Origin of the sequence: Aureibacillus halotolerans, assembly GCF_004363045.1 — a bacterium.
Classification (GTDB): domain Bacteria; phylum Bacillota; class Bacilli; order Bacillales; family DSM-28697; genus Aureibacillus; species Aureibacillus halotolerans.
Genome location: NZ_SNYJ01000017.1, coordinates 27,045 through 80,935 on the forward strand (window position 1 = coordinate 27,045; position 53,891 = coordinate 80,935).

Here is a 53,891-nt window from a genome sequence, read left to right on the forward strand (position 1 = left end):
CGGCGCAGAAATCCTTAGGCTAGTGAAATGAAAAAACCATTTCACTGCCCAATGATATTCTGACCTGCGCTTCTGGACAACGGCGCTCCGCTTTTACTATCTAGCTACGGCTCGCTGAAACTGCGGGGCAGAAATCCCCAAACGAGTGAAATGAAACAACCATTTCTCTGTTTGGTGATGTTCTGCCCTCCGTTTCAAAGCGTACTCGCCTCCGCTTTTACTATCTAGCTGCGCGCCGTAGAAGCTGCGGCGCAGAAATCCTTAGGCTAGTGAAATGAAAAAACCATTTCACTGCCCAATGATATTCTGACCTGCGCTTCTGGACAACGGCGCTCCGCTTTTAAGTATTGACAGCTCTTTTTTCTGGGTTTATTCTTGTTTTATACTCACGAGTCTAATTTTAAACTAACAGGTCTATTTTTTAAAGAGGGGAATGTGAATTTGTGCAAAATTTTTCTTTTTTTCGTTCGTCTTTGTTGGTAGGAGTTGCTGTGGTGCTTGTTTCTGGATGTTCCAGTCAAGCGGCAGATGGAGCACTTACGAGAGATGCGAAGGTGGTTGAGGTGGCTCCTGTGGAAGCTGGCACACTGACGTCGTCCTATTCGTTATCTGGCACACTTGAGGCCGAGGAGGTCGCTCCTGTTTCATTTGAATTAAACGGCAAGGTGGAAAGCATTGCTGTGAACGTTGGGGATGCTGTGCAGCAAGGCGCTGCTATGGCGACGCTAGATAATGATGCATATGCCCTGCAGGTGCAGAAGGCCTCTACTGGTATTGGGCAGGCGCAAGCGGCCGTTGCTCAATCGAAGGCATCAGTTGAAGCGGCGCAGGGAGGCTTGTCTTCGGCTCGAGGGCAACAGGATGCGGCGCAAGCTCAATTGCAGGAGGTCGAGGATGGCGCCCGTGAGCAAGAGCTTACGCAAGCAGAAAATGCGGTGAAGCTTGCTGAACAAGCGGTGCAAAAAGCGGAGGCCGATGCGGAGCGTCTCTCCAATTTATTTGAGCAAGGTCTTGCGACAGAGGACAATAAAGAAAAAGCGCAGCTAGCTCTTGAGCAAGCCAGAAACGATTATGCTGCAGCACAATCACAGCTCTCCATACTCCAGGACGGAGCGACACAAGCACAAGTCGATGCGGCCAAGGCGCAGGTGACGCAAACCGATGGTAGTGTAGCATCTGCCCAGGCTCAAATATCTCAGGCTCAAGCTGGGTTGCAGCAAGCCCAAGCTGCCTTAAATGAAACCCAGGTGAGCAAGGCTGAGGCTGAGTTGCAGTTATCGAAAACAACATTAACCTCCCCTCTTTCTGGTGTGGTTTTAACCAAAACGGTTTCTGTCGGTGAACCTGCCGCTCCCGGTCAGCCTTCATTTACGGTTGGCGTGATCGATCAATTAAAAGTCATGCTCCCTGTTTCTTCTGATCAAGTGTCTCAATGGGAAAAAGGTCAGACGGTCAGCATTGCGTTAGGTGATCAAACAAGAGAAGGCACGGTCCAAACCATTTCCCCGACGGCTTCAGGAACTGCCGGTAAAGTGGAAGTTGAAGTGGTTGTACCGAATGCATCACATGATTGGATGCCTGGTCAAGTGGTGACAGCTGAAAACACAGAGAACAGTCAAGAAGGTCTGCTCGTTCCAGTAGAAGCTGTGATTAATACTGGTGGTGACCCTTATGTGTTCCTCATCCAGGATGGCAAGGCAGTCCGCACGACGGTCGTAATCGAAGGGCTTTACCAGAATCGCTATCATATTACTCAAGGCTTAGAGAAAGGCGATCAGATTGTCATTCAGGGAGCCTCACAGCTTCTGAATGGAGACCTCATCGAACCTGCTGATGTTGCTGGAGATGACACGAATGATTGAATATTTTATTCGCAAAAAAAAGATCACGCTTCTCTTTTTTACAATGGCAATGGTTCTAGGCATCTTTACTTTCACACAAATTCCACATCAAGAAATGCCTGATGCAGAGGTCAATCAAGCGATTGTGACAACGCCTTATCCTGGGGCAGACCCTAAGGAGATCGAGCAAACGGTTACGAAAGTGATTGAATCTCGCATAAAAGAAATTCAAGATCTCGACTTTATCACGTCCACATCAAGCAACGGCATTTCCCAAATTATTGTGAAAACAGAGGATGATGCAGATGTTGCTAAAAAATGGGATGAACTACGAAAAAAAGTAGATGATGCGAAGCCTGACCTCCCCGAGGATGCTATGGCTCCTATTATCAATGATGACTTGGCTAAGTCCTTTGTCGAATCACTAGCCATTACAGCAGACACCAAAGAAGGGCTTCTGCAGCTGAATAATTTAATGCTTCAGTGGCGTGATGAAATCCGCACGGTTGATGGTGTATCAGGGGTTGATATTACCGGCCTGCCTGAGAAGGAAGTCCGCATTGCCATTGACACCGAACTATTAAAGCAATATGGCATCCCTTGGGAACAAGTGCTGCAAAGCATTCAAAAAACCAATGATCGTTTGCCAACAGGCTCGATTACGTATGATTCGCGAGATTATCAATTGATTGTTCCTTCCATTGAAGATATGGATGCGTATACCAACACTTACATCGCTTCCACACAGGAAGGAACACCAATCTACTTGCGTGACATCGGCACAGCTTCCGTTTCTACGGAAGAGCCGGAGTATGCCGCCTATGTGAACGGAAAACCGGCAATTTCCATCAATATCAGCTCTGAAACTGGTAGCGATGTGCCTACTATCGCCAGCAGAGTTGACGCCAAAATGGCTGAGCTTGAAAAAACATTGCCAACCTATGCGACATTGAATTCTTTATTTGCTCAAGAAGACAATGTCAACCATATATTCGCTGACCTTACAAAAGAAATGATTATTGCGATCGCAGCTGTTATCCTCATCTGTACACTTGGTCTAAATCTATTGACGTCTGCATTTGTAGCCCTCTCGATTCCAATTTCAATTGGGCTCGCAGCCATTTTCTTACCTATGCTTGGTGTGACATTAAATCAGATTTCCGTTGTCGGTCTAATTATCGTCCTCGGTATTTTGGTGGATGATGCAGTGGTTGTCAATGACAACATAGAAAGGCGGCTCTCCACCTTAGGCGAAAGCCCGAAAGATGCTGCACGTAAAGGGACAAAAGAGGTTGCTGTATCCATTCTAACGGCAACGGTAGCGACAATTGCAGCCTTTGCACCTTTGCTTTTTCTAACAGGGAACATTGGCGCCTTTATCAAACCGATTCCGATTGTGATTTCCTTGACGATGATTGCTTCCATGGTCATGTCATTGACGATTATTCCGATTTTCAGAGAGTGGTATGAAGGAAAACGCGCGCACAAAAAGCGCAAGCAAGGGCCACCTGGATTACTTGGCAAGCAAATCGAAGCACTTTCCACATACTATTCTCGAAGAATCGTGCCTAAGTTACTGAAAAAGCCACTCCTTACTGCTCTTAGCGGTTTAATTATTGGGACGCTTGCGTATGGGTTGATCTTCTTTACACCGATCGAATTATTTCCACAGGCAGAAGATCCTCAAGCAACGATTGATGTCGCACTCCCGGTTGGCACATCCTTTACCAAAACAACAGACCAGGTGGAAGAAATGACAACTTGGCTGTCGGAACAACCAGAGACGGCATCCTATTCCTATGCCATTGGTGGAGCTGCACCGCAATTGTTTAGTGACATCTCAGGTGGTGAAGCAGGCAGTACCGCCAATACAGCGCAAATTGCCGTCTCGGGAAAAGAAGGATCTTTTGATGTGACTACTACCGTGCTAAAATGGCAGGATGCACTTGATCAAAAATATCCAGGGGCCAAAATAAGCATACGTGTTCCACGATTAGGTATCCCTGTCGGAAGCCCAGTGTCTATTCGACTTCTTGGTGAGGATATTTCCCAGCTTCAACAGGTGGCCGATCAAGTGAAAACGATCGTTTCAGAGACACCAGGCACAATTGATATAGAGGATACGATGGGCATTGAAAACTATGCACTACAAGTGGACGTCGATGAGCATGCGATGGCTGCGTATAACGTCACCTACAATGACCTGACACGGTCACTCTTGCTATTAGACCAGGGTCTTCCAATTGGGGACTACAATACAGGTCAAGAATTAATTGATATTCAGCTCTATGCACAGAAAAGCGAAAATGAAAGTCCGCTTCAGCTGTTTGAAAATTTATCTGTGACTAGTGCGACTGGAGAACAAATTCCGATTAGCCAGTTCGCCTCGCTGGTTCCATCCTTTAGTCTTGATCAGATTCATCATTACAATTTGGAGCGTTCTTTAACCGTGGAAGCCGATGTACAAGGACGCACAGCGACCGAAGTGATGGCTGACGTTGAGCAGAAGCTAGAGACGCTGGAGCTCCCAAATGGGGTGACATGGGAAATTGGTGGCGAAACAAACGAACAGGAAAAGATTTTTTCTGATCTCGCATCGTTGGGCATTGTTGTTGGCTTTTTAATCATCATTGTGATTACGATGCAGTTTTATTCCCTAACGACTCCACTTGTCATTATGACGACTGTGTATCTAGCAGGAGCAGGGGGTATTATCGGGATCTTTCTTACAGGCAGTCCTGTTGGTTTCATGAGTATTATGGGGGTCATTGCCTTATCTGGAATCGTTGTTCGTAACGGCATCGTAATGATTGAATTTATTAAAGATGCGCGTGAAGAGGGCGTGCCGCTCTTGGATGCTATCATTGAATCAGCCGACGCACGTTTCCGTCCGATCCTCCTCACATCGCTAACGGCAATCGTTGGGTTACTCCCGATCGCAACGATCGGAAGCATCTTGTTCCGACCGATGGCCTTGACCATTATCTTTGGGCTCTTGTTTTCAACCGTCCTTACACTGATTGTCGTGCCTTGCTTGTATATGGTCGTTGAGCGTTGGAAGATGAAACGTAAAAATAAAAAACGTAAAACGACAGCACATACAGACGACTCCTTTACGATGTAAAAGGGGTCGTCTGTACAAAAGGGGGATTCCATTGGAAATCAAGCAAAGACTTATTATTCGGGAAGCTTCGGCACTCTTCGCTGAACAAGGCTATAACGATACATCTGTTGATCAAATTGCGAAAAGAGCCGGTATGGCGAAAGCTTCGTTTTACAAATACTTCAGCAAGAAAGAAGACATTCTGATTGCTTCTAGCGTACTATTTATTGAAGATCTAGATGCATCCTTCCAGCACCTCTCGAACATGGAGGATCTCTCCCAAAAGGAACGCATGATCAATTGCACAAAGGTTACGCTTGAATGTATGATGAGAAACCAAGTGCATATGCTGCTGTTTACCTCGCAGGAGCTTTCTGTGGTCGAACGTGAAAACATTACCAAATCTGAAATCGATATTGAGTGTGGCGTGGATAGCTTTATTCACAACGGTCTCCTGGATATTTATGGGAAGGACATTGAACCATTTGTGTCGGATTTATCTTTTATTCTCCGAGGCATTGTCATTGAATACCTACGTGACTTCGCCCGATACACGGGGAGTTTTGACTCCACTCAACTGGCTACCTTCGTAGAGCAAACCACCTCTATGCTTGTCACTGGTTTCAGAGCATTAGGCGAGACGTACAGCCCAATGCTACAAAGCGGTCAAAAAGATGTAGGTGGTCCTTCCAACCCTTTCATCATGCGCATTCTTCTTCGCGAGAAAATGAATTCGTTGGAAAATCTACTTGGTCACATGCCAGAAAAAGAGACGTTTACGTCGGAGGCCAAGCAAGTCATGCAGGATTTAAAAAAAGAGCTTGCTCAGCCCAAGCCACGGCTCGGCGTCATTCATGCGTATAGCCAGTTTTTAGGTGCAAGCGAACATTTGAAGACTGACGCTGATTCGTTATATGCACTGTTGAGAGAGAATGGCGCTTAGAAACCATTTGATTCTCTGCATTCTAAAAAGGTCTGTCCCGAAAATTTGGGTCTGGCCTTTTTCTCTTTCTCGCTGTCAATCGATTCATATTACGCTTGTATCCTAGTTTGATGTTTTTCTACTCCTAAATTCGGATCATCAGGGAGGTGCTTCAAGTACATCTGCTGGACATCTCTGTAGTTTTCTAATGCTTGAATGGTGTCCTCTCTTGGTCTCGAATAAACGGTTCTATCATCGGCTTCGCCAATAGCTTTGTTGATGGTAAAAGCCAGTCTCTCCTCTTTTACAGAGAATTCTGCTTGAACACCTGGCTTGTTTCCGCGTGCATCCAATCGAATCCATTTATCAACCGAATGCAGATAAACTCCGTTTACGCATGCAAGCAAAAGGCGGAGTCGGGAGTATCAAAAAGGCGCAAGCGCTGATAGCAAAACCCAGTAGGAATGCCCTCTCCTCTAAGCAAAGCAGCCAACAAATTCGCTTTGGCATAACAAATCCCTTCCTTCGCCGCGAGCACCTCTGATGCCGTCACCGTCACGACCTGTCCTTGAATGTCCCATGAATGTGAAATGTTGTCGCGGACAAAAAGAAAAGCTGCTTCTGCCTTTTCTACGTCGGTTTGCGATGAATGGAAGAGTGTCTCTGCTCGATGTAATATCGTTGGATGATCGACATTCACAACTCTCGTTTTCTCTAGAAAAGCCTCCATATTCATTTTCCTGTCCTCCAGTAATGAATTTATATTCATAATAACGTATTTATATTTACTACAATACGTGATATAATACCACCTATCAACTTTCGTATGAATATTTACAAATGAGGTGAGTAAAATGACGACAATTCGTTACGTTGAAGAACTTGCGATGAATGCCTGCCCTTCTCTTGCAACCTATCACCAGGATGGCTGGACGTTGAAATGGGCAAATGGGTATACACGAAGAGCCAATTCCGTTTATCCGCTTCAAATGACCAGCGAATCTATTGAAGAAAGCGTTCGCCAGTGTGAGTCATTTTATTTTTCTCATCAACTCCCGACGCATTTTAAGCTAACCTCTGATTCTTCCCTTGAGAGTTTAGATGACTATTTAGAGCAGCAAGGGTATGTATATGAGGGACAAAGCTTTCTGCAAATCATTGATATTCCTTCGGTCACTTGCTCCTCCGTTATGATGCAAGTAACAGAAGAAGCAACTGTCTCCGAGGCTTGGCTTAAATCATTCAATGCAATGAATCAATCTTCACAAAATGTGCATGAACAAAAGGCACTGTACGACACGCTTTCGCACACAACTTGCTACTTTACAGCTTTTGATAACGGAGAAATCGTTGGTCATGGCCTAGTTGTCTATGAAAATGGGGAGAAATGGGTGGGGCTATTCCAAATCGCCATCTCTCCTGCCCATCGACAAAAAGGATTGGGAAAAGCGCTTGTCGCTCATATGCTTGATTGGGGAACCCGGCATGGTGCCAAAAAAGCTTATTTGCAAGTGCTCGCAAACAATTTACCAGCCCTTCGGCTCTATGAAAGCTTAGGTTTTAGAAAGCTCTACTCGTACTGGTATCGAACGAAGCACTCGACGAACCAGAACAAAGTGATATCATCAGAAAAGAACTACGTCACAACTCTTAAACGACCACCTGCTAAAGCAGGTGGATTTGGACATGAAATGTCGACGACTAAAGTCGTTACTAAGACTGAAGTCATCTTGAAGCACCTCATGCTTAAGCAAGCTGAATCTGACTAAACTCATTCTTCAATTTTAAAAATATCTTCTTTCTCATCGTTAAGCTGGTTCGCAATATAGTTCCGAATGGTTTCTTCGTCTACCGTGCCTACTGTCGCACAAAAATAACCTCTTGCCCATAAGTGCTGTCCCCAATATTTCTTTTTGAGTTCAGGAAATTGATCCTGAAGCAGCCTTGACGACCTACCTTTTAGATATTGCATAATTTTACTTGGAGCAATACTCGGCGGACACGAAAGCAACAAATGAATGTGATCTTTCCCTACACTCCCTTGCAGAATGAATATCCCTCTCGCTTCGCAACCTTGCCGAATTAACTCACGTACCCTTACGGCAATGGGGCCTTTCAATACTTTATATCTGTATTTTGTTACCCAAATGACATGATATTTAATGTCATACACTGCGTGACTACTCTTTTTATAACCGTCCATACTTTTCACCTCGTACCTTCAGTATGGACAGCAGAGGATAAGGCTAAAAGCGTATACCGTCTAAAGACGGTGGAGTTAGACCACGTGTTTGGAAATTAAAACATAAGAATGGTCGCAGCCTCTTTTTTATTTTGCAGACAATAGACGAGATAGCGCCGTTCTTCCCAACGTCGGGTCTCCATCATTCACGACAACCTCATACAGCGCCGCTCGGAGTGACTCTGCCAGAAGAATACCTAATTCTCTGGCGGCCTCTTCCTCGCAAGATATAGCAATTTCCTCAAGACATTTGGCGATCTTATTTTCCTCATTTCTCGGATCAGGCTCGGCAAGCAAAAATCCGACCTGGAGACGTAGCATGCCATCATACGCTGAAAGAACAGCCGATAGCAATGCTGTATCTGCAGGAACGACCTCTACTACAGCTTCCATCCGATCAAGAATTCGTAACGTCATATCGTCTCTAATCAATCCATAAAACCGTAGCTTCGATTTGAAGTGGTGATAGAGCGCCCCAACGGTAACACCAGCCTTTGAGGCAACCTCCTCTACTTCAGTGTTCACATAGCCGTGTGCGCTGAACAATTGAATCCCCACATTGATGAGCTTATGTTTTGTCGATCCTGGAATCGGGATATCACGGTTCATTTGCACATTCCTACCTTTCTGGATTTATTATCAGAATAATCCCTCTTGACAGTAAAACATAATTGAATTATGTTTATGATAGTAAAGTTATTATATCACAAAAGGAGTGGTACAATTGGATGGTCAAGTTATATTTTTCTTTATGCCTGTAAAGGATTTGAAACAGGCCAAACAGCTTTATCGTGATACGCTCGGCTTAACTGAATCATGGCGCGAAGGGGATAAAATCGTCGGCTTTAAACTCCCCAACACAGACATTGAATTAATGGTGGAAGAAGTCTCTGAAGGAACGCCAAGCGCACCTGGACCTATATTTTTAGTCCCATCTGTCCAGGATATTTATGAGAAAGGCTCCGATACGCTACAATTTATTGATGAGCCTGGTGAAACTCCTGACGGTCTATGGCTAAGTGCAAAAGATGATTCTGGCAATGGTATTTACTTCACGGATGAAAGCAAAGCAACAGCAAACGCTTGATCACTCATTCAAAAAGAGCCTAGGCTACCCCTAATTCAGAGGGTTCCTAAGCTCTTTTTTCTTCCTTCCATAGTCGTTCTATCTGGACGGTTTGATTTGGCAACCACAGTTTATAGACATCAGGATTACTAAGGGTCGACCATTCCTTATATCCGTATGAGGAATCAAATGCCTGTAACATTAAAGTAAACAAATTCCCATGGGTAACGATGGCAACTGATGAAGGAACACTTTGCAATGCAGCTGTAAGTGCATGAATGCCTCGCGCTGTCGCCTCTCTCGACGACTCTCCACCTGCATATACTAAATCGTGGTCAACAAACGTTTCCTTTAATACGTTACGCCAATCCGTTATTGGCAATGCAGACAACACTCGCTCTGACAGGCGATCATCAATACGAAAGTCAATCGCTTTTCCCTTCGCCAGTGGAACCGCTGTGTCGATCGCACGAAGGTACGGACTCGTGACGATTGCGTCCACTGTGAGCTCTTGAAAAAAAGCTGCCAACACCTCTGCCTGCTGACGCCCTGTTTCTGTAAGTGGGGCATCGCTGTCCTGACCTTCTGCTTGGCAATGCCTAATGAGGTACACGCATTTATCTTGTAGCAGCGCTTCTGCTAGCATACGCCGACCTCTCCTCCCAGTTTTTGAAGCAAGGGGTAATCCTGTAGCCTTCCCTCATACAAAATGGAGCATTGTTCGTGCTGCAGGAAATCATCAGGCGAGACTAATGCTGCAGGCGTTTGCCACAAAGACAAACCGCTTGTTTCTAATACCTCTGCTACAAACTGCGAACAAAAATAGGCATTTTTTCGCGGCACCGGCATTTCCAGCATCACACCGAAAAGACCAATAAAATTGTATCGATACGCGTGTTGATTTTGTTCAAACTGACTCAACGTCTGTTGGACACGTTGATACGTTTCTTCTGACACCTGTACTTGCATCAATGCACAGGTCGTGTTTGGAAACAGCCGATAGGTTCCATGGACAACGTCCTCACGCACAAACCCTGCAACAACAGGATTTCTAGGCACTCTGCGTCCGAAACTGTAAAGCTTGCTCAAACCAAGATCCATCGAAAGCGATACATGATTATATGGTGCTTCCGTATATAGCTTAATCATCCGGTTGACCAATGACCCCGTATTTGTGAGAAGGATATAGATATATCTCTCCGACATGCAACGTTCCTCCCCCTAAACGATCCTATTGCTCATTTTTCTCTATATATACGCAACGTTTTTCTGTTTGGTTTCGTCTTACAAGCAAAAAGTGACATGTTCATAGTTTACCATAGTTTTCAAGTAGGGCAAGAGAGGAAAAATGGACTACCGTGACCATAGTGAATGACTAAAGAAGATCGATTGAATGGCTCTAAACCGCACTTCAAATCACATAACAATCACCAGTCAGCTAGTGAATCGCCTAGTATATCCATCAGTTCTTTATACGGTCAAATTTTTTAAATATGGCGAATACGTCCAATACACTATCCAGATTGTCGTTCATTGCTTATACTGATAATAATTATCAGTATCAAAAGGAGATCCCTCATGCATTTTCAAATGGTAGAACAACTATCAAACTTTAGTTATTCGTATTCCTCCTGTGAATCAATCATTTCAAACTCAATGGATGCCTTCTCCCTACGTACTTCTTCTGCCTGCAGTTTGGTCTATCCTCACAGTGGACATGGCGTTCTAACGGTAAAAAATAAATCATTTACATTGGCGAACAATCGTATGTATTTCTTACCAATGGACGCCACCAATTGCATCTCTTCTTATGAAGGGTGTGTAACGCAGATCAGATTTTTTGTACACTCTGAAAATCCACTGCGCCTAGTGCAAATTGAATCACCGTGGGACATCTTCCTGCCCCAAGCTGAACTTATACTCGAGATGTGCAAGCAGATCGAAGCATGTGCGAGAGAAAAGCCTTTAGGTACATTAAAAGCGAGCTGTAAATTTCACGAACTGCTCTACCTCCTCTATTCGCAAACATTAAGTACATCGGGTGATCATTCGATTGAACAGGCCGTCGATTATATAAACCAGCATTACCACGGATCACTCACAAGAGAAAAACTCGCATCACTGGCGGGATTGAACATTGACTATTTTACAAAAGCATTTAAGAAAAAAATGGGCGTTCCACCAATGACATATATCACCAAGGTTCGAATTGAGAAGCTCAAACAGCTACTGCTCACTACTGACAAGCCTTTGCGGCTGTTATGTAAAGAAACGGGCTTTGCCGACGAATTTTATTGCAGCCGTCGCTTTAAACAAACGACAGGGTATTCTCCAAAGCAGTATGCTACCGTCCACCGTAAACATCAAAAGTAAGTCACGAGAGGTCAGAAAAGTGCAAACCGTTGTCAGAATCCTCCATGGTTTAATGCGTTTGGTGCAGTATAATTGAAAATGAGAATCACTATTGATTATATACAAGGGGGATTCAACGTGCATTCATATCGTCATCCAATACTATTTATCGTGATCGCGCTGTTCACGATTTTGCTCGTTGGCTGTGGGACAACTTCCTCAGACAACGAATCTACGACTGCAGCAGCAACCTCAGAGTCAGCAACCTCAGAGTCAGCGACAGAAACGGTAGAAACAGAAGAAACGGCAAACTCAGAGCAGGGGGCCTCGGAAGAACGAGTCATTCAACACGCGCTAGGAGAAACTGTCATCTCAGGTACACCGAAAAAAATCGTCACATTGTATCAAGGGGCAAATGATATCGCTGTAGCCCTCGATGTACAACCTGTAGGAATTGTAGAGTCATGGGTTGAACCTCCTGTTTATGAATATTTGCGAGAAGATCTCGGCGATGTTCCAGTCGTTGGCGTTGAAAACCAACCGAACCTTGAGGAAATTTACAAACTTCAGCCTGATTTAATTGTTGCTTCACGTACTCGCCATGAAGCGATCTACGAACAGCTCAGTCAAATCGCGCCAACGATCGTCGGCAAGGATGTGTTTGATTGGAAAGATACCGTGGACATTATGGGGCAAGGATTAAACAAGCAAGCAGAGGCAGAGCAGCTCATGTCGGATTGGGACGCGCGGGTGAGCGATTTCAAAGAAAAAATGGGGGATAGGCTCCCTATCGAAGTGACCATTACCAATTTCCGTGCAGACCACGCCCGCATCTTTTATATGGGGTATGCTGGATTAATTTTAAAGGATCTAGGGTTTACACGACCACCAGGACATGACAGTGACGAATGGGGCGTCAAACTGAGCTCTAAGGAGAGTATCCCAGACATGAACGCCGACATGATTTTTAACTTCAATACCGAAGCGCATACCGATGCCACGCAAAAAAATTATGAAGAATGGACAAGCCATCCTTTGTGGCAGCAGCTGGATGCGGTGAAAAACAACCAAGTCGAAATGGTTGGAGAGGTTTACTGGAACAGTGCAGGAGGTTATATTTCTGCCAACAAAATGCTGGATGAAATCTACGCCATTTTCGAACTAGAAATGTAAGCATGCCAGGAGCAGCAGCCGTTGCTCCTGTCTTTTGTGTATAGGAGGAGACATAGCTACATGGATCATAGATTGCCGACAAATCAATTAAAATGGATTGGACTAACTGGGCTTATTTGCTTATTTGCCTGTGCGTTTGCCGCTAGTTTGTTGTTTGGCCGCACGCCACTCACTTTGTCATCCGCATTAGGTGCGTTTACGGCATATGACGAAACGTCAATTCAGCATGTCGTCATCCATACCGAACGCCTGCCTCGCTCGATTATAGGAGCTGTCATCGGGGCAAGTCTTGCTGTTGCAGGAGGGCTCATGCAAGCGTTAACAAGAAACCCATTGGCTTCTCCTAGCCTCTTTGGCATTAACTCAGGGGCTTTGTTTTTTGTTGTGGTTGCCACTATTTTTTGGTCGATCACCTCACTGACGCACCTTATGTGGTTTGCTTTTTTAGGCGCTTCTCTCGCTGCGCTTGTTGTCTATGGATTAAGTTCTTTAGGGAGAGATGGCTTAACACCAATGAAGATGGTGTTGGCTGGAGCTGCGTTAACGGCATTGTTTTCCTCATTCACTCAAGCCATCCTTGTGTTTGATGAAGTGGGCATGCAGGATGTGCTATTTTGGCTTGCTGGTTCTGTTTCCGGACGGCCATTGGAGATGCTGCTCCCGGTATTGCCTTTTATTTCGGTATCGATAATCATCGCCTTGCTCATGGGGAAATCGATAAATTTATTAGCCAGTGGAGACGATGTGGCTCGCGGACTGGGACAAAATATTGCCCTTGTAAAGATAAGTATGGGTATTCTTATCGTTCTTCTCGCAGGGAGCTCTGTCGCTGTCGTAGGTGCGATCGGCTTTATCGGTCTTGTCATTCCACACATTGCGCGCTTCTTTACTGGAAATGACTATCGCTGGGTGTTGCCCTTTTCGGCGTTAATGGGGGCTATTTTACTGCTGTGCTCTGATGTTGTCGCTCGCTTAATCATTATCCCGCAGGAAGTTCCAATTGGCGTGATGACCGCTTGCATCGGTGGTCCGTTTTTCCTGTATTTGGCTAGAAAAGGAGTGACGAAAAAATGAAGCATGCCTGGACATATCGATCGAAAAAAGGAGCCCTTTCCTTTCAGACCCCTTATCGTTCAATTGCTATTCTACTAGGTCTTTTTTTGCTTCTTATAGGTTCCGTTTTTGCAGGAGGATCCTTAGGAGAAACTATCATTTCCCCTCTGGATGTACTGAGCACCATTGTCGGAACGAGCAACGGAGAGCATGATTTCATTTTAATGACGCTCCGATTGCCAAGAACCATTGTGGCATTGCTCGTCGGCATGGCGCTCGGTCTGGCAGGTGCCCTCCTGCAAAGCATGGTCAGAAACCCTCTGGCTTCACCAGACATCTTAGGCGTCACAGCAGGGGCTTCTTTTGCTGCCGTCGCGTTCCTGTCTCTCAGTGATGGCAGATTCAGCATCGCTTGGCTCCCTGTCGCAGCTGTTTTCGGGGCACTCGCGACGTCCGTTTTGCTCTACTTGCTCTCATGGAAAAACGGTCTTCAGCCTATACGCCTTGTCCTTATTGGTATTGGGCTTTCTGCTGTTTTGGGTGCGGGCACTACCTTTTTTCTAGTGATGGGCGACATGTATACTGCCTCACAAGTGTATGTATGGCTTACAGGAACGGTGTATGGGGCGACCTGGGACGATGTTTTGGTCATTCTTTTTCCTCTTTTACTGTGCCTACCTTTTGTGCTCATCCTGGCGAGGAGTCTTGCCGTACAGGAGCTTGGTGAGGATGTGGCCAAAGGGTTGGGAAACCCTGTTCAAGTTCATCGGGTATTGCTATTGCTGCTGAGCATTATCCTTGCAGGAGTAGCGGTAGCGGTGGCAGGTGCCATCGGATTTATCGGTCTGCTAGCACCACATATTGCGCGCAGATGGCTTTCATTTTCGTTTACATCCATGGTGATTTCATCGGCCTTCATTGGCGGACTTCTTATGTTTGGGGCTGACATGATTGCACGGAACGCCTTTTACCCACTCGATGTTCCTGCGGGGGTTTTTACAGCAAGCATCGGTGCACCCTTTTTTCTAATTTTGCTTTTTAGACATCGAAACAGGATGGTCTGATAAGATTTGTGCACGGGTTGTTAGGACTTGAGTTCATCGTTTCATGCAGTCACTGAATGGGAAACCTGCAATCCAATGGTGTGGTTGCATTTTATACAAATTGCCATACGCTCGCTTTCACCCAGAAGGGAACAAGTGCCGTATCCCTCGTCGTGAATTCTTTGCACCTAGGCTTTTGCTGAGCCTCCTTGATCGCATTCGCGCTTTGTGTGGGGCTCGGTTTGGCCTCTTATAGGCTCGCTTTCCTCACGCGTGCTTGTATCGGTAATGGAAGCCGATCTTTTTAAAAATACAGGAGTGTGGACATTGGCACCTCGAGGATTACACATGTACTCAAGAAGTCAATCGGTCTCACCTTGCTTCCGCACAGGTACAGCCCACATTGAAAGGTTTTTTGCTTTACGAGAGTTGGGTAATGAGATCTCGCTTTATGTAAGTGGACGAACTGCGAGCCTCCTTGGAAAACCGATCTCTAACTACCGTCAGAAGGTTTTATCGCGTCTACAATTAAGGAGATCACCTGGAGTTCTCCGTCTTGGTTTCTGTGGTCATGAAGCGCTGAGCGATAGATAAATCCATCTTTTGTGTCCCAAGGCACTGAATGAAAAATGCCTTGTTCGTTACAGTATTCAAGCAAATTCACCTTATAGCCTGCACTTTGAAACATCTGTGTCAGGGTGTTGAAATTGTACAGGATTTTATGTCCCGCGGCAGGGTGATCCTTTGGCCCAGGGCCGCCAACCTGTACCATGTGTTGATACGATTCATTTTGAAAGTAGCCGTCTGGAACCGCGCAGCGAATATGTCCGCCTGGTTTAAGGAACGGAAAACAGGTTTTCGCTGCTTCTATCCCTTCATCGTACGTTAAGTGCTCCCACACATGCTCTGCCAAAATGGCGGTGAGCGATTCCCGAGGAAATTTAGCCTCCCATTGTGAAGCATTTAACAGATTAAGTTCCTCCTCTTGCGTATGCAGCCAATCCTTTCCCTTATCATAGTCTCCAGCGCCGATAACGATCTTCATTTGACTCATCCTCTCTTGTTTTTCAATGACGTGCAAAAACCCGCTCCATTGACGAATGGAACGGGAAATAATTTAGGCGTGAAAGTTTTGCCCATCAGTCACTTCTTTAATATGTCCTGCCCGGATGCAAAAATCACCGAAATGCTCTCCGGCGTTCCGCTCTTTAGCGAACTGTTGAATGATGGGCTTCAACTCACCAAGAATGGTGGCTTCGTCGATATTTTCACGGAAGAGTTTGTTTAAACGACCTCCATCAAACCCTCCACCAAGATACATGTTGTATTTTCCAGGCGCTTTTCCGATAAAGGCGATTTCAGCCAATCCTGGTCGTGCACAGCCGTTTGGACAGCCTGTCATTCGAATGACGATCTCTTCTTCGCGCAGACCTACTTCATCCAAAAGCTCTTCAATTTTTCCAACTAAACTAGGAAGATAGCGTTCTGATTCCGCCATCGCCAAGCCACAAGTCGGAAAGGCAACGCACGCCATTGAATTCCGCCTCAAAGCGGAGTCATTGGTTCCATCGGTAAGACCGTGGGCTTGAATCAATTCATTGATCTTCTTCTTTTTCTGGCTACTCACATTCCCGATGATCAGGTTTTGGTTAGCTGTCAGCCTGAAATCACCGGTGTGTATACGCGCAATTTCACGCAATCCAGTCATCAAAGAATAGTTCTCTTCATCCTTCACTCTTCCATTTTGGATAAAGAGCGTATAGTGCCAACGGTTGTTGCTTCCTTTTACCCAGCCATAGCGATCTCCGTTATGATCAAATGCATATTCACGAACAGGCTCAAGATCCCAACCAAGACGAGATTGCAGCTCTTGAATAAACCAGTCAATGCCTCGATCATCAATGGTATATTTAAAACGTGCATGCTTACGCACCGCTCGGTCTCCGTAGTCTCGCTGAATCATGACTGTTTTCTCAGCCACGTCAATGACTTGCTCAGGATAAACAAAGCCAATGACCTTCGCGATCTGTGGATACGTTTGCGAATCCCCATGCGTCATTCCCATACCACCACCAACGGCCACATTAAACCCAAGCAGCTGTTCGTCTTTATGAATGGCAATAAGCCCTAAGTCTTGTGAAAAGACATCCACATCATTGGATGGCGGCACTGCAATACCGATTTTAAATTTCCGTGGCAGATAGACTGGTCCATAAATCGGTTCAATCTCTTCGGCCTCTTGACTATCAACGACCTTTTCTTCATCCAGCCAAATTTCATGATACGCACGTGTTTTTGGGTCTAGATGGTCGGAGATTTTCGACGCCCACTCATACACCTGTCCGTGAACAGCGGATTCATCTGGATTTGGATTACACATGACGTTCCGATTGACGTCACCACAGGCAGCAAGTGTATTCAAAAGCGCTTCGTTGACTTCCTGAATAAACGCCTTCATATTCCATTTGATAATGCCATGCAGCTGAAACGATTGGCGAGTGGTCAAGCGAATCGACCCATTGCCGTATTCCTGTGCTGTTCGATCCATCACAAGCCATTGGTCTGGTGTCACGACACCGCCAGCGGCACGAACACGAACCATAAACTGATAGGCCGGCTCGAGCTTTTGCTTGTTGCGCTCAATACGAAGATCGCGATCATCCTGCATATAGCTGCCATGAAATTTCATCAGGCGATTGTCATCGTCTGGAATGGAAGCCGTAATGCGATCCTCTAATGATTCAACGAGCGTGCCTCGTAAATAATTGCTTCGTTTTTTTATGTCCTCCACATCACTGTGAGGAGCACTATTCGCTGAGAGTAAATTGTTTTCAGACATGACTAGCTCCCCTTTCCATACATCCCGTGCTTAATACACGTCTCTCTGGTATCGTTTTTCCTGCTGCATCTCCTGTAAATACGCTTCGGCAGCTTCCTTGGAAAGCCCACCCTCTGTTTCTAGAATGGTCGCCAAGGCATTATGAACATCATGAGCCATTTGTTTTTCATCTCCACATACGTACACAACCGCGCCATCCTGCAGCCATTCGTAAAGCTCCTTGCCTCGTTCGAGCATGCGATGTTGCACATACACTTTTTCAGCTGAATCTCGCGAAAACGCGACATCCATATTCGTCAAAACACCCTCTTTTAACCAGCGCTGCCATTCCACCTGATAAAGAAAATCGGTTGAGAAATGACGATCACCGAAGAAAAGCCACGTTCGACTATTGTCTCCACTCTCTTCCTTCTCCCCAAGGAATGCCCTGAATGGAGCAACGCCAGTTCCAGGTCCAATCATAATCATTGGTGTGTCTGGATTGGCAGGCAGTTTAAAGTTCGGATTGTGCTGAATGTACACCGGCAACGTTCCATCTTCCTCTAGGTGGTCTGCGGTATGGGAGGAACAAACGCCATATCGCTGCCGTCCGTGAGACTCGTAATCAACCTTCCGAACGGTCAGGTGAACCTCCTCGGGATAAGCTTCTGGGCTGCTAGAAATCGAGTACAAGCGCGCAGGAAGCTTGCGCAAGACAGGAATCAATTCTTTAGCAGTAATTGCCTGCAGCTTATAGTCCTCAATGACATCCAAAAGATCTCTGCCATGAATATACTCACGCATTTTTTCTGCCTGCTCTGGTTTTACAAGCTCCTGTAATTCGGCATTCGATGATAGAGAAGCGAGGTTTTCAAGCAATGGCTTTGTCAACACTGTGACTTCCACGTGTCGCTGAAGCGCTTCCTTCAAAGGCACTTCTCCCGCTTTTTTTATCGTCACAAGCTCGTTCGCATCCCACTTTAAAGCCGCAAGAACATCCTCAACGAGCTGCGGATGGTTTTGTGGGAAAATGCCTAGGCTATCTCCTGGAGAATAACGCAAATTTGATCCTTCTAACGAAATTTCCAAGTGGCGTGTTTCACGATCTGATCCGCGTCCATTCAAATTCAAATTTTCTAACACTTCGGCTTGAAAAGGATTTGTTCTTGAATATTCAGAGGCGATGTCCGTTTGACCTGCTGCATCTGAAATCGTCACTGGGGCTGCCACTGAAGTAGCTTCTTTTAAAGATGCAAGAACTTTGTCCATCCATTCCGCTGCGTCATCATCGTAATCCACATCACAGTCGACTCTAGCAGTTAAACGCGTGCCACCAAGCTCTTCAAAGCGTGCGTCGAAATCTTTGCCCGTTTGGCAATAGAATTCATACGACAAATCACCAAGCCCAAGCACAGAGTACTTAAGATGATCGAATTTCGGTGCGCGTTTTCCATTCACAAACTCATAAAAGGTTAAGGCATCGTCAGGCGGGTCGCCTTCCCCATGGGTACTGACGAGCAGCAATAGATTTTCTACTTTTTTCAGCGTATTCGTCTTGAAATCATTCATTGACGAGAAGGTCACTTGAAATCCTTGCGCCTGTAATTTGTCAGTTAGCGATGACGCCAACGAACGGCAATTGCCCGTCTGAGAGCCAAAGAGCACAGTAATGTCCTTGGACACTGTTTGTTCAGGCGTTTGTGGTGCTGCGACAGTTGTAGGCAGGTCCGAAACTGTTGCGACACTGGCTCCAGCAGCAAGATAACCGCTTAGCCACGCTTTCTGCGACTCTGTAAGCGTAGGCACGACTTGATTTAATAGGTCTGCTTGTTCTTTCGTAAATGGACTGTTTGTCTCTAGAAGCACGACACATCTACACCTCTCCATACATGAACTGATAACCCTATAAAACGGATAAACTTAATCTGTGTTTAACCTATCACAACTGTTATAGAGTTTCAATTACAAAAAAATGATTACTATCATTAGTTTTACTAATGACAGGATACATTGACCTCTTTCTTTGTTGATGCCCTATGAATTCGGTATACTTACACCAAGACGAGCTAGGTCTTGGAAAGGAAGAATTGTATGAGAGCCATTACGGCAAGTGACGGAAAGCTCACCTTAACGGATCAGCCTGTACCTGAACCGACAAATAAAGAATTGCTTATTCGTGTAGAGGCAGCTGCACTCAACCGTACGGATTTGGCGATGCGCGACGGCAAGTCCGGCTACAAAACCAACCCGATACTCGGCATCGAAGTGGCGGGCGTTGTGGAAAAAGCCGATGAACAAAGGACGTTTGCTGTAGGAGACCGCGTGATGGGACTCGTCAATGGCGGTGGGTACGCAGAATATGCCGTTATGCCGAGCAATCGTGCAATGAGAATTCCAACAGGTTTTTCGTTTGAGGAAGGCGCAGCAATCCCCGAAGTATTTCTTACAGCCTACCAAACGCTGTTCTGGCATGGGAGGCTTGCTGAGCGAGAGAGCGTCCTCATTCATGCAGGTGCTAGTGGCGTAGGAACAGCGGCCATTCAGCTTGCTACACAATTGCGACAGGCAAAGGTGATTGTCACAGCTGGATCGGAAGAAAAACTGGACGTGTGCCATTCCCTTGGTGCAGATGTAACGGTGAATTACAAAACACAGGCCTTTGAAGACGAAGTCCTCAAGGCCACAAACAACGAAGGCGTCAACGTGTTGCTTGATTTTATCGGTGCCTCCTATTGGGACAAAAACCTTAAAAGCATTGGCACGGAAGGTCGCTGGGTACTCATCGGTGTTCTTGGTGGACCGCACGTCGACAATGTGAACTTGTTTAAGCTGATGGCGAAATATGTCCAACTCACAGGAACTTTGCTTACACCAAGAAGTGATGACTATAAAACCCGCTTGACAGCAGATTTTGCTGCGACGGCACTTCCGCTATTTAAAAGCAAAAAAATTCGACCAATGGTGGATACAACATTTTCTCTGGAAGACGCAAGCTTAGCTCATGAGCATATGGAAGCCAACCGCAACATCGGAAAGATTATATTGACTCTTGATTCATAGACAGTCTAGGACATAAATAAATGTTCGGATTTTTAGTGATGTTCTATCACCGCTCCGGCAAAATACTTCGCTTTCCACGGGCACGGCTTCAGCTCGCGCTGTTCCCGTAGGAGTCTTCGTATTTTACCTGCGCTTAGCTATGTTGATTTCATTATTCTTTTGTTGTTCATTAATCTGTTTTCAATTCAGGAATTCATTCAGCGTCAAGCTCAACTAGCAAGTCTCCAGCGACAAAGAAAACACGATGAGGTATTTCCGAATCGATGTTGCACTTGTACCCGTAGAGTGAAAAAGAAAACACGACGAAGCGTACTTCTGAGTCAATGTTGCCCTTGTCCCTTCAGGGTGAAAGCGAGCGTATGGCAGCTTGTATAAAAAGCAACCACATAACGGATTGCAGATTAATCTCAACCACACCTAAGCGTGTCTACCAAATGTAAGGTGCGAAAGTTCAGTAATTAATATCAAAACATTCACTCAAAAATGAACGATTCTAAATTGCAATGGAGGAATTCAAATGACGGATAAGCTACCAAACATTTTGTTGATTTTGACGGATGATCTAGGATTTTCTGATCTTGGATGCTTTGGCAGTGAAATGAACACGCCTCATGTGGACGCACTTGCTAACAATGGCCTCCGCTTTACACAGTTTTATAATTCGGCACGCTGTTGTCCTAGCCGGGCCTCCATTCTTACAGGTCTTTACCCTCATCAAGCCGGTGTTGGTCATATGACGGACGACGAGCCTTACCCTGGCTACCGTGGTCACTTAAAAGACCAATGTGTGACGCTTGCAGAGGTATTAAAAGGGAAAGGTTACCACACGTACATGTCTGGCAAATGGCATGTGGGCAAAAATGAACCTCTCGATCGTGGCTTTGACGAATTTTATGGATTGCTAGGCGGTTTTACAAGCTTTTGGGACGAAAAGGACTATATTCGCTTGCCAGAAAGTGGGCACAAACATCATTACAAAGAAAATGAATTCTATGCGACGGATGCCATTACGGATTACGCACTTGATTTTATTGAAGATGCTCGCAAAGACGACCAGCCGTACTTTATGTATTTGGCGTACAACGCCCCTCATTTTCCTCTTCAAGCCCCAAAAGAAGAGATTGATAAATACGAAAAGTTGTACGAACAGGGCTGGGATCACATTAGGGAAAAACGGCTTGCACGTATGAAAGAGCTTGGGGTTGTGGACAAGGAAACGATACTTCCGCCTCGTGCGGAATACTGGAATCGTGACAGAGACATTCACGGGCAGAATCCAGCTTGGGACGACATAGATCGTGATCGGAAAAGAGACCTCGCTCGCCGGATGGCGATTTACGCAGCGATGGTTGACCGGATGGATCAGAACATCGGACGCGTGATTGAGGATTTAAAGGAACGTGGAGAGCTTGAAAATACGTTGATCCTGTTTTGTTCAGACAACGGCGCTTGTGCGGAATGGGATCCGTTGGGATTTGATGACTGGAGAACGACCTCAAACAAATTACACAGAGAGGCCGATCTGGACAGGATGGGCGACCCTTCCTCCTACCACAGTTATGGTTCTGGGTGGGCAAACGTAAGCAGCACGCCTCTCAGTATGTACAAGCACTATGCCCATGAAGGCGGGATAAGCACGCCTTTAATTGTCCATTGGCCAAAGCATGTGCAACGAAAAGGCGACATTGACCATCGCCCTTCCCATTTTATTGATGTCATGGCCACCCTTGTCGACATCACAAAAGCGGACTACCCAACGCACTATCGGGGGAATGATATCCATCCGATGGAGGGTGAAAGCATGCTGCCCTCATTCTCAGGGGAATCTCAAGAAGAGCGCACACTTTGTTTTGAACATGAGGAGCACTGTGCCATACGGCAAGGGAAGTGGAAGCTCGTGAAGATCAAAGAATTCGAGTGGGCTTTGTATAACATCGATGAGGACAGAACGGAATTGCATGATCTTGCAAACAATTTTCCAGAAAAGGTTGAGCATTTGAAGAGAGAATGGCATGCGTGGGCAGAAAGGACGGATGTTGTTCCGAGACCGTAGAAAAGTGAGGTGGCATAAAAATTGACGATTGATCAGCCCCAGAAGATAGAGATTCTAAAACTTCAAAATGAGGCGCAGACGCAGTTTGGTAAGAACCTGTTGCATGTCCTTAACGGGCAACGCATGTATGATCTCTTTGCCCAGCAACAGCTTTTCCGTGATGGGTGTTATGTGCCGTTTAACGAAGCGATGTGTTCACATGAAACAACAGTGTCGATTTTTTCTTCAGCATTTCAAGAGGTACGGGCAAAGGGCCATCACGTCTCTTTGTCCTCCTATGAGGCGACCGTCTTGACGCCGCTAAAACCGTTCCTTACCAATGAACACGACGGCATCGTTCTCTGGTTTGGAGACGATATGTTCTGTCAGATCAATGCATTGACCGTGCTCGCTTACTTGGACCAATCGGCGTATACAGGCGACGTCCTTTTCTATGTGCTCAATGACAGAACCTATGAGGTCGTTGAGACACTGTCTTTGCAGCCATTGGGCTTTGCTGATATTTATCGCTCCGTACTTTTAGAGCACACATTTCCAACTGCCAAGCTCCCCCCTTTCATGCAGGAGGGAATTCGCCTGTACTTGCATTTCATTGCAGACAACAATGAACTTACCGACGAAATACAAAGACTGTCTAACCTTGATGATGCGCAATTGCTGCAGCACCTCCTTCAGACGTTCCCACAATACGGTTTAGGTGATGTGCAGTATCAACAGCTCATACGTCAGATTCGGCGGCGTTAAGAGGTACTACATGTGATTGGCGGAAACTCTTTGATGCTTACGCAAAGCACACTAAAACGGCGATACCCTGTCATAAGAGCATCGCCACTATTCAAACACATTGCCTTTCGCGTCTCCATTTTCTTGTGCGTGCTGCACTCCATGACGCACGCACAACGCTACTGGCTTTTGCTCCATTCCTCGACTCTACGCTGGCTTTCTTCCTCTGATATATCTTCCATTCGAGTCATAATTGACCACCTGATCCCACAAGGATCGAGTATACTGCCATACCTGTCGCCGGACACAAAATCCACAACTGGCTCCCGGACGGTTGCCCCATGCTCAACGGCAAGCTCTAATGTTCGATCCACGTTAGGGACATAAATGCACAACGAGTAGCATGCCTGACCTTCATCAGGCGGCAAAACGAGACCGTAAGCAGGATTCGCTGCGCCAAGCTGTATATTGCCGTTGCCGAAATCTACTTCCGCGTGCACAATCATACTCTCGCCATTAACGTCCATTTCAGTCGCATTTTTCAATTTGACCTGAAAGACAGCTTCATAAAATGCTATTGCCTTTCTAGGATCGCTAGTGACAATAAAGGGGGTAATCGCTGTGTAACCTTCAGGTGTTCCGTTTTGGACATGCTTTCCGGTCTGGCCGAATTGATCAGTTCGATGCTCCATGTGGTACGCCTCCTCTTAAATTTGCCTGTCCCCGCCTGTTATTGCTATATTGGCTTTTCTCTGCTACTCTCTCCATTATAGAAGTCGTCCATGCTCATGTATTGTAAAAAAGCGACATTTGTTTCCAAGGAGGACAAAATGAACAAAAAGAGCAGTCTATCGACACGGGGCATATTGCATGCCGTAGCCGGACAGGAGAAATTTTCGTTATCTCGTTTCGATCCGGATGCGCGACTTAGCCCGTTTGTCGAGCACTACTGGTCGGTAAGCTATGCTTTGCCCTCTGGCGTCTCGCATACGCAGACGGTCTTGTCGTATCCGAACATTCATCTCGCATTTGAGCAGGACGAAGCAGGACGTCGGGCATTGCTCTACGGAATACCGGAACGACCATTTGTTAGAAAGCTGAGCGGCACCGGCAAAGTGCTGGGCATCAAATTTCGCGCAGGCGGCTTTTACCCGTTTTGGCAGCAGGCGGTTTCTGCATTGACTGGACAGACGCTGGATGCCTCTCGACTTTTCGGATCAGACATGTCAGTGTTCAGAGCTAAAGTGTTGCATGCGGCCGAAGACGCGACCATGGCGGAACAGGCAGAGCGTATTCTGCTGACACGGCTGCCTGAGCGCGACAGCCAGGCGGAAAAAGCTGGTCGTATCGTAGAAGAAACAATACATGATCGAAGCATCATCAAAGTGGAACAGTTGAGCGAACGAAGCGGCCTGTCCATTCGGCAATTGCAACGCCTGTTTAGCCAATATATTGGGGTTTCCCCAAAATGGGTGATTAAACGTTTTCGGCTTCAGGAAGCAGCGGAACGGCTGGAGCAAGACGATAGCGTGGAGTGGGCAGAGCTTGCCGTGCATCTCGGTTATTTTGACCAGGCTCACTTTATTAAAGATTTCAAGTCCGTGGTTGGCACATCCCCAGCTCACTACAGAGAATCGTTAAGTGTGATGAAGGAAACGTGATTAGTTGCGAATCGGTACTTCTTCCATATGTTCAAGCTTCTTTCCTTCGTTCCATTTTGTTCAACAAATCGTTGATAGGACCAAGTACGAGTGCAAGCACCAAACGAACAAAAAACAGAGCTGTTCTAAAAATCGTCTAATCGACCTTTAGGACAGCCCCGATATTAATAACTTTCTTTCAATCGAAAAAGTTTCGTCGCACCATAAGCCAAACCTAGTGCTAGCAACGCCAAAATTAATGGCGATAAACCAGGTGTTGAAGTGATGACAACCTCTGATTGCAGGTGAGCGACATTTCCAAAAGCACCTGACAAATCTGGAGCATATAAAAGAGTCAGGGCAAAACCTGAAATTAGCTCGATACCAAGGTACAAGACAATGAAACTGCAGACAAAGAAGATCTTTTTCTTCAAACTCTCACGCCTTTCCAAGCTTTCATTATGGTTTCATTCTACCAAAAAAGGTGTCATGTTCCAAAGGATGATGATTAATCACGTAATCCATCCCAAATGTAGCTGTGCACGTGTTCCCGAATCGACTTAATATGCTTATTCTCCCGCGAAGGATGAACTCGGTTCGTAAGTAAAATGACAAAGGCATTTAATTCTCGATGGATGAGTATGCTTGTCCCTGTAAATCCTAGATGCCCAATGACGGTTGGCGAGAAAAAATCCCACCCATACCCTCTTGGCTTTTCTAAATCACCCGTTTGTTTCTTAAGTGACTGACGCACGATCGATTCTTCAAGAAGTTGACCTCCATGAAAGGTGCCTTCCCCCATCACCATTCCGCAAAAACGAGCCATGTCATGTAGCGTTGAGAAGACACCTGCATGACCGGCAATTCCATCTAAAAGGCGCGCATTTTCATCATGAACCACACCATGCAAACACTCTTTGCTCTCTACGCATTCCGTTGGTGCGATTCGACCACTGTCTCTCAGTTTATCTATTGGGTTAAAGCAGGTCTCTTTCATATGAAGTGGCTTCCAAATCGTTTCATTTACAAATTCATCTAGCGGTTGAGCTGTTATACGCTCGACCAACAACCCGAGCAAAATGAATCCCCGATTGCTATAAATGACGTTTTGACCTGGTCGATTCTCCAGAGATGTTTGCAAGATCCCCTTTATGATCTCCTCCTTCTGTAACCCGTATTGCTTTACATAAGTGCCTGCGGGCAAACCTCCTGTATGTGATAAAAGATGAGAAATGGTCACATTCCCGACGTCAAAGCCTGTGGATTCTGGAAGATGGTCTGAGACTTGATCGTCTAATGACAACAATCCATTTTGAACAAGAAATAGGATAGCTGGCCAAGTGGCTGTCACTTTCGTTAGTGAGGCGATATCATACAGCGTATGTATTGAATTTGCTTGCTTATAAGGTTCAATTAAGCCAACATTTCCATAAGAGCCTTGATACAACATCTTACCCTCCTGTGCAACGACGATGTTCACACCCGGTACCCATTGCTCTTCCGTTACTTTGACTAAGTATTGATGTAAAGGCTTAAAAAAGTCTACATATGAAGTCGCAAAGTAGATGTTGTCGGATGGCAGCGTTAATGTTCGCCAACTTATCTCTTTTTCTAAATTCCTTGTCATCATCCGTCCCTCCTACTCTAAATACCATATTCTATAAAAAATACCCCTTGCCTTCTTTTCGAAGACAAAGGGGCTACTTTAACGGTTCAGCTTTTGTACGTATTCCTCAAAGTTATCCCAAGTGGATGCCGTTCCTTCGAGCATACCCATGTCCAACACAGACTGCAGTGCTTCAGGTGAGTCATAGACTGTATGTTGAATGAGCTTTGTTTTTCCGCCTTCGTCCACAAAGGTTTGCGTCACAATTGATTCTGGCATTCCTTCTGCTGCTGTTCCCTCTGCATTAGAAAACTGGTCGACGGACTTAATTCTTTCTGGTGTCACAATATCTTTGTAGACTGCTCTCCCCCAAGCTTCCATACCAAAGTGCTCTTGGGTTTCGTCAGTGCACTTCATGCAATAATGCCACACGCCCCCAACACGAAAATCAATGTTGCATACAGCCAATGGCCAGCCTTTTGGACCAAACCAGTTTTTTAAATGCTCTTCTTCTGAGAAGCATTGAAACACAAGTTCACGTGAGGCTTGAAATACCCGTTCCATTGTAAGTTCATTGCCTTCCACCTTTGAAACAATTGAATTCACTGTCATTTACTTTTCCTCCCTATTAGGTGCTTTTTTTGTAACTGTGCCAGATAATCATCGAGTTGATCGTACCGCTCTTCCCAAAGCGTTTGATACGATTTCACCCAAGCTTCCATGTCCTGAAAAGGCTCTGGCAAAAGTGCATAATAGCGACGGTTCGCTTCTGCTCGCTGCTCAACAATGCCTGCGTCATGCAATACGCGTAAATGCTTTGATACCTGCGGCTGCCTGATACTAAGTCGGTCGGAAATGTCGCCTACAGTGAGTGCCCCCTCACGAAGCAATTCCACCATCTGAAAACGGTTTGGCTCTGCTAAGGCGCTTAAAGTTTGTATGTCCATGATGCCAACGTCCCCTTTTTTAGAATTGTGGTTTACCTCTCCCTTCAACTTAGTGTACTTTGTGATATAAATATACCCCTAAAAGAATATTCCTGTCAAGGAATACTAAAAATTTATTTTTCTTTCCTCGAATCGTTCAATTAGCGATTGACGAGACACCTTTTAGTGTCATATAATTACGACACTAAAAGGTGTCTAATGAACAGAGGTGAGAACTGTGACGCAAACGTACCAAGAGCGTGACGTGTATATAGCGATTGCTGACCCTACGAGGCGCAAAATCATTCGGTTGCTGGCAGATTCAGAGGAACTCCCACTTTATGAGCTAACACCCCACTTTCAAATGGGTCGTACAGCTGTTTCTAAACATTTAACCGTGCTGAAAGACGCCGATTTAGTAAGGAACCGGAAAATCGGTAGAGAAACAAGATATCGACTAAATGCAGTGCCCTTGCAGGAAGTGAAGGATTGGTTGTCTTTTTATGAGCAGTTCTGGAATGAAAGTGCATCAAAACTCAAGCGAATATTGGAGGAATAGTCATGGCCGATGTATTGCTAGATTTTCAATTTAAAAGTCCGATTGAGAAGGTATGGGCTGCTTTAACACAGTCAGAAACGCTTGCCCTATGGGTGATGGAGAATAATTTCAAGCCAATTGTTGGCTATCAATGCCAGTTCCGGAAAGAAGAAATCGGTTTGGTCGTAGAGAGCGAAGTTTTGGTCGTAGACAAGCCGAATAAGCTCTCCTACACATGGGTAGGTGGTCCCATAGACACAATCGTTACGTGGACATTAAAGCAAGAGGGCGATACAACCTACTTATACCTTACACATTCAGGATTTGAAGAGGAAAACCAAGCATTCCATGGCGCAAAATATGGTTGGGCAGCGATGGTCGATCAACTCCAGAACGTCATAAATGAATCCTAATACAAGAGATAAAGTGAGGGATTGATATGAGTTTCTTAAAAGATACATTAGCTGTGTTCAAAAAGACGGAAGTCTCCTTTCTAGAGAAGCGTAAGGAATCCGACAATGTGTATACCTTTCGTTTCAAAAAAGAAAAAGACGTCAGCTGGCACGCTGGGCAATACGCCTTATTTACAATTACGCATAAGAAGATCAAGAAGGCAACGCGACCGTTTACGATCAGTTCTTCTCCTACTGAGGATGTTATTCAAATCACTTCGGTGATTAATGAAAAGCCAAGTGAGTTTAAGCAAGCGCTACTTGAATTGGAAAAAGGAATGACTGTAAAGATGAGTGGCTCTGTCGGCACCTTCTATTCACAAGGGAACGCCCCCCTACTGCTTATTGCTGGTGGGATTGGCGTTACACCGTTTCGGGCAATGATCAAACAGTTAGAAAGTGAAGGAATGAATCAAAATAGACCTATAAAACTGATTCATGTAGATGGACAAACATCACACATTTTTAAAGATGAGCTTGAGAGCATCGTGAACAACATTCCCATCGATATAATGTATCTCGAATCGAGAGAGAATTTACACAAGGAAATTGATGCGTTTGTAACAGTTCATAAGGCCGATGCGCACTACTATGTTGCTGGACCGAAGTCGATGGTCGAAGATACAACCAAGCATTTGCAAGAGAGTAATATCCCTAAAGCGAACATTAAGAAGGATGCTTTTTTTGGATATTGATTGTAGATGAAATTTGCTAGGCTTTACTTAGAAACCTCGGTTTTGTACCGGGGTTATTTCTATGTCCTGTGAGACCAAGGTTTAAAGCAATTTCCCTTCCCCTTGACAAGAGATAAAAAAGCATTTAACATAAAAATTGATTGATCGATCAAAATAAAAAATACTCAACCAAAAATCAAAAGGTGGATGCCTACATGGACAACAAACAATATTTAATAGCAGATGCTCGCAGAGAACAAATCATAAAAGCATCAATAGAGGTTTTAACAGAAATCGGGTATAAGAACACGAGTCTTTCCAAAATAGCGAGTAAAGCGAAGATAAGTACGGGGCTTATCTCCTATCATTTCTCCGGTAAGGAAGATTTGATGAAACATACGTTAATGTATTTGGTTCTAAAAGAGCGTGCCTTTATTAAACAAAAAGTAGAACCACAGCAAACAAATTTGGAGAAATTAATGGTTTTTATTGAAGCAAGCTTAGCTTATCAAGGTACAAACCGTGAAAACAACAATGCTTTACTTGAAATTGTTTTTAATGGGCGTACGGAAGACAATGTCCCCTACTATCTGGCAGAAATCACTGACGAAGATGAATTAAATGTTTTGTTGAAAGAGATTCTTTCCAAAGGGCAAGAAACGAAAGAATTTGATATTGATTTTGATCCTCCAGTGGTTGCAATGATCGTTCGGGGCGCTATATCGGGGATGATGCAATTGCCTCAGGATGAAATAAGCCTTGAAGAGTACAGTGAAAAGTTGTTAAAGAGCATTTTGAAAATGGTCAAATTCTAAATCGAAAAAAGGAAGGTGTGTAGTCCATGCTTCGTTTTATTCGTCGCAGTAAACGGCGTTTAAAAATGAAAAAAGTAAAAGAAGGCGATGGTCATCTATTAAAGGATTATCGCATATGGCACATGTTCACGCGCTCATTATTCCATATCGAAATCACCAATAGTAAGAATGAAAAAACGAAATACGCTATGAATTGTAAATATTTCACAGAAGAACCTCAAGTTGATTTATATCGTAACGGCAAACACGTAGCTTTTTCTAAGCTCCCAGCGGCATTCCCCATTGAAAATGGCATACTTGAAATTAAAAATGGCGGGTACGGCATCAATCGAATCCACTATGTCACGGATGAAGAAGGGGCATTTTCAATATATCCAGATAAACGGTCGATTAGAGGGTTACGGATGAGGTTGCATAAACAATTTCCAACAATAAGCTCGCTCATTGAGAAGTTGGCGGTTGTTATTCTATTAACGTCAATCGCGCTAAGCTTCCCTCAACTAGTAGAAAAATTGACTGAAGTCCCATGGGTGACTGAAAATGTCGGTGCCTTTCATTCACCATTCGCCTTTCCACTTACGGTGAACCTAGGGATTATTGGTATAGGGATGTTAGCTGGTTACGAGCGTACGCTCATGCTTCGAAGCCATTGGCTCATCGATATGGAAACAAACACCTGGAATCAATAAGGCATCTCCAAAAGAAGCATATTTTTATGAAAGGGATGAGCCATGTGATACAAACATTGACTTAAATGACACTCGAAATATCAATATGGCAAACAAGCTTGACGAGATTCTGCAAAACGATAGTGGTCAGACCTATTTTGTTATGGTCGGTGCGGCCCACGTTGTGGTGCAACCAAGTATTCCAAGTGGACTTGAGGAAAAAGGATACGAGGTTGAGCGAGTTTTATAATGCGATTAAAGCTTGAAGTACGAATTGAGGCACTTTCATTTTAAGTGGCGCTCCCTATTTTAATGTGCACGAACGTCAACAACAAATCCATAGAAACTATCATAGCCGTTGTCCCATATAGCATGTATTTCAAAATAATAGGTTCCTTCATCATCTGGTAGAAATATCTCACCTTCTGTCATAGGATACTCAGCTTGTTTATGATCATCCAATTGTTGAAGCATGATTTTATCCGGAGGGTTTGCACTCGGGAATTCAAAAGTCATTTTACTGCCTGGGGATACGTTCGTTGAAATCTTATGTTCAAGTGCCTCTATACCTCCAACCTTATCAAAACAACCTAAATGCCAACAATAACTTTGCTGATATACATCTATTTCTTCATTTCCTGACATGAGTTCAGGCATCGGAGGCGTTTGTTTTGAACAAGCACTAGTTATCACTGCACAGAATGCTATTAATACTAAAATCACTCTATACACAAAAAGCCCCCTTATTCTCACCCCTTCGTATCCTCTGAAGTCTCTTTTTCATAAAAGTAGGTGCTGTGCCTTGTTATTTATCCTCTCTGTATGCGTTAAACCAATGGTATGGCTGAACTTCTTCTAGCGTTTTAAAAACAATTGCGGATTCTTCTGATGTGACGGCGACTTTAACGGTGGGTCCCCAGTAAAAAAGGCGTTCTTGGCAAACACCACAGGGAGTCAACACCTTAAAGGCCGCGTGTTCATCATCGCGCACGACACAGATGGAGTGCGTAACTTCTGTATTGCGTTTGTGTGCTTCTAAAATGGCTCCAGTCTCAATACAAAGCTCAGTGGATGCGTTGATTACCTCAGGGGCAACGCTTGTGAGCACCTCACCTGCCGTCGTACACATGGCTGCGGCACCTCCCCAACCAGTCGGATAACGTGTTTCGATGAGTCGCACCGCTTCTTCGTACAACTGCTGTTCAATAGTCATTCCAATCCTCTCCATTCTTCAACTTCTTCCCCTTGCTACATTCACGAACACTGCCTCACTTGCATAGGCTACTTCGAATGAAAGGGGTTCATGCCTATGTATGATCAGCGACCAACGACGTCACTGAGTGATGAGATTGCCAAAGCGATTAACGGAGAATACAGTGCGATTGTTTGCTACAAAAAGCTGGCGTCCTTGACGCAGGACGAGACCATCCGTAAGAGAATCAATGAAATCCGCCAAGACGAAAAAAAGCATTTTCATGCCTTCTCGCAGATTTATATGTCTCTTACAGGAACGCAACCCTCCCCTCAGCTAACTGAACAATGCCCTTCGACGTATGAAGAAGGTCTGCGATTTGCGTTTACAGACGAGCAGGAGACTGTTGATACCTACTTAGACATTGCCGACAAAACGACGATTCCGTACATCAAACAAACGTTTACAAGAGCCGCTGCAGACGAGCAAAACCATGCCGTTTGGTTTTTGTCCTTTCTCCAGCAGCTTCGCTAGACTTTAAAGCGATACCCAACACCCCATACTGTTTCAATCCATTGCGGGTGAGCAGGATTCGGCTCTATTTTTTCACGAAGACGACTTACATGGACAGTCACAGTAGGTAATTCTCCAAAGGAATCAAGCCCCCAAATGCGCTCGAACAAGTCTTCCTTAGAAAACACACGATTCGGGTGAGAGGCGAGGTAGAGCAGCAGGTCGTACTCTTTTGTCGTGAGTGTGACCTCTTTGTCATGGACGAACACCTTCCGTGGAGGCTGATCAATACGCAAAGCGCCAAGTTGAAGCAGTTCTTTTTGGCTCGATGAGGCGGCTGCGCCTGACGTCAACCGATTGAAGCGTGCCAAATGTGCCTTTACGCGGGCAACAAGTTCTCCGACGCTGAACGGCTTGACGATATAATCGTCAGCCCCTAAACGAAAGCCACGGATTTTATCAATTTCTTCTGTTTTGGCGGAAATCATTAAAATCGGGATGTCCTTTGCCTCTCTCACGGCTTCGCAAATTTGATATCCATCCATTCCTGGAAGCATAAGATCAAGCAACAGCAAATCATAGGCTCCTTCAAGCGCCATTTTCACGCCATCCGTGCCGTTGGTAGCGATGTCCACTTCGTACCCACTCGCCTCTAAGTAATCCTTTTGCACCTCAGAAATGACCTCATCATCCTCAATGATCAATAGCTTCGTCATGGCGTTCACCTTTTTCCTTTGTCCCCGTTATTAACGTAAAGTGAATGCTTGTTCCTTCACCTTGAACGCTTCTCGCCTCAACCATTCCCCCATGTGCTTCAACCATTTGCTTCACAATTGCCAAGCCCAAGCCACTTCCGCCTGTGTCCGTGCTTCTCGACGCATCCGTGCGATAAAAGCGATCGAAAATGAGTGGTAGTGCTTCTTTTCCGATGCCACGGCCATTATCAGACACCGTGATCTCCACCTCTTGATTCTGCTGATGTTCCTGTAAAGAGAAATGGATGGTTTTCTCGGCCTTATCCAGATGCTTCACGCTATTGCTCGTGATGTTATTCAGAATACGGCCAAGCTTTTCACGATCTGCCTCGACAAGCACCGCATGGGCAGGCCCTTCATAGGTCAGCTGAACGTTCTGGTATTGTGGATGATGACCAAGCTCTTTAACGTATGCCTCGAGAAAGGCATTCAAGTCCAGCTCTTCAAAATAAAACGGAAGTCGCTTTAAATCAAGCTTAGAGTACAAGAACAGCTCTTCAATAAGCCCATCCATATGGGTCGCTTTGCCGTAAATCATGCCAATGTACTGCTGTCTCTTCTCCTCAGAACTAGCAATGCCGTCACGCAGCCCCTCCGTACAAGCAATGATGGCTGTAATCGGGGTTTTTAGGTCATGAGAAATGTTCGCCAAGAGCTGCTTACGATTTTCTTCTGCCTGAAGCTCCGCTTGAATAGAAGCTTTTAAACGAAGCCGCATTTCTTCAAAGGATTCTCCGACTTTGCCAATTTCATCTTTCTTTCTCGGTGCTAGCTCATAGTCAAGGTTTCCATCCTTAATTTCTTCTGCAGCCGCCTTCAGTTGATGTAACGGCTTAATAATGCTGCGCGAGACGAGAAAGGTGAGAAATCCATTTGTCCCTGCCACGACGAGAACGACAAACGCTAGCACAGCGAAAAACAGCCAGCGAGCGGTATCTGAAATACGATCCTCCTGAATGACATACAGCGTGGCATCGCTCCCATCCTGAGCAATAAATTCTTTCTTGTCCGCAGAATACAGATTGCCACCAAGCTCCAGCTCGTTGTCGTTCCACCCTTCTCCTCCCTCATGAAGGGCTTGCATAAGCTCGTTGCTCGTATAACCTGATCCAAACCACGGGGACACGTAAACAGGCGCTGCGTTTTTCTCAACGACAATCGCCATCTCTAACGTTGTTAACGTCTCTTCTATCTCGCGAAGATAGCTTTCATCCTCCAGACGCTGCGGTTCATGCTCCGCGATAAATTTTAAACCGCCTTCCCATTCAGAGAGCTGCACCAAATTGGCACGGAATTCCTTCATGCTTTTCACATCGCCTAGTATGCCTACTGTGGCAGGTCCAATTTGGTTATTGATTACGAGCGAAACAAGTATTGCCCCTGTTCCTGCAAACACAACGATAGGGACAACGATCATTGCAATATAAGAGAGCAGTAGTTTTTTTCGAATGGACATCAGCGAACGCTCCAGTTACCATGATTTTCCGACAAAGCGATGCATGCCAGTTGTAAACCCAAGTATACCGTATGCTACCAAAAAGGCGAAGCTCGTGATTGCCGTAAGGGACGACACATCGGTGTACGACAACGGGGACCATACAGCAACGGTTGGCCAAATCAAAGGCAAGCCTTTAAGGGCAGCGTATAGCAGCACACAGACGACAAAAGCCGTCGTTGCGGTTTTGAACCATTGCACGACAAACACGGTGAGAATGCCTAGGATGAGCATCGGGAAAAAGGCAGTAGCGAAAGCACTTAGGCTTTCTAAAGTGCCTACGCTCCATTCGCCAGGTAGAAAAAGACCAGCGATGAGAGAGGACACCCAAGACACGAGCAAGACAACGGCAGAAACAAACCCGAGGAGGACGACTTTGGCCGTAAACAATTTCGGTCTCGTCACAGGCTGAAGCAGTTCGAGCTTCATCGTACGCTTGACGCTTTCTCCGGTGAAAGCATCAATCGCCGTAACGAGCAAAAAGAATGGCAGTACCACTGTCGTCAAAATGGCCAGCATTGTATAAGGCAGGTCACCACTCACTACAACAGCAATGCCCGCATTGCTTTGCGCGAGCCCTACTGCCCAAGCAAGCAGTAACGGCAAAAGGGAGGCGCAGAGCAGCAGCCAGCGGTTTTTGCGTTGCAGCCACCACTTGTCAATTTCGTTGTAGACAGCGTTTTTGAAGCTCGTCATTGTCCTGCACCTCCTGATGTGATTGCTTGCGCGTAGAGTTCTTCAAAGGTATGCTGCTTTCCCTGCAGGTTATTGACTGGACCTGCCTGTAGCAGCATTCCATCCTTCATAAACCCAACATGGGTGCACAGCCGTTCCATTTCACCTAAAAGGTGGCTTGAGATGATGAAGGTGACCCCATGTTCCTGGGACAATTCCGTAATCAACTGCCGTACAAGGGTAATTCCTTCAACGTCAAGCCCATTGGTAGGTTCATCAAGCAGGACAAGCTGTGGGTTATGCAAAAGAGCTCTTCCAAGCGCTAAACGTTGCTTCATCCCAAGCGAGTAGCGACTGACCCGTTCTTTTTTATAAGCACTCAAGCCCACTTGATCAAGAACCTCGTGAATGCGAGCGGCCGACACGTCTTGCTTATAGCGTGCAGCGATTTTCAAATTTTGATACGCATTCATGTACATATAAGCGTCCGCCTGCTCCACGACACAGCCGACACCTTCCATCGCTCTTTCAAAGTCGTTCTCCAAATCGTGACCAAGCAAGGAGATTTCCCCTTCATCAATCTTACATAGCCCAGTCATCGCCTTTAGCAATGTCGTTTTCCCAGACCCGTTTGGTCCAAAGAGACCAAAAACCTCTCCCTTCCCTACTGTCAAATGGATGTTATGAATCCCTCTGCCACCTTTTTTATAGGCATAGGATACGTTGGTCAGCTCCACTGCGGAAAGCGAGGGAGCTACGACACTTGTCGTCAGCTCTGCCTCTTGCCGTTGCATCATCGTCGGTCGAATCCTTTGTCGTGCTTATCGATATCGACCTGCTGTACGTCTATTTCATCCAATGAAAGCTGATCAGGCGTCGTATTGTTAAAGGCGGAGAACGAAGCTTCCATCGTTATCGTTAGCTCATGGGCTTCACCAGTCTCATCTTCTCCAGTTACCGTCACTTCAACTGTCTGGTTTTGCAAGTGACCCGCTGCATCAACGGTAGCATCAAGTTCAATAGAAGCCAGGCGAACGTTATTCGTCAACTCCGGCATGTCGGGCTTATCTAACGGTTGAAAAAGTTCTTTTAAAGGAGAGTCTTCATGCTGTTCTCCTCGCTCTGCCCATGGTGGTCCGAACGAATCACCCTTTTCATCCGCATCGTGCTGGATCACAATTGGTGCCACTGTTCGAACAATCGCAGGGATCTCATTGCCAGAGAGGTCCAGTTCTAGCTTCGTTGATCCATCCTCCTGTTGAACGGCTTTAACCTGGTCCTTTACGTCGCCGACAAGCGCATCAATGACTTTCTCTGCTTGGGGATGGGGTCCTTTCGCATGTGCCTCCCAAGCATCATCCTCACCCTCGTCGTCTGAAGAGATGATGTGGTAGTAAAGGGCTTTAGATGGATTTCCTACATACATTTCCTCGTTCTGTCTGAAGGCCTGTAATGTTTGTGCTTCATTCCCAGCAGACGCCAATTGGAGAGTACCACTCACTTCTTTGTTTGCTTTGTCCAGCTTCACATCAGCGTCTACGGCCATCTCTTGTGCACCGTTGTCTGTGACAGAGACTTGAACATTTGCCGTCACACTGTCCAGCGTACTGTTTGCCTTTAAAGCCTGCTTGTAGATCTCATACCCCGAGGTGCTGGCACTTGCGCTAAAGCCGCTCCCTACAAGCAAAGCCGCCCCTAATGTAATCGGTGTACCGTACGACAACCAACGTTTGACTGTTGTTTTCTTCTTCAATCATCTCACTCCCTTAATTTTTGAACCATCTGTGTGTGGCTCTTAAATATAGGATAAACACCAAACCTAACACCGTCGTAACGTAAATCTAAACAAATTCTAAACTCGATTTTTTTGTGGAAAAAGAGAGAGAAATGAAGGATGGTGAAAGGAGGTTGGTGAACTTAGCGGCTTAGGAAGCGAGGGGCAGATTCACTAACAAGGAGAAAAGTGGAAAGCGAGCCTCTAGAATGGTGGAGCGAGCCCTTATAACGTAAAGCGAAGACTCGAAGGAGGATGCGAGCGCGCCAATGAACATCCGGTTTCTTCTACAGTAGCTTCTCAAGTCCATTGCACTCATGAACACGTTCGAACAATGCCTTTATCTTCACTCCCTCATCTCCGTAGTAATGGCCAAACGCCTGCAGCACATGCAGTCCGTCAATAGGAGAGCTCACCTCCTCCTTGCGATCCACGTATACGTGTAGGTAGGAATGAAAGTGGGTGAAGCCGTTAGTTTGATACCAGTTCAGCACAGGCGCATCATCTCGCGTCCATGCTTCTACATATCGAAGACCCTTTTCTTTAGCGCGATCCTCTGCCTTCTGCAGCAATTTCCGCGCAATGCCCTTACGTTGATGGTCTGGATGAACGGCGAGATGCCAGATCATGCCTCCAAGACCGTGATCACGAGTACAGATAGTTCGTTGCTCCGACTCTATCTCAACGTCGATCAGACCAATCAAATGATTGTTCTCCACGGCCACAAGCTCAATGGAGTCATTGGCGTATGTTTCTTTTTCGCGGAGCACGTTGTCATAATAGGCCGTATTTAAAAAGGATACTACCCGACAACGCAGCCACCCTTGTTCATCTTCCTTTTGATACGGTCGTATTTGCATAGTGGCCTCCTAAACGAAATTGTTATTAAAAAAATTCGCCAACGTTTACGATTGCTATGTTAGATTAACAAGACAACATTCTATTGAAACAATTAATTCTAAGGAGGTCTTTCGATGCATGACGAAACAAAGTTGTCCCACCATATACGCTCCCATGAGGAAGCATTGCTTACCAATGCCATTCGCACCTCACCTGAAGGACTTTCTGCTCTCCTTGCCGACGAATTTTTTGAATTCGGCAGTTACGGGCGGATATGGACAAAAGCCGATTTCCTCGTTGATGGAGGTATCGGCGAAAGAACCATTGATCTAAACGATTTTTCCATTCGGAAGCTGGCGGATGACGTCGTGCTCGCCACCTATCGCATTCATGATAAGACAACGCACAAACATTCGTTACGCAGCTCCATTTGGAAGCATAACCACGACGAATGGCAGATGGTGTTCCATCAGGGGACGTCAACTACGACGGAATAGGCCCCCATACCGCTTTTGTATAGGCCAACTGCATGCCACAGCGCTGCATGTTGCGTTGGCTCGCACTGGCAAAGGTGGCTTGTCCAACGAGCAGTTCACATCCCTGTGACACCGCTTGTTCCATCCGTGCATGCAAGAGGGCTTTGTGTACACCACGACCTCGATAGTCTGGAAGTGTTCCCGCCGCAGCGAGCGTCGCTACATCGTCATGAACGTGCATCGAGGCGATTCCAGCAGGCGCTCCATCCATAGTGGCAAGGTAAAACGACCAGCCTGGCTCATCGTATAAAATGACATTATTCTCAGCGATGGCTTCGTAAAGAAACGCAGGCATTGAAAACGACATTCCGTACAGTTCAGCGTAAAGTTGGAAATCATCCCTTGCTAATTGCCTGACCTCTACATCTTCTGTCGTATGCACTGGTTTTTTACATGCTCCCACCAGCGCACCATGAAAACTGAGGTGATGCAGTCCGCGCTTCGAGAGTGTCTGAAATGATTCCGTTTGAAGCATTCCAGGAACGACATCAATTCGATAAGGCATATTAGCGTCATCAAATTCCGCGAGTATCATGTCTAAATAAGGCATGGCCTCATTCCGCAACCCCATGAGCTTATTGAAGCCTCCTCCTGGAATACCGGGTGTGAGAAAAAGCATGGCCTCCCCAAACCTGTGCATTTGCACTCGCATCGGGTTGCCTTCCCGCTTTTGAATCCCTTTCAATCGCGATAAAAGCGTATTCATTTCAGCTCGCTCCACTCGTTCTGCCAGCTGTTGAGTGATTGGAAGTGTCATAGATATAACTCCTTTAAGGTGAATTTTTACTCTTGAATGTGTTTATGATCCTTCCTGTGCCAATTGGCAGATGCGTAGCAACATTTCATTCATGTCTTCATGCTCTTTTATTGTAAACAAAACGTCAGCTTCCTTTGTGTGAGGAAGCTCTACTGTTCCGTCTTGAAATTGAAGCACTTCTTTAAAGGATGAGGCTGTTCGTAGAATATCCTTTCTTCGATGGCTATTGGTGATTCGTTGCTTTAACACATCATCAGGCCAATCAAAATGGACGAGTACGCGTACAAATCCGTTCTTATGAAAGCGTTCAAGGAGTTCACTGCGTGCCTGACGTCTAAGGTTTGCATTACAAAGAATTAAATGGTGGTCTGTTTCTTTTATTGCATAATCAACAATGGTTTGTGTGAGCGCATACTTTAATCGATTTGGTCCTCGTTTAGGAAGCATCGATGCATAGTTTTCAAGCAGAAATGCAGCATGAACATCCTGATCAATCACTGTAACGTTGGTTAGCCTTTTTTCCAATGCTCTAGCAAATGTTGTTTTACCGCTATGCGTTTTCCCTACCGTCATGATCACTATTCGCTTGTCCATGCTTCCGCCTCACTTTCTATAAGTAGAATTCAACTTTGAAAAGCTTTTTCCAAGTCTAGTAGATCTAGAAAAGCCAACGGAGATATAATGTTACACCTCATCTCGTTTACATTCCGGGAGAATGTATTTCACCACGGAGACTGTCTGATCGGCAACGGATCGGCGGTTTGAGCCATTCGATCACATAAACGTTGATAGAGCGATAACTTGATCGTTTGGTGCTCTGGCTGATGCCAGACGTTGATTGTTTCATTTGGATCAGCGTCCAGATGATACAATTCTCCGGTAGTCTCCCCATGATAGACAACCAACTTGTATTTTTCGGTTCGTAACATTGTCGCATAGGCAACGTTGGTTCCATGTTTAAAATTGGCGTTGTAATGCTCACAATAAACGTCATCTCGGTAGTTATAGTCGGCATCCTCTTTAACGAGCACATCCCACAACGACTGACCTTGCATTCCTTCATATACAGGTTCGCCTGCCGCCTCTAACAATGTAGGTGCTAAATCAATGAGCTCGACGAAACGATCAATTCGCTGATTCCCTCTAATCTTCTCTGGCCAAGACATAATGAATGGCACTCTAATAGATGGTTCATAAAAATGGGGCCCTTTTAAATAGATGCCATGATCCCCAAGCAATTCCCCGTGATCTGACATGAAAATGATGATGGTATTCTCCAATTGCCCTGTTTCTTCTAAGGAATCAATCATTCGCCCAACCTGTTCGTCAATCAGATCGATCATCGCCCAGTAAGCTGCACGAAGCATTCGGTGGTCTTTTTCATCCATCTCCGAGGAGGCAAGGTGTCCTTTCATTCCATACGCCCCCTCATGATCTGTACGTTGGTACACAGGCTTATTGCCGAGCTCTCCTTCTGTAAAATTAGGCAGCGGAATGTCTTCTAACCGTTCCAAATAGCGTTTCATGTATTGCTGCGGTGGATCAAACGGGTGATGGGGGTCAAACATATTAACAGAAAATAACCATGGCCGCTCCTCGTTTTGATTGTCCTCAAAAAACTGGACAGCCTTTTCCGCACACCATGTTGTTTGATGATGTTCAGCGTCAGGTCCGTACGAAACATGTCGGCATTCTTTCATCGGCTGTGGCTTATACGACTGCCCTTTTGCCCGCAACCATTGTGTATATTCATTTGTTGGCCAATCCGGTCCCGGGTGATGGGACCAGTGAAACTGTGCATACCCATCATCTATCCTCGGTTCAATAACCGGAGCCACGGACGGGTGGCACGGCGAAAGATGCAGTTTCCCCGATAAGCCACACGTATACCCAGCATCCGCAAGGATTTTCGTCACCAACACCTCATTTTTCGGAATCGCCTGACCATTTTGCCGACAACAATTCGTTTGCGGATACCTCCCCGTTAGAAAACTCGCCCGGCTCGGCGTACACACAGGACTCTGACTGTAACACTTTTCAAAAAGCACACCTTTTTCCGCCAACCGATCGATATTAGGTGTTTTCACAAACTCATTTCCATAGCATCCCAGCGTATCAAACCGCTGCTGATCGGTACATATCCATAGAATATTTGGTCTCACTTATACCACTCCCTTTAAGGAATAATAAGAAACAACCTACTTTTGAAGTATAGAGGACTAGTGCTTAATCTCCTAGTTCTTCATGAAGACCTGTTTCTCCTTTTTATAAGCGACTACAGTGTTCGCCCACTCTCTCCCTGTTTAATGTGACTTAAAATCGGGCTACTCAACGACAATAACAAATATCCGTAGCAGTACCATTTTTAAATTTTGGTTTCCTTCTTGACAATAACTACAAGACGTAGTAAATTAACATCACTACGAAAAGTAGTAATAACCTGTTATGGACGCATAACAGTGTAAGAGGTGTACGCCATGAACATTGCGCAAAAGTTGTCTGACACAGAATTAGAAGTGATGGAGGTGATCTGGGAGCAGGAAAATCCTGTGACATCAAGCGAGTTATTGCAGGTTTTCGCTGATAAAGGAAGACAGTGGAAGTCACAAACCATCTCTACGTTTTTGTCTAGGTTGGTTGAAAAACAATATCTGAGGATTGCTTCACGGAAAGGACGAACGAACTCGTACGCACCGTGCCTCTCCAAAGCGGATTACAAAATTCGTGAAGCCCAAGATGTTCTTAATGGGTATTACGAAGGGTCGGTCAGAAATATGGTTTCCGCGCTATATGATGGCGAAAAGCTTTCTGATGAGGATATTGATGAGCTGAAAAAATGGCTCTCAAAAAAGTAGGTGCCTACGATGAATACTATTCTTGATACGCTGTTTTCACTGTCTGCTGCTGGAAGTGCTGTCGTAGCTTGCATGTTGCTGCTAAAACTCGCTTCGCAAAACATCTTCCCGGCAAAGTGGCGTTACATGATTGGTAAAATGGCGACCGGGTTTTATGTCGTTCCCATAGCCGTCGTCGTTCCATGGCTATCGTTTACTTTGCCATCTACTGGCGAGTCTATGACTAGAATGGATCAAGGTGCTGTATCTTCTTCACTGAAAGCGTCGGGTATGACGACAATCTCAATAGAATTCAGCTACTTGATTATCGCAGTCTGGGCAGCTGGAGCCGTGGTTTTCCTTACTTGGCAACTATGGTGCTACCACCGTTTTGTCAAGGAGCTCGAAGCACAAGCATCGCCAATTGCGGTAGATCATGAACTGCTGCAACAATTAGAAGAAATCAGACACAACATTGGCGTGAAAAGATCCGTCAGTCTCAAACAATGCTCCAGTGTTAAAAGCCCGCTTCTCGTTGGCTTTTTCAAACCAACAATTGTCCTTCCATCGGATTTCAGCCCTATGGACGTAGACATGGACATGATCCTTCACCACGAGCTTGTCCACCTGAAGCACAACGACTTATGGGTCAAACTGTTTGTCCTTTTCGCCAATGCCATCCATTGGTTTAACCCGTTAGCCTATTTGCTTCGGAAAGAAATCCATGTCTGGAGCGAATTCGCATGTGACGAGGAAGTAGTGAAGGAAATGTCCCACGCTCAGCGTATTCGCTATGGTGAGACTCTTCTCCATGTGATTGCAGGCAGAACGAACGCGCCGAGCCAGTTTTGTGCCACACTTTCCGGTGACGGAAAATTAGTAAAAAGGAGATTGATACGAATGCTCGCTATGAAAAAACTGAAAAAGAAGACGGTCGCTTTGGTAACTACATCACTCATCATTGTTGGTGCCACCGGAACTGCCGCAGCTGCCTTAGGGTCTGACAGCACGCCTCCAGTGGATCAGTCTGCAGCCGAGCCTGACAATGCCACGGGATTTAGTCACGAAGAACAACTGAAAATAGCCAAAGAGGACGGTTACTTTTACGAGGACGGTTACTTCCACGATGGCAATGGGAACATAGGTGTCTTCCCGATCAAAGAACTTCCGCCTACCGATCAGGCGAGAGTAATCAACGAGGACTCTGTTCCTCCAACGGATCAATAATAAACGATCATTGTGATAAAACGGTGACCAAGCTTTGCTTGTAGGTACCACCCTCCTAGAAAGCATAAGCTAACAGGCTGATGAGAAACGTTCGCTTTCTTTGTTGCTTTGCCTTCTCCGGTTCTCATTGCCCTAATGGTAACTCCGAGACTCAGAAGGCTTTGCGTTTAGATAAGACAAGCGTTTTCTCTCAGCCTGATTTTTTTACCATTGTCTCACCAGTCATTCTTAGCGTCCAACAGTCTTGTCACACTAACGTCTTTACCATCTCCGCCACATCCACTGGCCTCACATCGAGCTTACTTAGCACGGAAAGCTCCACCCAAACAGGTTCGTAGCTTCCTCTACCTTCCGTAAATTCTTTTCCTGTCCCTGTTCCAAATGCTCCTTCAATGATTTGCGCAAAATAGTAAGTTTCATTGCCATTGGATTCAATAGTGGTTAATGTACTGCTAATTTGAACGGTCACACCAAGCTCCTCAAACGCATCTCGCTTCGCTGCCTGTTCTGTCGTTTCGCCTGCTTCTACGCCGCCCCCTGGAAACACATAATACGTCGCTCCCTCTCTCACTCGTCGAATAAGTGCGACCTGTTCTTTCTCGATAATGATAACCGCCGCTCGTTCTCTCATGTCGCTGAGATCAACCACTCTTTAAGAAATGGATTTCTCGCAATGGTTCGTTTTACGTTTTGAATGGTCTTTTGCCTTAACGGTACGCGGTCCAGTCGGTATAGCAAAAGCCATCGCACACAGGCAAATGCTTCGAAAACATCGATTTCATCCTGATCCGTCTCTGTTTCTTCCCAATAGGCAGACTGAAATGTGGCTGCCTTGCTGTCCGATATATAAATTTTCATTAAAAGCGTTGACCAAGCAACGTCATAGCGATCATCTCCTACCTGCACATTTGTCCAGTCGATCACGGTAAAGTCGCCATTCTTTTCAATAATATTCTCCATATGAAAATCGCCATGAATGATCCGATCCTGTCTGATCTGTACGTGATCAAACAGCAGCTTAAGTGTGGCAGTGAGATCAGGATATGCTTGCGCTTCAGAAAAGAAATACGCTTTGAATTCGTAGACAGGGAATGACACTTCTGCTATGTTTTGAACGTCAAGTTGGTGAATGCTTTGCAGAATGTGAGCAAATGCACGCATCGATGCATTGTTCAAATTTTCAATGGCATCTCCATCAAAGGTTGTTAAAAGCACCTTATTCCCATGCTCATTTGTCCCCCATCCTAAAGGCTCTGGGACGGCTAACCCTCGTTCTGCAAGAAGAAGTAACAACTGATATTGAAGCTGAATGTCCGGCTCGTGCACCTTGTTCCACACTTTTAGCACAAAACTTTCTTGCGGGGCACATACCTTGATGACCTCAGCTTCCGTGCCTTGATTCATCGTTTCTGTTGTGAAGCTTGTGTGTTGTTCCAGCAGCTGATCAAGCCTTGTGGTTTTGTCAATCCATTCTATATGGTTGATTGAGAGGTTCACTGGTTTGTTCGTCCTTCCAGATGATATGGGGGAAAGCTTTGAGATGTATCTCAGTTTAAAACAAAACTTTCTGGTCTAGCCACTCCTTTACCGGTACTCTCCCCTGGACTTCAAGCAGCCGATAAAGATAACGATAGGGCATGCGGCACTCTTTTAAGTAAGGCAGGGGCAACACACGTGTATAACCAACCTTGAATGCTTCCGCAGCAGGCGCATCTAGAATATACTCCAAACCAATGAAGTCAAAGGCTCTCGGCGCAATCACGTAGGCTTCCGTGTCAACAAGGCCGGTAATCGAGACTTGATCAGAAAGAAACTGTGTTGAATCCATGTCCACCATGACATACGCGGTTGACGTTGGAGCTGGCAATTCCTTAAGTTGGACCACCATATTGGGCAGACTGGTTGCGATGTCTTGATCTTTCGAATAAAATCGGCTGATCATCGCCTCCATAACATCAATGCAATGGGTGTGAAAATGTTCCAGCTTTACTTGGAAATCGCCTGTTGGGCTCCCCACATAGGTATGCTCCTGCTTGTGAATGCAGGCAAGCCCTTCGCCAAGACTTTCAAGAACCGAAGCAGGCTGATCTTCAAACTGCTGTAGCACGTCACCTTCCACTTTCTCCACGATCACACATTCTCTTTGACCGATGAATCCTTTTTGAAGTACTCGCGGGACAGGAATTTCTTTTAGTTCTTGCAACGCATTGTTTATGTTTTCAAGCTGATGCACTCGCCTTGGATCAATGCCAAAAAGCTGCTGGCACCCCCACCAAAATGGGCTGCTTGGCTCACCCATCATTCTAGATGCTCGAACAACCACTTCTTGCTTGGGAGTCCTCACAAGCCAAACATCGCTGGCATGACCTTCATAACCAGGACTTAATGCACGACACTGCAAAATTCCCTCTTTAAACAGGTGCTGGAGTTTCATAGTTTATGTCCTTATGATTTACTGAGAGATTCACTGGTCTGTTCTTCCTTCCAAATGGTATGGGGGAAAACTTAACCCTCGGGTAATGCCGTGTACATGACAAGTTTGTCATTTTCTTTAACTATCATGTGATCTATGGAGACTTCATTTTTTATTTGATATATTTCCGTTCCAACAGGAAGTTTAGTAGACATAAAATTGGTGAATTTCTCGCCCTTCGAATACATACTTTCAATTTTTCCCGCTAGGTCTCCTACTTTGTCCATCCCGACTTTAATTTCTTCATTTCGTAAGTACACTACGTCATTAAGAAAAAAGAAATCCGCAGAGGGGTCATTCTCGATCGTAAAATTCGCTACGCTTTCCATACTCGTTGTAGTTACAATCTCGCTCTCAGACTCATTTGGTTCACTACACCCTGTAACAAGCACAATGAATAGAACCATTAGAAGCCGTTTCATGACGACCACCCCATACTACTCAAATTTGATGCAAGCGTTCAAATGCTTTAGTTTAGGGAAAAGCTTAACCTTCTACCAATGTTGTGTACATAATAAAATTGGCATTTTCTTTAACAATCATTTGATCCACCGTATTATCATTTTTAACGTGATATATTTCTGTTCCAACTGGAAGTTTAGTAGACATAAGATCCTTTAATTTCTGGTCTTTCGAATAAATACTTTCAATTTCCCCCGCTAAGTCGCCTACTTGCTCTGGTCCGACTTCAATTCCCTCGTTTCTTACGTATGGTCGGTCATTAAGAAAAAAGAAATTCGCTGACGGATCACTTTCGATTAATTTATACGCTTTGCTCGCGGTAATAGAGATGCTTTCGGTGCCATTATGAACACATCCCGTAGCTACTACTGCTAATAAGAAAATTATTACTATACGCTTCATGACAACCACCCCATACCACTCAAATTTGATGAGCTCGTAGAAATCAATTCATTCCTCGCTCTCCAACATCGCTTTCAATCGTTGAAGTCGTTCCTCTGACCTTGTGCCGATTGCTTCCACCCATGCCGTCAATTCATTCAGCGGTGCTGTCGATAGCTCATAACGTTTATCTCTCCCTTGCTGTTGAACCGTTACTAGAGCCGCTCCTTCGAGCACATTTAAATGCTTGAGGATGGCTTGACGAGTGATCGGAAAATTACGGGAGAGTTCTGTTGCCGTTTGTGGACCTTGCGCAGCAATCGTCTCCAGCAGGTCTCTTCGTACAGGTTCACCAAGGGCTGTGAAAATGGCTTCTGCACTCAATGAGGCAAACTCCTACCGTCAACAAACGCTTGGAGATTTTCGAGCGACAGCTGATAGCCCTCTTCCGTCAATTTTGCATCTTCCTCTGTGTCATAGCCTGTTTCCGTCAAGGTCACGAGAGTTCCGCCATCCTCCTCTTTTAAAATAAAGGAAGTGACCGTCGTCGGTTCATCCACCCAACGTAACGAAAACCTGGACAACAGGTCCAATGCATCGATTGTCGCCTCCATCGTAACGACCTCTGTCCCCTCGTGATACGCATTTGGCGAATGGTGAAAAAATGCCGGTTCCCCTACCTTCAGCTCCGGAATCTCCCAAGGCGAACCTGGCGAATACCATTGTGAAAGCATATTTTCGTCTGTGACAGCTTGCCAAACGCGCTCCCGAGTCGCGTCAATCCAAATACTGCGTAATACTGTGATTTCTGGCATGATACATCCTCCTCAATATATATGTGCAACTTTATTGTTGCACATATAATATCATACAATTCAGTCTCCTGCCAACACAAAAAAGACTGTGCGCAAAAACACCACAGCCTTATAGCTCCTTAATCATATGAATATCCTCTGGTTCGAGAGAATACAAATCCTCATTCACCTTTGAGGCAAGTGTACATCCGTAGTTCAAATAAAACCCAACCGCAGATTCCGTTTCCGTAGCGGATATGTACAAGCGTTTTGCTCCTCGTTCCTTTGCCAGTTCGCAGACTCTATCCATCAATCGTTTTGCTATCCCTTGCCTACGATATTGATCACTGACATACATGAACGACATTTGCAGCTCATCTTCATGTTCCCCAATAAATGTGTTCCCAAGAACCGCTATGCCAACCAATAGATTTTCGTCAAAGGCGCCAACAAGCTTTCCCTCACCTTCAAGTTTTGCTGCAAGCATTTTAATGTTCTCTTCGACTTGCGCCTCATTCCACCTTGGAACATCATTATTCTGTTCAACGGTCTTCAGAGAACCCCCTTCGTAAACGTACATAAGCCGCACTTTCTCTGACCTGTCAATCTCCCTTATTCTGTGAAGCTCTTCTTTCTCCATGTCCCTAATGTTTATCTCCATTTCATTGCACCTCATTGATTAAATGATCGAATACAGCTCCTGAAAGGTATGTATTGTGACATCCGCATACTCACTTTTCTCATGTGCCTCAGCAAAATAACAAGCGTCAATGCCTGCATTTTTCCCTGATTGTAAATCTAGCTCTCGATCACCGATCATAATTGCTTCTGCCGGGTCCATTGAATATTTTTCGATCAAGTAACGGAGCGCTGCCGGATTTGGTTTTCTCTCGAAGCCATGTGTGGACGTTATACAGTCTGTGAAATAGCCATACAATCCATGCATTTTCAATAATTCAATTGAAGATTCGCCTCGATGCGTGTACAAATAATTTTTCCTGTCTGTATCTTGGATATGCTGACAGATCGTTTCAATTCCTTCAAACGGTTTTGATACCTTTAGCTCATCTGCTTTTTTACTTTCTTGGTAGGCCTTTAAACGATCGATGTTGATCTGATGTTCCTTCTCGTAATGTTGCAGCGCAAAGGTCGCAGACACCTTTAGTCTTTTTAGTACGTCTGACATCGGCTCTTCCAACCCTTGTTCCATAAGGGCTTCCTGAAAGGTCTTTGCCATGACGGGGTACGTGTCAAAAAGAGTCCCATCAAAATCCCAAATGATGTGCTTGTACATGTGAGTTCTCCTTCTTTTGTTAGTCTTTATCTATTCTATGGACTACAGTTCATCGACAATGCTGAACACCTGATGGCTCGCTTCCTCAATAGGTAATGAGGATGAATTCAACATATGCGCCTTAAACATTTTTCCTACGTCACGATAAGCGTGAAGGCTCTTCTTCAAATGGTCGCGCTCTACATATGAATCTTCAAAAGACCTCCGCTGTTTGATGCGTTGAATGGAGCTTTTCAAATCCACATCCATAATAAAGGCAGCATCAGGCCGTAGAATATAGGAAATTATTTCGTTCATCCAAGGCTCCGGGCGATGCCCTCTTGTAAGAAGCGTGGAAAGCATCGTGAAAATATAACGATCGCAAACTACATAGGCCCCTTTCGCTAACGCCGGCTCAATCACCTCTTTACTATGCTGTAGGCGATCTGCAAGCATATAGAGCTGAAGGGCGCGATAATCAATTTGGTCTCGTTTTTCAGGTTCATAAATGAACGTTTTAAAAATAGCCAACTCTCTCATTTCAGGAGTTGGCTGCATCGTGACAACAACGTCATGACCCTTGGCACGCAAATATGCAGCAAGCTTCTCGATCATCGTCGACTTCCCCGAGCCATCCACACCGCAAAACGTAATCAATTTCCCTGGAACGTTTGGGTGGTTTTCCCTCAAATCACTAAACATCGGCTCTCCTCTTTCTTTTTTGGTGGTTGATTTAATCGATGAGATTAAAGAAAAAGCCAGCGATTATACACGCCGACTGTTCGTCTAGTTTGATTTCTTGTGGTCGTTTGATGATGAATATTTCCTAGGAGCGAATTTCTGTGAGGTGTTCGGCTTGATCAGCAACCATAGTGCGAATCGTTTCAGTACCTCTTTTAACGGTTTCAACGTCTGATCTGACTACGTGTCAAACCTTATGTTGAAGCCGTGCATTGTGTCTTGTATCGTTTGTAGCATGGAAAGCATTTGTTTGTTGTCGGACATGTCAAATCACACTCCTAGTTAGATTAGTATAGCATGGGTTGGAGGTGTTGAGATGGACTGGACTTTATTCTTCAGCATGTTTTTTCAATAAAGCAATCAAGAAGAAATGTCACGTATCTCCTTTGCTACAATGAAAGGAAGACTAAAAAACCAAAGGAGGCACAGACATGAATATTGAACATTTGCTAAAGGTCAAAGCGCCCATAGCGGACGTTTATCGCACTCTCACCACTGAGAAGGGATTGGCAGCGATGTGGACACGTGATCTGCGAGTAAGCGAGGATGTTGGCGGGGTAAGTGAATTCCGATTCGCCCCAGACGACGATAAGACCGACATGCGCATCGACCAGCTAGTGCCTAATCAAAAAGTTGTTTGGTTTTGTATCGATTCTCACCCCGAATGGATCGGCACAAAGATCTCATTCGACTTAACTGAAACGGCAGGCGTAACGACCATTATTCTGCGCCATATGGAATGGCGAGATGTCACGGACTATTATCGACTATGCAATTACCATTGGGCCATGTTTCTGTTGAATTTGAAACAGTACTGCGAGAAAGGGATCGTTTCGACCTAATACATGAGCTTTGACAAAACCTTTCTATGTGAAACCATCAGAAAGGTTTTCTTATGTAGAGAAAGAATGGTGCATTTCAATGCCCATCGTATGTAACACGGTTTCATTAAAAGGAAATTCGGCACGTTTTGCTTTCTCTTGTAGCCGTACCAGTGCGTTCCGTGCCTCTTCTTGAAGCTCTAATGGGTACTTATATTTTAGAAGATTCTCCTCAAACTCGTCTTCGTCCACAACGGTCCACGCTTGGTTCTTTTCCTTTACGAGATCAAGGTCTAAATCAATAAAATGCAACTTGTTCTCTTCAAGCACTGACGGCATCGCCACGTTACAATAATAGGAGACAATCTGCCCCTGCTCGAATTCGATGGCCACAGTGCACCACTCTTTAAAAAAGAAAATTTCTAGCGAGGTATTGTGAATCGTAAACACGTTGTTCTTTGTATGATGAATCAGCTCTCTGCCCGGTTTACAGAGGACCGCAATATACTCATCCGTTTGCAGTAATCGTTCGCCGTGCCATTCATAATGCAGAACATCCGGGTATTTCATAGCGTTTAAATGAATTGTTTCACTCATCAAATCTCTCCTAAATGGGATAGTAAAATACGTAACGTCATTGAACAAAAGTTATGAGTTGCTGGCGTTCATGCAGTACATTATTCTGTAGTGACAATTTTTGTTGCTACTCCTTGGACAGGATAGCTTTCTCGATATTGTCCCGTCGTCCATACTTTAATCTTATCTCCAACATCCGCATCATACGCAACGTCCTTTGTCACAAGGCTGTACAACATTGACCCTTCAGAACCGTTTGATATAAGGATTGTCGTAGCGTCCTTTTCTTGCACAATTCCTTCCAATACATCCCTCGATGAATTAGGCACCTCACTTTGCGTATCTCCTTCACTACAACCGATTAATAAGGTTACACTCAAGACACCAATCAAAAATATATGTATGAGCGCTTTCATAATGGACCTCCTAGAAAGACGATTTAATCTGCGCAAACCAAATATATTAGGATTATAAGCTTCACCAAAGAAGGATGATCCATAGAAATATAAAAATAAACGGGAATACCACAGCTGAGATTTTAAGCGTCTTTTTCGGATGTTTAGCTACATTACGGAAGTATAAAGGAATGCCAAGTGTAAGGACATCGAAAAGGAGCAATGCAAAAAAACTCTTTTTAGTTTGCATATTCCTCTACCTTCAAATGAGCTAATCGAGGAAATAACTTCATGCCTTATTTTCCTGCAATAGCTTAACAAATTTATTCTTCGTCTGAGGATGATAAGAAATGATTCTTCCTTCAAAAACCACCGTAAACACGCCAAAAGGTGTAGGAGATTTCTGTTGTGCCATTTCGAAATGGTCCAATTCGATGACTTTTACATTAATATCAAGTTCTTCTGCCGCCTCATTTAAGTTGAGTACAGCGTCGTGAATAAAAGGACACTGGTCTGATTTAAAAACTGTTATTCCATCGCTATAGTCTTTTGCTGTTTCCTGCCAGTCGTAAAAACGTGGAGTGCCTTCACCATTGAAGTCCAATGCCATTAGTTCAAACTCTGCAATCTGATCAACAAGCCGAAAACCCTTTTTCTCAAAGAACGTTTTATTAGGCAACCATCCTCTTTCGCTCGTCACTAATGCAACCCCAGATAAGTTCATAGCTTTTGCTTCCCTTATACATTCATTTAATAACGTACTACCGAACCCCTTCCCCTTATTTTTTCCGGCGATCCAAAAACAATGAATGACCATATATTTCTTCGCGTTAACAGCTCTCCACGTGAATTCACCTGGAATGTATTCAATAAACCCTCGTTGCTTCCCGTCTTCTTGAATGATCTTTAGACTTAACCCATCCTTAAAACGTTCTTTCAACCATTGTAACTTGCTTTGATACCCTTCTTCTTTCGGTTTACTCCTCATGCAAAAAAAACCATATGTATGAACATTCTCTGAGGTCACGTTGATCATCTCAAACATGTTTTTCGCCTCGTCTCGTAATCATTTTGGCTCATAGTATCGACCTTAAAATCCGGATAAATGATTCATTATTCATGTTAAAACATAGATCTATGATTTGTTAAGCTGATTTTCCTCTCCGTGCCTACTTGTCCAATCATTGTCTTATGATTGCTGTTTCTTATAAACCTCAAGCAACTCGCTCACATGTATTCCATCAATCGTCATTCCTTCCAGATTACAATTGACAATGGACAGATTTTGAAGATTCGAGTCTAGTATGCTGCTGCCCATAAGCTCGCATCTTTCCATGACCAGCGGTATTTTATCTTTGCCAGTTCCCAGCTTAATATCGTGTAAATAAGCCCCCGCCATCGAGACATGGCAAATCTCGGTAGCGTTCATATTAGAATCTCCGAATACAGAATGGCTCATATTTGTATTGGTGTACCGATTATGACTTAAATTGCTGTTTTGATATACGACATGACTCATATTCATATTTGTATAGTGTGCGCCTTGCAAATTAACGCTATAGAAATCAACATTTTGCATGTTGCAATGACGGAAATTGTGATGGTTAAAATTTTTATCGCACGTATACTCATCCTGATTATGACTTTCTTCCTCTATAGTTTTAAAATAATATCGCTCATACTCATCCTCGCCCGCCAGCTTGTAACCCATCTTCTCGTAAAAATGGTGGTTTCGCGTGCTTTTTTGAAAAGTATCCAACGTCCATAGCTTGACCTGCGGATACATACTCTCAATTAGTGTAATAACCGTCGATCCTATACCCTTGTCTTGCCAAGAGGGATCGATAAAGAGTCGATCTAATCGCGCATGCTCTCTGCCTGTATGCGAGATGAGAATAACGCCCGAAAGTTCTCCATCGAACAATATTTTAAAATAAGCTTCATTCCACTGATGGTATTTTTGCATATCAACAGAATCAAAGCCGGGAATGTAAGGCCCATCGCCATCCTCATACCACCTTTTCCTTTCGTTATTTTCTACGGAAACCATCATTTTCGTGATTGCTTCAGCGTCATCTTCATTTGCTCTTACCAACTGTACTTTCCCTTTCATGAAAACGTCTCCTCATTTTCCTTAATTTTTTATTTGTAAATTTAATCCAGACATTATATCGGCACCTATGTAATCGTTTCTTCAATGACAGCAATAGCCTTCGATTTCGATAAATTTATGTACTCGATAATATCATTAAACTTATATACTTCAAGTTCGCAACCCTTGTTTTTTTCTATAATTCCAAAATCTCCGTACATCTCTTCAATAAATTTTTGTAAGTCGTCATGAGTTACATCATCTATTTCTCTCGGGAGTTCATCAAATCCCAACCAATTTTTAAGGTATCCCATATCATAATGACAAAGCAGTTTTGTATTCATTTTTCTAAAATCTGAATGCCATCTTTTTATAAAGGTCGGATCTAAATCTTGCTTCTGTTTCAATTCATACGGGTAATAGTGTAACCGTCAACCCCAATTGGACATTTTTTGCTCATTAACGATGAACACTTTTTAGTCTTTAAATATCTTCTGCTGATGCTTTAATCGATGAC

62 protein-coding genes and 1 pseudogene are annotated in these 53,891 nt (G+C 44.9%); 24 read left to right on the plus strand and 39 right to left on the minus strand.

The window, feature by feature from the left end:
- The first annotated feature begins 494 nt into the window (after window positions 1-494).
- The 3 genes from EV213_RS16170 to EV213_RS16180 are packed head-to-tail and all read left to right on the plus strand — an operon-like array spanning window position 495 to window position 5,887.
- Complete coding sequence (locus EV213_RS16170) at window positions 495-1,862, plus strand: efflux RND transporter periplasmic adaptor subunit (RefSeq protein WP_166639360.1); 1,368 nt, start codon at window positions 495-497, stop codon at window positions 1,860-1,862.
- Complete coding sequence (locus EV213_RS16175) at window positions 1,855-4,965, plus strand: efflux RND transporter permease subunit (RefSeq protein WP_133581602.1); 3,111 nt, start codon at window positions 1,855-1,857, stop codon at window positions 4,963-4,965. The genes EV213_RS16170 and EV213_RS16175 overlap by 8 nt, the downstream gene beginning before the upstream one ends.
- A 31-nt stretch (window positions 4,966-4,996) precedes the next feature.
- Window positions 4,997-5,887: a TetR/AcrR family transcriptional regulator gene (locus tag EV213_RS16180; RefSeq protein WP_166639361.1), complete on the plus strand. Its 891-nt coding sequence runs from the start codon at window positions 4,997-4,999 to the stop codon at window positions 5,885-5,887.
- 89 nt (window positions 5,888-5,976) lie between these two features.
- Here EV213_RS16180 and EV213_RS16185 read toward each other — a convergent pair.
- A pseudogene (locus tag EV213_RS16185) lies at window positions 5,977-6,602 on the minus strand (transglutaminase-like domain-containing protein).
- A gap of 118 nt (window positions 6,603-6,720) precedes the next feature.
- Here EV213_RS16185 and EV213_RS16190 point away from each other — a divergent pair.
- Complete coding sequence (locus EV213_RS16190; RefSeq protein WP_133581604.1) at window positions 6,721-7,635, plus strand: GNAT family N-acetyltransferase; 915 nt, start codon at window positions 6,721-6,723, stop codon at window positions 7,633-7,635.
- A gap of 2 nt (window positions 7,636-7,637) precedes the next feature.
- Here the strand turns inward: EV213_RS16190 and tnpA are convergent, their stop codons facing one another.
- Both tnpA and EV213_RS16200 read right to left on the minus strand, forming a co-directional pair.
- Window positions 7,638-8,069, minus strand: coding sequence for an IS200/IS605 family transposase (tnpA, locus tag EV213_RS16195; RefSeq protein ID WP_133581605.1), 432 nt, complete (start codon window positions 8,067-8,069; stop codon window positions 7,638-7,640).
- 126 nt (window positions 8,070-8,195) lie between these two features.
- Window positions 8,196-8,717 (minus strand): TetR/AcrR family transcriptional regulator, encoded by a 522-nt coding sequence (locus EV213_RS16200; RefSeq protein WP_133581606.1) that lies wholly within the window; start codon window positions 8,715-8,717, stop codon window positions 8,196-8,198.
- Window positions 8,718-8,832: 115 nt separating this feature from the next.
- Here EV213_RS16200 and EV213_RS16205 point away from each other — a divergent pair, with 115 nt between their 5' ends.
- Window positions 8,833-9,195, plus strand: coding sequence for a VOC family protein (locus EV213_RS16205; protein ID WP_133581607.1), 363 nt, complete (start codon window positions 8,833-8,835; stop codon window positions 9,193-9,195).
- A gap of 46 nt (window positions 9,196-9,241) precedes the next feature.
- On the opposite strand, the gene EV213_RS16210 is transcribed toward EV213_RS16205, so the two are convergent.
- Together EV213_RS16210 and EV213_RS16215 are read right to left on the minus strand one after the other, a co-directional pair.
- Window positions 9,242-9,820 carry a histidine phosphatase family protein gene (locus tag EV213_RS16210; protein WP_133581608.1) on the minus strand — a complete coding sequence of 193 codons (579 nt, stop codon included), beginning with the start codon at window positions 9,818-9,820 and terminating at the stop codon, window positions 9,242-9,244.
- Window positions 9,814-10,380 (minus strand): C40 family peptidase, encoded by a 567-nt coding sequence (locus EV213_RS16215; protein ID WP_133581609.1) that lies wholly within the window; start codon window positions 10,378-10,380, stop codon window positions 9,814-9,816. Before EV213_RS16215 ends, EV213_RS16210 begins: the two co-directional genes overlap by 7 nt.
- Window positions 10,381-10,752: 372 nt before the next feature.
- Between EV213_RS16215 and EV213_RS16220 the strand changes: the two genes are divergently transcribed.
- From EV213_RS16220 to EV213_RS16235, 4 genes are all read left to right on the plus strand, one after another.
- A complete protein-coding gene (locus tag EV213_RS16220; RefSeq protein ID WP_133581610.1) occupies window positions 10,753-11,547 on the plus strand; it encodes an AraC family transcriptional regulator in 795 nt (264 codons plus the stop codon).
- A gap of 117 nt (window positions 11,548-11,664) precedes the next feature.
- Entirely contained in the window at window positions 11,665-12,699 is a 1,035-nt protein-coding gene (locus tag EV213_RS16225; protein WP_243740216.1) for an ABC transporter substrate-binding protein, read from the plus strand.
- A 60-nt stretch (window positions 12,700-12,759) separates the two neighbouring features.
- Window positions 12,760-13,773, plus strand: a complete 1,014-nt coding sequence (locus EV213_RS16230; protein WP_133581611.1) for a FecCD family ABC transporter permease — start codon at window positions 12,760-12,762, stop codon at window positions 13,771-13,773.
- A complete protein-coding gene (locus tag EV213_RS16235) occupies window positions 13,770-14,816 on the plus strand; it encodes a FecCD family ABC transporter permease (RefSeq protein WP_133581612.1) in 1,047 nt (348 codons plus the stop codon). The genes EV213_RS16230 and EV213_RS16235 overlap by 4 nt, the downstream gene beginning before the upstream one ends.
- 472 nt (window positions 14,817-15,288) lie before the next feature.
- On the opposite strand, the gene EV213_RS16240 is transcribed toward EV213_RS16235, so the two are convergent.
- The 3 genes from EV213_RS16240 to EV213_RS16250 all read right to left on the minus strand — a co-directional run bounded on the left by EV213_RS16240 (window position 15,289) and on the right by EV213_RS16250 (window position 19,500).
- Entirely contained in the window at window positions 15,289-15,849 is a 561-nt protein-coding gene (locus EV213_RS16240) for a class I SAM-dependent methyltransferase (protein WP_133581659.1), read from the minus strand.
- Between the two features lie 63 nt (window positions 15,850-15,912).
- Entirely contained in the window at window positions 15,913-17,634 is a 1,722-nt protein-coding gene (cysI, locus tag EV213_RS16245) for an assimilatory sulfite reductase (NADPH) hemoprotein subunit (RefSeq protein ID WP_133581613.1), read from the minus strand.
- A 30-nt stretch (window positions 17,635-17,664) separates the two neighbouring features.
- Window positions 17,665-19,500 carry an assimilatory sulfite reductase (NADPH) flavoprotein subunit gene (locus EV213_RS16250; RefSeq protein ID WP_133581614.1) on the minus strand — a complete coding sequence of 612 codons (1,836 nt, stop codon included), beginning with the start codon at window positions 19,498-19,500 and terminating at the stop codon, window positions 17,665-17,667.
- 204 nt (window positions 19,501-19,704) lie between these two features.
- Between EV213_RS16250 and EV213_RS16255 the strand changes: the two genes are divergently transcribed.
- The 3 genes from EV213_RS16255 (at window position 19,705) to EV213_RS16265 (ending at window position 23,470) form a co-directional block, all read left to right on the plus strand.
- A complete protein-coding gene (locus EV213_RS16255; protein ID WP_133581615.1) occupies window positions 19,705-20,673 on the plus strand; it encodes an NAD(P)H-quinone oxidoreductase in 969 nt (322 codons plus the stop codon).
- Window positions 20,674-21,190: 517 nt separating this feature from the next.
- Window positions 21,191-22,726, plus strand: coding sequence for an arylsulfatase (locus EV213_RS16260; RefSeq protein ID WP_133581616.1), 1,536 nt, complete (start codon window positions 21,191-21,193; stop codon window positions 22,724-22,726).
- Between the two features lie 21 nt (window positions 22,727-22,747).
- Complete coding sequence (locus EV213_RS16265; protein ID WP_133581617.1) at window positions 22,748-23,470, plus strand: AraC family transcriptional regulator; 723 nt, start codon at window positions 22,748-22,750, stop codon at window positions 23,468-23,470.
- Window positions 23,471-23,628: 158 nt separating this feature from the next.
- Here the strand turns inward: EV213_RS16265 and EV213_RS16270 are convergent, their stop codons facing one another.
- Window positions 23,629-24,141 carry a VOC family protein gene (locus tag EV213_RS16270; RefSeq protein ID WP_133581618.1) on the minus strand — a complete coding sequence of 171 codons (513 nt, stop codon included), beginning with the start codon at window positions 24,139-24,141 and terminating at the stop codon, window positions 23,629-23,631.
- 96 nt (window positions 24,142-24,237) lie between these two features.
- Between EV213_RS16270 and EV213_RS16275 the strand changes: the two genes are divergently transcribed.
- Complete coding sequence (locus EV213_RS16275) at window positions 24,238-25,110, plus strand: helix-turn-helix domain-containing protein (protein WP_243740218.1); 873 nt, start codon at window positions 24,238-24,240, stop codon at window positions 25,108-25,110.
- Between the two features lie 164 nt (window positions 25,111-25,274).
- Here EV213_RS16275 and EV213_RS16280 read toward each other — a convergent pair whose 3' ends face one another.
- From EV213_RS16280 to EV213_RS16295, 4 genes are all read right to left on the minus strand, one after another.
- On the minus strand, window positions 25,275-25,523 hold the full coding sequence (locus tag EV213_RS16280; RefSeq protein WP_133581619.1) for a hypothetical protein: 249 nt from the start codon (window positions 25,521-25,523) through the stop codon (window positions 25,275-25,277).
- 74 nt (window positions 25,524-25,597) lie between these two features.
- Complete coding sequence (locus EV213_RS16285; RefSeq protein WP_133581620.1) at window positions 25,598-26,719, minus strand: serine hydrolase domain-containing protein; 1,122 nt, start codon at window positions 26,717-26,719, stop codon at window positions 25,598-25,600.
- 75 nt (window positions 26,720-26,794) lie between these two features.
- Window positions 26,795-27,307: an SRPBCC domain-containing protein gene (locus EV213_RS16290; protein WP_133581621.1), complete on the minus strand. Its 513-nt coding sequence runs from the start codon at window positions 27,305-27,307 to the stop codon at window positions 26,795-26,797.
- The gene (locus EV213_RS16295; RefSeq protein ID WP_133581622.1) at window positions 27,304-27,642 is read right to left on the minus strand and encodes an ArsR/SmtB family transcription factor; all 339 of its coding nucleotides are present in this window, start codon (window positions 27,640-27,642) and stop codon (window positions 27,304-27,306) included. Before EV213_RS16295 ends, EV213_RS16290 begins: the two co-directional genes overlap by 4 nt.
- 217 nt (window positions 27,643-27,859) lie before the next feature.
- Between EV213_RS16295 and EV213_RS16300 the strand changes: the two genes are divergently transcribed.
- The 6 genes from EV213_RS16300 to EV213_RS16325 all read left to right on the plus strand — a co-directional run bounded on the left by EV213_RS16300 (window position 27,860) and on the right by EV213_RS16325 (window position 31,018).
- Window positions 27,860-28,180, plus strand: coding sequence for an ArsR/SmtB family transcription factor (locus EV213_RS16300; protein WP_133581623.1), 321 nt, complete (start codon window positions 27,860-27,862; stop codon window positions 28,178-28,180).
- A 2-nt stretch (window positions 28,181-28,182) separates the two neighbouring features.
- On the plus strand, window positions 28,183-28,572 hold the full coding sequence (locus EV213_RS16305; RefSeq protein ID WP_133581624.1) for an SRPBCC family protein: 390 nt from the start codon (window positions 28,183-28,185) through the stop codon (window positions 28,570-28,572).
- A gap of 26 nt (window positions 28,573-28,598) precedes the next feature.
- A complete protein-coding gene (locus tag EV213_RS16310; RefSeq protein WP_133581625.1) occupies window positions 28,599-29,306 on the plus strand; it encodes an FAD-dependent oxidoreductase in 708 nt (235 codons plus the stop codon).
- Window positions 29,307-29,500: 194 nt separating this feature from the next.
- A complete protein-coding gene (locus tag EV213_RS16315) occupies window positions 29,501-30,100 on the plus strand; it encodes a TetR/AcrR family transcriptional regulator (protein WP_133581626.1) in 600 nt (199 codons plus the stop codon).
- A gap of 26 nt (window positions 30,101-30,126) precedes the next feature.
- Window positions 30,127-30,789 carry a hypothetical protein gene (locus EV213_RS16320; RefSeq protein ID WP_133581627.1) on the plus strand — a complete coding sequence of 221 codons (663 nt, stop codon included), beginning with the start codon at window positions 30,127-30,129 and terminating at the stop codon, window positions 30,787-30,789.
- A gap of 55 nt (window positions 30,790-30,844) precedes the next feature.
- The gene (locus EV213_RS16325; protein ID WP_279512775.1) at window positions 30,845-31,018 is read left to right on the plus strand and encodes a TraB/GumN family protein; all 174 of its coding nucleotides are present in this window, start codon (window positions 30,845-30,847) and stop codon (window positions 31,016-31,018) included.
- A gap of 59 nt (window positions 31,019-31,077) precedes the next feature.
- On the opposite strand, the gene EV213_RS16330 is transcribed toward EV213_RS16325, so the two are convergent.
- Together EV213_RS16330 and EV213_RS16335 are read right to left on the minus strand one after the other, a co-directional pair.
- Complete coding sequence (locus EV213_RS16330; RefSeq protein WP_133581628.1) at window positions 31,078-31,500, minus strand: hypothetical protein; 423 nt, start codon at window positions 31,498-31,500, stop codon at window positions 31,078-31,080.
- A 73-nt stretch (window positions 31,501-31,573) separates the two neighbouring features.
- Window positions 31,574-31,981 (minus strand): cytidine deaminase, encoded by a 408-nt coding sequence (locus tag EV213_RS16335; RefSeq protein ID WP_133581629.1) that lies wholly within the window; start codon window positions 31,979-31,981, stop codon window positions 31,574-31,576.
- A gap of 96 nt (window positions 31,982-32,077) precedes the next feature.
- On the opposite strand from EV213_RS16335, the gene EV213_RS16340 reads away from it, so the two are divergent.
- On the plus strand, window positions 32,078-32,494 hold the full coding sequence (locus EV213_RS16340; protein WP_133581630.1) for a ferritin family protein: 417 nt from the start codon (window positions 32,078-32,080) through the stop codon (window positions 32,492-32,494).
- On the opposite strand, the gene EV213_RS16345 is transcribed toward EV213_RS16340, so the two are convergent.
- The 6 genes from EV213_RS16345 to EV213_RS16370 all read right to left on the minus strand — a co-directional run bounded on the left by EV213_RS16345 (window position 32,491) and on the right by EV213_RS16370 (window position 38,032).
- On the minus strand, window positions 32,491-33,189 hold the full coding sequence (locus EV213_RS16345; protein ID WP_133581631.1) for a response regulator transcription factor: 699 nt from the start codon (window positions 33,187-33,189) through the stop codon (window positions 32,491-32,493). The genes EV213_RS16340 and EV213_RS16345 overlap by 4 nt on opposite strands.
- Window positions 33,167-34,684, minus strand: a complete 1,518-nt coding sequence (locus EV213_RS16350; RefSeq protein WP_133581632.1) for a sensor histidine kinase — start codon at window positions 34,682-34,684, stop codon at window positions 33,167-33,169. Before EV213_RS16350 ends, EV213_RS16345 begins: the two co-directional genes overlap by 23 nt.
- A 15-nt stretch (window positions 34,685-34,699) precedes the next feature.
- The gene (locus tag EV213_RS16355; protein WP_133581633.1) at window positions 34,700-35,419 is read right to left on the minus strand and encodes an ABC transporter permease; all 720 of its coding nucleotides are present in this window, start codon (window positions 35,417-35,419) and stop codon (window positions 34,700-34,702) included.
- Complete coding sequence (locus tag EV213_RS16360; RefSeq protein WP_133581634.1) at window positions 35,416-36,195, minus strand: ABC transporter ATP-binding protein; 780 nt, start codon at window positions 36,193-36,195, stop codon at window positions 35,416-35,418. Before EV213_RS16360 ends, EV213_RS16355 begins: the two co-directional genes overlap by 4 nt.
- Window positions 36,192-37,151, minus strand: coding sequence for a hypothetical protein (locus EV213_RS16365; protein WP_133581635.1), 960 nt, complete (start codon window positions 37,149-37,151; stop codon window positions 36,192-36,194). Before EV213_RS16365 ends, EV213_RS16360 begins: the two co-directional genes overlap by 4 nt.
- Window positions 37,152-37,459: 308 nt before the next feature.
- Window positions 37,460-38,032 (minus strand): GNAT family N-acetyltransferase, encoded by a 573-nt coding sequence (locus EV213_RS16370; RefSeq protein WP_133581636.1) that lies wholly within the window; start codon window positions 38,030-38,032, stop codon window positions 37,460-37,462.
- A 114-nt stretch (window positions 38,033-38,146) separates the two neighbouring features.
- Between EV213_RS16370 and EV213_RS16375 the strand changes: the two genes are divergently transcribed.
- The gene (locus tag EV213_RS16375; protein WP_133581637.1) at window positions 38,147-38,509 is read left to right on the plus strand and encodes a nuclear transport factor 2 family protein; all 363 of its coding nucleotides are present in this window, start codon (window positions 38,147-38,149) and stop codon (window positions 38,507-38,509) included.
- Here EV213_RS16375 and EV213_RS16380 read toward each other — a convergent pair.
- The 3 genes from EV213_RS16380 to EV213_RS16390 all read right to left on the minus strand — a co-directional run bounded on the left by EV213_RS16380 (window position 38,496) and on the right by EV213_RS16390 (window position 41,467).
- Window positions 38,496-39,305 (minus strand): GNAT family N-acetyltransferase, encoded by an 810-nt coding sequence (locus EV213_RS16380; RefSeq protein WP_133581638.1) that lies wholly within the window; start codon window positions 39,303-39,305, stop codon window positions 38,496-38,498. The two genes, EV213_RS16375 and EV213_RS16380, sit on opposite strands and share 14 nt — an antisense overlap.
- Window positions 39,306-39,347: 42 nt before the next feature.
- Entirely contained in the window at window positions 39,348-39,899 is a 552-nt protein-coding gene (locus tag EV213_RS16385; RefSeq protein ID WP_243740221.1) for an ATP-binding protein, read from the minus strand.
- Between the two features lie 128 nt (window positions 39,900-40,027).
- Window positions 40,028-41,467: a sulfatase family protein gene (locus EV213_RS16390; protein ID WP_133581639.1), complete on the minus strand. Its 1,440-nt coding sequence runs from the start codon at window positions 41,465-41,467 to the stop codon at window positions 40,028-40,030.
- Window positions 41,468-41,782: 315 nt separating this feature from the next.
- Between EV213_RS16390 and EV213_RS16395 the strand changes: the two genes are divergently transcribed.
- Window positions 41,783-42,160 (plus strand): BlaI/MecI/CopY family transcriptional regulator, encoded by a 378-nt coding sequence (locus tag EV213_RS16395; RefSeq protein ID WP_133581640.1) that lies wholly within the window; start codon window positions 41,783-41,785, stop codon window positions 42,158-42,160.
- Window positions 42,161-42,169: 9 nt separating this feature from the next.
- The gene (locus tag EV213_RS16400; protein ID WP_133581641.1) at window positions 42,170-43,366 is read left to right on the plus strand and encodes a M56 family metallopeptidase; all 1,197 of its coding nucleotides are present in this window, start codon (window positions 42,170-42,172) and stop codon (window positions 43,364-43,366) included.
- Between the two features lie 247 nt (window positions 43,367-43,613).
- Here EV213_RS16400 and EV213_RS16405 read toward each other — a convergent pair whose 3' ends face one another.
- The 10 genes from EV213_RS16405 to tmk form a co-directional block, all read right to left on the minus strand.
- The gene (locus tag EV213_RS16405) at window positions 43,614-43,997 is read right to left on the minus strand and encodes an NUDIX hydrolase (RefSeq protein WP_133581642.1); all 384 of its coding nucleotides are present in this window, start codon (window positions 43,995-43,997) and stop codon (window positions 43,614-43,616) included.
- Window positions 43,994-44,863, minus strand: a complete 870-nt coding sequence (locus EV213_RS16410; protein ID WP_133581643.1) for an aminoglycoside phosphotransferase family protein — start codon at window positions 44,861-44,863, stop codon at window positions 43,994-43,996. The genes EV213_RS16405 and EV213_RS16410 overlap by 4 nt, the downstream gene beginning before the upstream one ends.
- A gap of 55 nt (window positions 44,864-44,918) precedes the next feature.
- The gene (locus EV213_RS16415) at window positions 44,919-45,800 is read right to left on the minus strand and encodes a phosphotransferase family protein (RefSeq protein WP_133581644.1); all 882 of its coding nucleotides are present in this window, start codon (window positions 45,798-45,800) and stop codon (window positions 44,919-44,921) included.
- A gap of 71 nt (window positions 45,801-45,871) precedes the next feature.
- Window positions 45,872-46,261: an amidohydrolase family protein gene (locus tag EV213_RS16420; protein ID WP_133581645.1), complete on the minus strand. Its 390-nt coding sequence runs from the start codon at window positions 46,259-46,261 to the stop codon at window positions 45,872-45,874.
- Between the two features lie 64 nt (window positions 46,262-46,325).
- Window positions 46,326-46,703: a hypothetical protein gene (locus EV213_RS16425; protein WP_133581646.1), complete on the minus strand. Its 378-nt coding sequence runs from the start codon at window positions 46,701-46,703 to the stop codon at window positions 46,326-46,328.
- Between the two features lie 48 nt (window positions 46,704-46,751).
- Window positions 46,752-47,066 (minus strand): ArsR/SmtB family transcription factor, encoded by a 315-nt coding sequence (locus EV213_RS16430; RefSeq protein WP_133581647.1) that lies wholly within the window; start codon window positions 47,064-47,066, stop codon window positions 46,752-46,754.
- On the minus strand, window positions 47,063-47,497 hold the full coding sequence (locus tag EV213_RS16435) for an SRPBCC domain-containing protein (RefSeq protein WP_133581648.1): 435 nt from the start codon (window positions 47,495-47,497) through the stop codon (window positions 47,063-47,065). Before EV213_RS16435 ends, EV213_RS16430 begins: the two co-directional genes overlap by 4 nt.
- Before the next feature lie 109 nt (window positions 47,498-47,606).
- Window positions 47,607-48,137, minus strand: a complete 531-nt coding sequence (locus tag EV213_RS16440; RefSeq protein WP_166639363.1) for a GNAT family N-acetyltransferase — start codon at window positions 48,135-48,137, stop codon at window positions 47,607-47,609.
- Window positions 48,138-48,155: 18 nt separating this feature from the next.
- Complete coding sequence (locus EV213_RS16445) at window positions 48,156-48,770, minus strand: HAD-IA family hydrolase (protein ID WP_133581650.1); 615 nt, start codon at window positions 48,768-48,770, stop codon at window positions 48,156-48,158.
- A gap of 42 nt (window positions 48,771-48,812) precedes the next feature.
- Window positions 48,813-49,451: a dTMP kinase gene (gene tmk, locus EV213_RS16450; protein WP_133581651.1), complete on the minus strand. Its 639-nt coding sequence runs from the start codon at window positions 49,449-49,451 to the stop codon at window positions 48,813-48,815.
- Between the two features lie 470 nt (window positions 49,452-49,921).
- On the opposite strand from tmk, the gene EV213_RS16455 reads away from it, so the two are divergent.
- On the plus strand, window positions 49,922-50,332 hold the full coding sequence (locus EV213_RS16455) for an SRPBCC family protein (RefSeq protein ID WP_133581652.1): 411 nt from the start codon (window positions 49,922-49,924) through the stop codon (window positions 50,330-50,332).
- A gap of 51 nt (window positions 50,333-50,383) precedes the next feature.
- Here EV213_RS16455 and EV213_RS16460 read toward each other — a convergent pair whose 3' ends face one another.
- The 5 genes from EV213_RS16460 to EV213_RS16480 all read right to left on the minus strand — a co-directional run bounded on the left by EV213_RS16460 (window position 50,384) and on the right by EV213_RS16480 (window position 53,718).
- Window positions 50,384-50,908, minus strand: coding sequence for a DUF402 domain-containing protein (locus EV213_RS16460; protein ID WP_133581653.1), 525 nt, complete (start codon window positions 50,906-50,908; stop codon window positions 50,384-50,386).
- 80 nt (window positions 50,909-50,988) lie between these two features.
- A complete protein-coding gene (locus EV213_RS16465) occupies window positions 50,989-51,303 on the minus strand; it encodes a DUF3221 domain-containing protein (RefSeq protein ID WP_133581654.1) in 315 nt (104 codons plus the stop codon).
- Window positions 51,304-51,571: 268 nt separating this feature from the next.
- Window positions 51,572-52,327 (minus strand): GNAT family N-acetyltransferase, encoded by a 756-nt coding sequence (locus tag EV213_RS16470; RefSeq protein WP_133581655.1) that lies wholly within the window; start codon window positions 52,325-52,327, stop codon window positions 51,572-51,574.
- Window positions 52,328-52,471: 144 nt separating this feature from the next.
- Window positions 52,472-53,395 carry a GNAT family N-acetyltransferase gene (locus EV213_RS16475; RefSeq protein WP_133581656.1) on the minus strand — a complete coding sequence of 308 codons (924 nt, stop codon included), beginning with the start codon at window positions 53,393-53,395 and terminating at the stop codon, window positions 52,472-52,474.
- Between the two features lie 65 nt (window positions 53,396-53,460).
- Complete coding sequence (locus tag EV213_RS16480) at window positions 53,461-53,718, minus strand: hypothetical protein (RefSeq protein WP_133581657.1); 258 nt, start codon at window positions 53,716-53,718, stop codon at window positions 53,461-53,463.
- Window positions 53,719-53,891 lie beyond the last annotated feature (173 nt).

Bases quoted from the DNA above. Each gene is read 5' to 3' on its own strand.
- EV213_RS16175 (WP_133581602.1), top strand. From the start codon at position 1,855: ATGATTGAATATTTTATTCGCAAAAAAAAGATCACGCTTCTCTTTTTT.
- EV213_RS16190 (WP_133581604.1), top strand. From the start codon at position 6,721: ATGACGACAATTCGTTACGTTGAAGAACTTGCGATGAATGCCTGCCCT.
- tnpA (WP_133581605.1), bottom strand. From the start codon at position 8,069: ATGGACGGTTATAAAAAGAGTAGTCACGCAGTGTATGACATTAAATAT.
- EV213_RS16200 (WP_133581606.1), bottom strand. From the start codon at position 8,717: ATGAACCGTGATATCCCGATTCCAGGATCGACAAAACATAAGCTCATC.
- EV213_RS16210 (WP_133581608.1), bottom strand. From the start codon at position 9,820: ATGCTAGCAGAAGCGCTGCTACAAGATAAATGCGTGTACCTCATTAGG.
- EV213_RS16215 (WP_133581609.1), bottom strand. From the start codon at position 10,380: ATGTCGGAGAGATATATCTATATCCTTCTCACAAATACGGGGTCATTG.
- EV213_RS16220 (WP_133581610.1), top strand. From the start codon at position 10,753: ATGCATTTTCAAATGGTAGAACAACTATCAAACTTTAGTTATTCGTAT.
- EV213_RS16230 (WP_133581611.1), top strand. From the start codon at position 12,760: ATGGATCATAGATTGCCGACAAATCAATTAAAATGGATTGGACTAACT.
- EV213_RS16235 (WP_133581612.1), top strand. From the start codon at position 13,770: ATGAAGCATGCCTGGACATATCGATCGAAAAAAGGAGCCCTTTCCTTT.
- EV213_RS16240 (WP_133581659.1), bottom strand. From the start codon at position 15,849: ATGAGTCAAATGAAGATCGTTATCGGCGCTGGAGACTATGATAAGGGA.
- cysI (WP_133581613.1), bottom strand. From the start codon at position 17,634: ATGTCTGAAAACAATTTACTCTCAGCGAATAGTGCTCCTCACAGTGAT.
- EV213_RS16250 (WP_133581614.1), bottom strand. From the start codon at position 19,500: ATGGAGAGGTGTAGATGTGTCGTGCTTCTAGAGACAAACAGTCCATTT.
- EV213_RS16255 (WP_133581615.1), top strand. From the start codon at position 19,705: ATGAGAGCCATTACGGCAAGTGACGGAAAGCTCACCTTAACGGATCAG.
- EV213_RS16260 (WP_133581616.1), top strand. From the start codon at position 21,191: ATGACGGATAAGCTACCAAACATTTTGTTGATTTTGACGGATGATCTA.
- EV213_RS16270 (WP_133581618.1), bottom strand. From the start codon at position 24,141: ATGGAGCATCGAACTGATCAATTCGGCCAGACCGGAAAGCATGTCCAA.
- EV213_RS16275 (WP_243740218.1), top strand. From the start codon at position 24,238: ATGTATTGTAAAAAAGCGACATTTGTTTCCAAGGAGGACAAAATGAAC.
- EV213_RS16285 (WP_133581620.1), bottom strand. From the start codon at position 26,719: ATGATGACAAGGAATTTAGAAAAAGAGATAAGTTGGCGAACATTAACG.
- EV213_RS16290 (WP_133581621.1), bottom strand. From the start codon at position 27,307: ATGACAGTGAATTCAATTGTTTCAAAGGTGGAAGGCAATGAACTTACA.
- EV213_RS16295 (WP_133581622.1), bottom strand. From the start codon at position 27,642: ATGGACATACAAACTTTAAGCGCCTTAGCAGAGCCAAACCGTTTTCAG.
- EV213_RS16305 (WP_133581624.1), top strand. From the start codon at position 28,183: ATGGCCGATGTATTGCTAGATTTTCAATTTAAAAGTCCGATTGAGAAG.
- EV213_RS16310 (WP_133581625.1), top strand. From the start codon at position 28,599: ATGAGTTTCTTAAAAGATACATTAGCTGTGTTCAAAAAGACGGAAGTC.
- EV213_RS16315 (WP_133581626.1), top strand. From the start codon at position 29,501: ATGGACAACAAACAATATTTAATAGCAGATGCTCGCAGAGAACAAATC.
- EV213_RS16320 (WP_133581627.1), top strand. From the start codon at position 30,127: ATGCTTCGTTTTATTCGTCGCAGTAAACGGCGTTTAAAAATGAAAAAA.
- EV213_RS16335 (WP_133581629.1), bottom strand. From the start codon at position 31,981: ATGACTATTGAACAGCAGTTGTACGAAGAAGCGGTGCGACTCATCGAA.
- EV213_RS16340 (WP_133581630.1), top strand. From the start codon at position 32,078: ATGTATGATCAGCGACCAACGACGTCACTGAGTGATGAGATTGCCAAA.
- EV213_RS16345 (WP_133581631.1), bottom strand. From the start codon at position 33,189: ATGACGAAGCTATTGATCATTGAGGATGATGAGGTCATTTCTGAGGTG.
- EV213_RS16350 (WP_133581632.1), bottom strand. From the start codon at position 34,684: ATGTCCATTCGAAAAAAACTACTGCTCTCTTATATTGCAATGATCGTT.
- EV213_RS16355 (WP_133581633.1), bottom strand. From the start codon at position 35,419: ATGACGAGCTTCAAAAACGCTGTCTACAACGAAATTGACAAGTGGTGG.
- EV213_RS16360 (WP_133581634.1), bottom strand. From the start codon at position 36,195: ATGATGCAACGGCAAGAGGCAGAGCTGACGACAAGTGTCGTAGCTCCC.
- EV213_RS16370 (WP_133581636.1), bottom strand. From the start codon at position 38,032: ATGCAAATACGACCGTATCAAAAGGAAGATGAACAAGGGTGGCTGCGT.
- EV213_RS16375 (WP_133581637.1), top strand. From the start codon at position 38,147: ATGCATGACGAAACAAAGTTGTCCCACCATATACGCTCCCATGAGGAA.
- EV213_RS16380 (WP_133581638.1), bottom strand. From the start codon at position 39,305: ATGACACTTCCAATCACTCAACAGCTGGCAGAACGAGTGGAGCGAGCT.
- EV213_RS16385 (WP_243740221.1), bottom strand. From the start codon at position 39,899: ATGGACAAGCGAATAGTGATCATGACGGTAGGGAAAACGCATAGCGGT.
- EV213_RS16395 (WP_133581640.1), top strand. From the start codon at position 41,783: ATGAACATTGCGCAAAAGTTGTCTGACACAGAATTAGAAGTGATGGAG.
- EV213_RS16400 (WP_133581641.1), top strand. From the start codon at position 42,170: ATGAATACTATTCTTGATACGCTGTTTTCACTGTCTGCTGCTGGAAGT.
- EV213_RS16405 (WP_133581642.1), bottom strand. From the start codon at position 43,997: ATGAGAGAACGAGCGGCGGTTATCATTATCGAGAAAGAACAGGTCGCA.
- EV213_RS16415 (WP_133581644.1), bottom strand. From the start codon at position 45,800: ATGAAACTCCAGCACCTGTTTAAAGAGGGAATTTTGCAGTGTCGTGCA.
- EV213_RS16420 (WP_133581645.1), bottom strand. From the start codon at position 46,261: ATGAAACGGCTTCTAATGGTTCTATTCATTGTGCTTGTTACAGGGTGT.
- EV213_RS16425 (WP_133581646.1), bottom strand. From the start codon at position 46,703: ATGAAGCGTATAGTAATAATTTTCTTATTAGCAGTAGTAGCTACGGGA.
- EV213_RS16435 (WP_133581648.1), bottom strand. From the start codon at position 47,497: ATGCCAGAAATCACAGTATTACGCAGTATTTGGATTGACGCGACTCGG.
- EV213_RS16440 (WP_166639363.1), bottom strand. From the start codon at position 48,137: ATGGAGATAAACATTAGGGACATGGAGAAAGAAGAGCTTCACAGAATA.
- EV213_RS16445 (WP_133581650.1), bottom strand. From the start codon at position 48,770: ATGTACAAGCACATCATTTGGGATTTTGATGGGACTCTTTTTGACACG.
- tmk (WP_133581651.1), bottom strand. From the start codon at position 49,451: ATGTTTAGTGATTTGAGGGAAAACCACCCAAACGTTCCAGGGAAATTG.
- EV213_RS16455 (WP_133581652.1), top strand. From the start codon at position 49,922: ATGAATATTGAACATTTGCTAAAGGTCAAAGCGCCCATAGCGGACGTT.
- EV213_RS16460 (WP_133581653.1), bottom strand. From the start codon at position 50,908: ATGAGTGAAACAATTCATTTAAACGCTATGAAATACCCGGATGTTCTG.
- EV213_RS16465 (WP_133581654.1), bottom strand. From the start codon at position 51,303: ATGAAAGCGCTCATACATATATTTTTGATTGGTGTCTTGAGTGTAACC.
- EV213_RS16470 (WP_133581655.1), bottom strand. From the start codon at position 52,327: ATGTTTGAGATGATCAACGTGACCTCAGAGAATGTTCATACATATGGT.
- EV213_RS16475 (WP_133581656.1), bottom strand. From the start codon at position 53,395: ATGAAAGGGAAAGTACAGTTGGTAAGAGCAAATGAAGATGACGCTGAA.
- EV213_RS16480 (WP_133581657.1), bottom strand. From the start codon at position 53,718: ATGAATACAAAACTGCTTTGTCATTATGATATGGGATACCTTAAAAAT.